Raw genomic sequence first — 57,671 nt, forward strand, 5'->3', positions numbered from 1 at the left:
AACAGATGCCCTCCACCGTCCGCCGGTGGTCATTCCACGGACGGCCGCCCTTCGCGCCCCCACGCGGCATCAACGGCTCAATCCGCGCCCACATCTCGTCACTGAACTGAGGACTCCTGGTCACAAAGACAACCCTGACCCCCACCACCCAAATCAGTTACGCGACACGCCCTAGGCGGCAGGAGACGTGGGGAGGGGCTGTGGGATTCGAGGTCCATCGGCGGAATAGGGGCGACGAGGTGACGCCGACATCACGCGAGGCGGTGCTGGGTCTGCTCTCGGATGGTCAGCGCGACAGCGATCCACACGATGGCCATGAAGGCGGTGTTGAACGGTGCCAGGAACATGATGGGCATCAGCAGGGCCACCCCGACTCCGGTCCACCAGGGCCAACGGCTCGGGATGCCCAGGACGCCGACGGCGACCTGACCGATGAAGGTCGGGAGGGCGCCGGCGATGAAGAGCCACGTGGGTGGTTCCGCACCGGCGAGGGGCACGCCGACCATGGTGAGTCCCGCGATGGTCATGCCCAGGGGGGCGAGCCACCAAAGCCACGCCCGCCAACCGTGAACCCGCGCTGCGGATGCTAGGGCGGCGGCGCCGGCGAGGAAGGACAGGCCTGTCAGGATCTCGGTGGCCATGCCGGGCCCGCGGGTGTGGTCGGTGAGGTCTCCTCCGAACAGGCTGACGGCGCCGTTGGCGATGAGGAGGGCGGCCGCCGCTGCCGCAGACATCCGGACGGCATGCCGGTCCTGGCGGCCGGTACGGCTGGTGTGGCGTGGGGTCGGGGTTGTGGTGAGGGACATGACTGGTCCTTCCGTTGGTGCGATGGTTGGTCCCTTGACGTTAGGAGGGCAGGGATGCCGCAGGGATCGCTCGTGCGGTCACTCTGTCTCCCTCGTGAGGCAGAGGACAGCGCCCGCGCGGGCGTCCTACCATCGCCCCATGGGCGTGCCGGGATCGGTGCTGCAACGCGACCTCGTGTTCGGGGTGGCGGTGACGGCGGTGGCCGAGGTCGAGTTGCTCCTCGCAGCCGACCGTGTCGTTGGCCCCCTCGTCCCTCACCTGGTGCATTCCGTGTTGATCGTGCCCGCACTCGCCCTGCGTCGACGGGCACCACTCGCCGCGGTGCTGATCGCGGCGGCCAGTCTCGCCCTGCAGCCCCTGGTCGGGGACCAGCCGGTCGCCACGGGCTTCCTGGTCCTGCTGGGGCTGCTCGTGTCGCTGGGGTGGTACGCATCCTGGCGTCCTGGCCTGATCGGCGTCGCATCGGTAGCGGTGGCAGGACTCGTCTTCTGGTGGTCCGGCCCCGAGCCGCTGGTGGCGGACCCCCGATCACAGCCTTGTGGCGCTCGAGCGTGGATGTCGACCATCGGCGCGAGCGATCGGCGGCACCACAGGACTGCGCGCGCCTCGCTTCAGGGGTGGGTGGGTGACGGAATCAAGGCGGTCAGAGATTGCGTAGCTGCTCGGCCAGAGGGCCGAGTTGGTGATCGACGAGGTCAAGGATCAGGTCGGGGTTCACGCGGAAGTACTCGTGAAAGACGATATTGCGCAAGCCTGCGATCGAGCCCGGGAATATCGGGGATTCGATCTCGTGTGTCGCTCGGCAGGGCGCGTACGGCCTCGCCGATCACGGCGAGCTTGCGCAGGACGGCGTCATAGGCCATCGCAGCGAACTCATCGGACCGGAGATAGGGCTCGTACTTCTGGCCGTTGGATTGCCCGAAGGATGTCGGAGAAGCGCTCTTGGTCGGACCGCGTCACAGGGGCACCGAGTCGGCCAGAGCGCTGGACGAGACCTCATCCCGCATCGGCCGTCACGATGCTCATGCCACGAGCGTACCCGGAGACTCCCCCTGAGTCCCTCAGGTCAGGCATGGACCCCCCACGCGAGCGCGCTGGCCGCGGCATGTCATGTCGTGAGCCGCGGCTAGACCGGACCCCGCGCCGGGGCGGGCTCCACCGCCCGGGGCACCCACGCCAGCGGCCCACGTGCCGCTCGCGGGCGTACCCACCGCCCTTGATATCCCTCATAGGGATGTGTGACGCTGGGCTCGTGCAATTCGTGATCCTCGGTCTGCTCCTGACGGGGCCGTTGTCCCTCTACGACGTGCGGCGCCACTTCAGCGCCGGGATCTCGCTGTTCTACAGCGCCAGCTTCGGCAGCCTGCAGCGGGCGCTGCGCGGCCTGCTCGCCGACGGGTCCGTGACCGTCTCGGACGCCGAGGGCGGACGCGGCCGCAAGCTGTACGCGATCACGGAGCAGGGACGGGAACGGTGGCGCGCGTGGATGCTGGCGCCGATCCCCGACGGCTCCCAGGCCGAGACGCTGGCGCTGGCCAAGGTGTACCTGCTCGGCAGGCTCGACGACGAGACGGAACGCCGGACCGTCCTCGACACCATCCGCGAGTCGGTCACCTCGGCGCTCGGGTCGCTGGGGACGCTGGCGGCCGAGCTGGACGGCGCGGCGGCCACGGTGCCCGAGTCCCTCCAGACCGCGTTCGCCTACCAGCGCGCGACCCTGGCCTACGGCGTCCGCGCCCACGAAGTGCTGGTGGACTGGATCGACGAGGTGAGGGGCGCGTGATGGACAGCGAGGCGGCACGGACGCGGGCGCGGCGGGCGGACGCGGAGTCGACCCAGCCGCGGACGAGCTCAGCGGGACCGGGGAGGACGCGGACGCGGGCGCGGTACGCCCTGGCGACCCTGGGGGCCCTGTCGATCGCCGCCGTCTTCGCGACGGTCGGCGACGGGGTCGAGGTGCCGGAGGCGACGGGCTTGCGACGGATCGTCGTGGACTCCGGTCACCTCGCCGTCTGGATCCTCCTGGGCGGCGCGTTCGGGATCGCCGCCGTCCGGGGCGAGTGGAACCGCGCCTCCGGCGTCCTGGCGGCCGGAGCCGGGGCGACCTACGCGGTGTTCCTCGGGGCGGTCTTCCTCGGGCGTGCCTGAGCCGGAGGGTGCGGGTCGCGACCGGCCCGCGCCCACGGCGTCCGCCCCCTCACGCGGCGAGCAGCGCGTCGATCTGGTTGGTGGCCGCGGTGGCGCCCTCCTCCATGCCCATGTCGAGCACCTGCTGGAGTTCCTCCGCGGTCGCGTAGGTCGTCGTGAACACGGCCACGGTGCCGCCCTCGGCGGGCGTGAACGCGAACTCGCTGCGCGACATCGGCAGGCCCTCGCTGGGGTTGAAGTCGGCGTCCGCGAAGAAGTCCTCGAACTGGAAGCTGATGGGCTCGTCGACGGCCACGACGCGCCAGCCCCCGTAGAAGCGCTCGCCCTCGGGGGAGGTCATGTAGTAGTGGACGCGGCCGCCGGGCCTCAGGTCGTGGTCGACGACGGTGGCGGGGTACGTGGGCGGACCCCAGACCCGCTCGAGTTGCCGCGGGTCGGCGTACACCTGCCAGACGCGCTCGACGGGGGCCGCGAACCGGGCGGTGATGACGAACGTGCAGGAGTCGAGGTCCTTGGAGATAGCGGTGACGGGCATGGTCAGTCCTCTCGGATGAGTGCGTCGATGCGGTCGATCCGGCCGCGCCAGACGAGTTCGAACTCGTCCAGCAACGAGGCGACCGAGCGGACCGCCGTCACGTCGCCGCTCGCCAACTGCTCGCGACCGTGGCGACGCTTCGTCACGAGGCCGGCTCGTTCGAGCACGGCGACGTGCTTCTGCACCGCGGCGAAGCTCATGTCGTAGGACGCCGCGAGTGCCGTGACCGAGTGTTCCCCGGCCAGCACCCGGCGGAGGATGTCCCGCCTGGTCCGGTCGGCGAGGGCGTGGAAGAAGGCGTCCGCCCGATCCTCGTCCTGCTCGGTCACCCTGGAAATGTACAACCGACTGGTTGTAGGTGGCAAGGGGTGGCGGTGGCGCCCCACGGTCGGCCCGCACGGCCGGCCCGCACGGCCGCCCCGCACGCCCGCCCCGCACGCCCGCCCCGCACGCCCGCCCCGCACGGCCACGTGTACGCCCGCCCCGCGTCCGAGGTGGGGTGTGTCGTGGCTCCGTGGCTGGTGCGACGCCGCTACCGGTCTTCGTCCTCGCTGCCGATCCTCGGCTCGTCGCTACCGGTCTTCGTCCTCGCTACCGCTGTAGCGGCAGTGACGCGGATTATCGGTAGCGACGTGGTGCGGGGAGGGGCCGATCGGTAGCGACGTGGTGCGGGGACGGCCCGAGCGGGAGGGACGCGGCCGGGACGGCCCGAGCGGGAGGGACGCGGCCAGATCGGCCCCGCCCCCGGAGACCCGACCCCCCTCCAGGGCGTTCCCACCTCCGACGGCCCGCGTTCACCGGAGTGTCACCCCCGCGAGCTGGCCTCGAGGGAAGATGACAACACAGAACATGGCGGCCTGGAGGCCGCGAGCGGTGGCACTCGACATCGACGGGACGCTCGTCGATCACGAGGGAGTGCTCCCCGATCAGGTGCGCCGGTCGGTCCGGCGCGTCGTGGCGGCCGGCGTCCCGGTCGTCCTCACGACCGGATGCAGTCGGCACGCCACGCGTCCCGTCTTCGAACAGCTCGACCTGCCGCCGGGCCCGGCGATCGCGTCCAACGGGGCGGTGACGGTGGCGTTCCCGCCGTTCCGGCTCGAGCGGGTGCGCACGTTCGATCCGGCCGCGGTCATCGAGAAGGTCCTCCGCGAGCACCCCACGGCCGCGCTCGCGGTCGAGGTGATCGGCGAGGGGTTCCGGGTCACCAAGCACTTCCCGGTCGGCGACCTCACCGGCGAGATCGAGCTGGTCAGCGTCGACGACCTGGCCGGCAGTGACGTGACCCGCCTCGTCGTCCGCGACCCGAACGCGTCCGCCGGCGTGTCCGTGCAGCGGGTCGAGAAGGCCCTGGGCCAGGCCCGCCTGCGCCTGGCCGACCTGCACACCATCATCGTCACGCACGCGGACCCCGACCACGTGGGGGCGCTGGCGGCCCTCAAGGAGGCGACGGGGGCCCGCATCTACGCCACCCGGATCGAGGCGGACGCCGCGGCGTCCGGGCGCGCCTCCCGCGAGCTCAAGCCCGGGCTGATGGCGACCGTCTTCGGGCTCGTCATGCGGTTCGTCACGATCCGGCCGGTGACGGTGGACGAGGTGATCGCCGACGGTTACGAGTGGCCGGCCGGCGGAGGCCTGCGCGCCGTCGAGACGCCGGGGCACACGCCGGGCCACCTGGGTGTACGCCCCGCAGCTGGGGGTCCTGTTCTGCGGCGACTCCGTCGTGGCGGGCCCCGGCGGCCGGTTGCGCTGCTCGCGGGGTGCCAACACCTCGGACGAGGGCCAGGCCGCGGTCTCGATGGAGGCCCAGCTCGCGCTGGACGCCCCGGTCGTGTGCTCGGGCCACGGTCCGACGGTGCGCACCGCGTCCGGACGGGGCTCCCGAGGCGGACGCCGACGCACGACCTGAGCGCCCGCGACGGAGGGCGCGCCAGGCTGCGCCGCGGCGCCGGCGTCCGAAACCGAGGGGCGACCCGTCAGTGTCCGATCGACCGGAGCGTCGCCCGGACCGCGTCGGCCGACTCGCGGAACTGGCGGATCTCGCTGGCCGTCATCGAGGAGTGGACGGTGTCCACGATCTGCGCGCCGCCGATGAGGCAGGGCACCGAGAGGGCCACGCCCGAGACGCCGAAGTAGTCGTCGAGGACGCTGCTGAGCGGCAGGACGCGGCGGGTGGTCGAGAGCAGGGACTCGACCAGGTAGCTGCCGGTGAGGCCGATGGCGTAGTTGGTCGCCCCCTTGCCCTCGATGACCCGGTAGGCGGCGGTCCGGACCGACTCGGCCAGCTCGTCGAGGATCGCGTCGGTGAAGACCCGGACGCCGCCGACCTCCCAATCGCGCAGGGGCATGTTCGCGATGTGGGCGTTCGACCAGCTGGGGAACTCCGAGTCGCCGTGCTCGCCGACCACGTAGGCGTGCACGTTCGATTCGGACACGCCCGCCCGTTCCGCGAGCTGCGACCGCAGGCGGGAGGTGTCGAGCAGCGTCCCGGTCGAGAACACCCGGCTCGACGGCAGTCCGCTGACCTGCTGGGCGACCACAGTGAGGACGTCGCAAGGGTTGGTCACGATGACGTAGGTCGCGTCGGGCGCGACCCCGAGCAGCGTCGGCATCATGTCGCTGATGATCTTGGCGTTGACCTCGGCGAGTTCGAGCCGGGTCTGCCCGGGCTTCTGCGCCGCCCCCGCGGTGATGATGATGATCGTGCTGTCGCGGAGCACCTCGGGGTCGGCGCCCCCCATCACCTCGGACGGGGTGAACATGCTGCCGTGGGTGAGGTCCTCGACCTCGGCGTCCACCTTCTTGGGGTTGATGTCGTACAGGCTGATGATGCGCGCCGAGCCGCGGATCAGGCTGGCGTAGGCCAGCGCCGAGCCGACCGCTCCGGCGCCGACGATGCCCAGCTTGTAGGGGCGGACCCCGGGGACCTCAGTGCTAACGCTCATCGCGCTTCCTTCCGCCTCGTGCGTCGTGTCGTGGGTGGTGTGATCCCTGATTCGTGTGCCTCGTGCCTCGTGCCGGTCCCGGCCGAGAGGCGGGGGCCTGCGCCGCGGCGTCCCGGGCTCGTGGCCCAGCGTACGGGGAGCGGACGGGTCCCAGGGGGTGGTTCGCGGGGGGCGCCGCGACGCTCTCCCGCGGAGGTGAACAAAGTTTCGACAGACCCTTGACAAAGATTGGACGGCGGGCAGGATTCTCGTATGCTGGTCGGCGGGCGTGACCGGACGAATCTGGTCGACGGTGTCGACAAGCAGGTGGGGCTCGTCCGGGCCGCCTTGGCTGATGAACCGGACGTACCCGTGCGGGGGATGTTGTGCTTCATCGACGCGGACTGGCCGGTGATCGGTGGTGACTTCATGGTCCGGGACGTGGGTGTGCTGTGGCCGAAGAAGCTCGCCAAGCTCCTGGCAGCGCCCGGACCTCTGGCCGCGGACCGGATCGCTGAACTTCAGTGGCGACTCCACGAGGCGTTCCCGCGATCCAAGCACGCGTCGTGACGCTGATGACGCGCCCACCCCTATGTGTCAGGGAGTCATGTCGTCGTGCCTGCGAACCGAGGAGAGTTCGTATGTTCCGTCCGCGAGCATCCAGAAGTGGAGCCGTCGGGCTTGTGGCGTCTTGTGCTGGAGGGAGACCCGCCAGCACGTGGCGCCATCATCTCGGGTGACGTAGGCGTCGTCGCCACCGGACCCGGCGCGTAGCTGGTGTGTCTGGCGCCCGGGTAGATCGTGGACTCTTCCGGTGATGATGTCGACCACAACCTCGACGGCCTTGGTTCGGTCCCGCTCGTCCAAGGCGTCGAGCGTGGTTAGGAAGTCGGGACCCAACAGGTACTGGCCCTCGGGCAGCCGAGCCTTCTCGGCGGCGGGGATGCGCCGAGCCCACTCCAGGTGGACCTCGTAGCGGAACTGCTCCTCAGGGAAGTGGAAGGCAACCCGATCCAGTTCCCGGTCGGCGCGCGCGTCGGCCAGGGCCGCCAGCTTCGACTCAGCAGCCTCCTGTCGCTTGGTCGCCCGGGCGGCCTGCGCTTCCAAGGAACGCGCCCGGGTGCGCAGTGTCTTCAACTGATCGTCGAGGCGCGTCGACACCTGCTTCTGGCGGGCGAGTTGTGCGGAAAGGGCGTCGCGCTCCACGGTCATTGCTCGGAGTTCCCCCGCCAACCGGGTGACCTCAGGATCGTCGGGGCGGACCTCGGCCACCTCAGGCGGGCGGGCCAGGGGGGCTGGGGAGACGGGTTGCTGCGACTCAGCGGGCGCCTCGTCGTCTTCGTCCACGTCTTCGGTCGGCTGGTCGAGCCACGGAGGACCTCCGGGCAGGAGTGGCGGTGCTGCCAGCGGTACTTGGCTTGGATCGATGTCGAGGAGGGACGCCTCCCAGTCGTCGGTTCCGTCCCCGGGCTGGACGACCCGGGCCACCACCGTTTCGCCGACACTCAGCCACTGCCGGACGTCGATGATGAACCTTCCTGCGATGATCGCTTCCGCGGGCAGGGCAACCTGCACCTCGGGGAACAACTCAAGGACGGCCAACTCGCGCTCCACGGCGACCACCCGACCCAACACCTGGCTCCCAGGCCGGTAGTCGATCAATGCTTGGCCGGGCGGCACAAGAGAGCCGGTCACGTCGAGGCGTCCGGTGTTCCGGTCGAGCAGTCCCGACACCTTCATGCCGGCGACGGCGAGCTGGTCGGCCCCCACGTTGGGGGTGGTGAGCTCGGGCCAGATGGTGGCGTTGCCCCCGCCGGCGAGCGCGACCAAGATGCGTCCGGACACGATGCCCTGGACCTTGCCTTCGGCCTTCCTGGAAGCTTCGGGAGCGGTTTCGTGACCACTGGCGTGGGTGGCGGCAAGAGCGTCGCGGATGAGCGCTTCGGTGGACGCCGCGGCGTCGCTCGGGTTCCACGTAAACCGGAGCGGGGACCGGTTCAGGTTGGTGGTCCAGTCCAGGCCGGTGGGGTAGACGCGCGCCGCTCCGCCGTAGCACTCGGTCCCGGGGAAGTGCGCCAGAGCGTCAGCGAATGCCCACGAGGCAGCGCCGGTTCCCATCTCGACCACGTCGACGAGGCCGGCAACCTCGGTGAGGATCTGGTCGACGTCGACCTCGGGCGTGGTCGAGCCGGCGCGCCGGGTCACCAACAAGGTTGGCTTGGTCCTGCCGGGTTCGAGGAGGTGCTGCGCAAACACTCGGGCAAGTTCTGGCGTGTCGATCTGGATGACGCCCGCTCGATCCGCTGGGGGCAGGGTGGCCACGCCAGCGACCGCGTCACCCGAGGCGGAGGTCGCCGCCACCTCGCGTGTAAGACGAGCCACGGCGTTCTTCGCGGCCAGCACAAGCTGGGGGAACACCTCGCCCGCTGGCCGAAACTGAGTCGCAAACACCGGTGCCACGTACCCGGCAGAGCCGCGGCGGACCGGATAAACCCGCGCCGCTCCACCGAACACGGACAGGTCCTCGCCCAGCCTCTGGGCCAGGGCCCTGCCAGACAGGTGGGCCGGCACCACCACGACACGGGCCTCGGGTACCTGCCGGGCCAGCTCCTCGGCGTCGTAGTCCGGACGGTGTTGGCCGGTCCGTGTCGTGAGGACCACCACCACGTCCGACTGGTCGCTCGTGGCCACGTCGCGCAAGATGACGCCCAAGTCGAGCTCGTCTCGAACAAGGTGGGGTGATCCCATGTCGCTGCTCCTCGCCTGGCATCCGGACGTGCCGTCTCCTTCTCCATCCTGCCCTCTGTGGGGTCGAGGCGGGTGCTTGAGTGTCCGGGCAGGTGGTTACCTTGAACCATGTGTCGTCCAGGATCCGCTCCGAGTTCGGGACGCTCGGCGAGCGCGTGGCGGCCATGAACGCCACGCTGGACGAACGCCCCGTGGATCCTGCCCGGCACGTGTGGGTCAAGACGACAGCCGGACGTCAGGCCGGCCTCCTCGTCGCCTGGGTGCGGGGCGCCGAAGGCAAGTGGTGGGGCAAGGTCGCCCTCTCGGACGCCCCGGGCGAAGCCAGCCTCCAACTGATCGACAGCAGGCTGCTCACCCCGGCGTCCACGCAATCTGAAGGCGACTGACTGGGAAAGATCCGGCCCGGTGTCCGTGGAGGGCGCTTCTGATCACTTCTGGAGGGTGAGAGGACCACCACACCAGGAGCGAGGCCATGGCAGACACCAAGACCAGCGGGCAGTCGGTCCGCCGCGCCGCCCGGCAGGCTGCCATCGCAGCCCAGGCGAAGCGGCGGGCACAGACGGCGGAACGAGACAAGCGACTGGACGCCGCGGTCCTCGCCCTGATCGTCGCCTTGCGCGAGCGGGACGCCCTCGAGCAGCAAGCCGGCGCCGCAATCCGCTCGATGCTCGCGGAGGGCCTCACCATCGCCGAGCTCGTCACCTGGACCGACGGTCAGACCACCTCGAAGGAAGCCGCCCGGCTCGCCAACCTCCACCCCGAAGGAGAACCCTCATGACCGTCACCCCCAATGTCGAGAACCTCCTCCACGGCGGCCGCTGCCTGGTCGGTTACACCGACAAGGGCGAGTACGTGGCCGGCTGGCCCGAGGTGGCCCGCGAGTCCATCCGGGCCATCAACCACCTGACCCACCACGGTCCCATTCCGGCGCCGACGCTGTACCGCGTCCTCGGCGAACTCAAGGGAGTCGGCCACCTCCTGCCACAGGCGTTGTCCCAGCTGACGCGCGGACTGCAGAAGTCGCTGGAGCTGTACCAGGTCTACGACGCCCGGGATCCCGTCGATTCGGTCCTCGAGGCCACCCTCCTGCTCAACCAAGCGACCCGGAAGGCGGCCGAGCTGGGCGAACTCCTCGAAGCCGCACAAGCTGCCATCAGCGAGCAGGGCTACCACGACGAAGACGACGAGGACCCCACCCTCTTCGACGATCAGGTCGACTCCTGATGACCAACCCGATCACGACAACGCCGCGGCGTAGCAAGGCCTTTGGCCTGCTACTCAAGGCCGCCGTCGTGATCCCCGACCTCATCATCGCCAGCCTGCTCTGGCTGATGATCCTCGCTCTCTTGCCGCCAGCGGTGGCCTTCTTGGCGACCATCCTGGGCATCACCTCGGCGGCACTGGCCGCCACTGGCTTGGGCGCAGACGCCGTCGTCCGGGTCCTGTATCGCGCTCGCCGGCCCACCGCCAGCGAAGCGCCCCGACTCGCCGTAGCTTGGCGAATCGCCATCCACCACTCCGACACCTCCGATGTCACTCTCCGGATCGTCACCCACGGACCACCCATCGCCACAGGCGGACGCCGGCACCTCCTGATGCGACGGGACATCGTCGACGCCTACGTTGCCAATGGCATCAACGCCCACCAGATGGCCGCCCTCATCGCCCAAGGCATCGGACGCCTCCGAAGCGGTCACACTCGCTTCGACCTGCTCTGGACGATCTGGACCATCCCTTGGGACATCATTCGCGGCCTCGCAAGAGCGATCGGACACCGGCTCGTCTGGATCCCCTTGGTTCAGTTCGCCTGGCGCATGCGGTTCTTGGTCGGGCTGATCGCCCTAGTGCTCGAAGCACAGGCCGGGCGTTGGGTGTCACTGATCGTGATCGCCGCATTCCTCACCTTCAGCTATGCGATGCCGTTCTCGCGGCGCGCTTGGGAGGAATGGCTCACGGAGGCCGCACAACCCAACCCCGCTCGGTAACCATCGATTGATGGATCAGGTCAACCCGAGCCGTCGTTCGACCCGAGGTTCCGCAAGCACCTTGGCGGCGCCGGAGTGGTCAGCCAGACGCTCGGCCAGCGTGCGGACGGCCAAGTCCTCGGGCAGCAGGTCGCCGAACTTGAGGTCTTGGATGGCGCGTTGGGTGATCACGGGTTCGACGCCGGCGAGGTGCTCACCGAACCTCTTGGTCGCGGTGGCCAAGGCTGCTGAGAGGTCGGACGTTGTGGCGTCGGACCGGAGGGTGATGTGGTCGTTGGCGTAGGTGGCGTCCGGATCGAGCAGCCGCGGGTCCACCGCCTCCAGCGCCGCGTGCAGAACCGCATTGGCGCGGCCGCCGGCCCACGTCCACCAGCGGCAACCATCGGCGTCGTGCAGCACGACGGTGCGAGTGGCGTCCACCCGGTGGCCCAGCTCGTCCCGTAGTTCGTTCAGCCGTCGGGACGCCCGGGCCGACAGCACGGTCCCGTCCGGGATCTCTCCGAGCAGTACCCGCCTCATCGCGTCAACCAGACGGCCGCGCAGTGGTGAGGATGACCCGAGCCAGCGGGCCAATCCGGGGCCCTCGGCGGGTTCGACGTGGGCGCGGCGTCGGGTCCAGTCGACGTGGGTGACGGTCCAAGACCGCCCGGCGAGCGCGAGGCAGCGGGGCCCGTTCACCTTGGTGAGGAGCACCATCGGGTCGACGGTTCCGATCTCTGTGCGTCCGTGGAGGACGGTGACCTGGGGGTCTGAGGTGAAGACGCTCATCAGCTCCATGAAGTGACGGCGGCCGTAGCGGCGTTCTGCTTCGGGGCCGACGAACAGCATCCCGGTGTCCTCGTCCAACACCCCAAGCCCCAGCATGCCGTCCACGATTCTTTCGGCCTCGTCCGGTGCGGCGAGTTTGAGGCCGCCGAGCCAGTCGGGCCAGGTGTGGCGTCCGACCTGCGCTTCCTGGAGCGCGAGCGCCATCACCTGCTGCGCGGCGATGTGGTTCGGTGACGGGGGAGCGGTGATCGACTCGACGTTTCCCTCCGACCAGAGGAGTAGCAGCCCGGCCCCGCGCAGCAGCTCGTTGTCGTCCACGGCGAGGAGCGTCATGTTCCGCGCGGTGCCGGGACGGCGTCCGGTGCGGCCGAGTCGTTGGAGGAACGAGGCGACGGTGGTGGGGGCGCCGACCTGCAGCACCCGGTCGAGGTCGCCGACGTCGATGCCGAGCTCGAGGGTCGAGGTGGCGACGATCACGCAGTCCTGGGCTTCGGCGAATGCGGCCTCGGAGCGTCGTCGCTCGGCCGCGGAGAGGCTCGAGTGGGACACGTACGTCTCCACGTCCAGCTCTCCAAGGCGGACGCCGAGCTGCTCGACGGAGCGGCGGGAGTCGGCGAACACCAGCCGCTTCTCGCCGGGGTGCAGTTTCGCGACCACGGTCGCGGCGTTGGTCATCGACCCCACGTAGTCGAGTGCCACGTCGGGTGCGGCACCGGCTCCGGACGCCTCGGGTGCGACCACGCGGGCTGGCGTCCGATCGCGGTTGGATCCCTGCAGCCACCCGAGCAATTCGGAAGCGTTGCCCACCGTCGCAGACAACCCCACCCGCTGCAATCGACGCCCGGTCAGGCTGGAGAGCCGTTCGAGCACGGCGAGGAGGTGCCAGCCACGGTCGTCGCCGGCGAACGCGTGGACCTCGTCGACGACAACCGCGCGCACGTCTGCCAAGACGGCATGGGGGTCGATCGTCGAGGAGACCAGCATCGCCTCGATCGACTCCGGCGTCGTCATGAGAATGTCGGGCCGCTCCACCAGCATGCGCCGCCGGGTGCCTTGGGAGGTGTCCCCGTGCCGAACGACGGCCCGCCGGCCGAGCCATGCGGCGTAGGCGTCGACACGCGGCTCGAGGTTGTTCAGCAGGGCGCGCAGCGGGCAGACGTAGAGCACCGACGTGCCCGCCCAAGACTCGTGGGCCATCCTCGTGAGGAGCGGGAACACGGCGGCCTCGGTTTTGCCGCCCGCGGTTGGCGCGAGCAGCAGGGCGTCCTCGCCGGCGAGGAGCGGGTCGATGGCCGCCTCCTGCAGCGGCCGCAACGCATGCCAACCCAGGTCGTTGACGATGTGGTGCTGCACCACCGGGTGGAGCGCGTCGAACCCCGACATCAGGGCGCCGGGTCGAGGTCGATGGCGTCCAGGTCAGACGCCCCGCGCGCGGCGTTGCGCTCCACCTCGCTCAGCTCGCCCTCGGACAGCGTGAGTGCGTAGTGGACGCGTGGGTCGAAGTCGGGGAACTGGTCGACGCGGTCGAGGACGTCCCCGACGAGCTTCTTCAGGAACACCCGGGGCGCCACCCCGATCCGGCCGCCGAGCGACCCGGCCACCGCGTCCGCCAGGTCACCGAGGTAGGCGTCGCCCACCAGGGCAAGCACCCGGTCCCCGGCGTCGGCGCCGTCGGCGTAGAGGTCGCGAACCTTCGCCCCGAGCTCGACCAGGCTGTCGCGGGTGAAGCCGGGCAGGCGTACCTGGACGGCGCGCGGGTTGTCGAACCGCGAGTCGGTGGTGAAGTCGGTGTGGACGCGCTGAGCCAGCGGTGGCAGCCTCTTGAGGCCGGAGGGGCCCTCGAAGAAGGCGGGCGTGCCGGTGATGAGGAGGTACAGGCCTGGGTAGCGGCCGGCGTCGACCTCGTCGATGAGTTGGCGTAGTGCGTTGAGTGCCTTGTCGCGCACGTCGCCACGGACTCGCTGCAGGGTTTCGACCTCGTCGAGGACGACGAGGAGGCCGGGGTGTCCGGCGTCCTGCAGCACAGTGAGCAGACCTTGGAGGAACGCCATGGCGCCGAAGTGGTCCAGGTCACCGCGCAGCCCCGCGGTGCGCTTGATGGATGCCGCCACGTGCGGCTGGCCGCCCACCCACGCCGCGAGCCCATCGGCGGTCGGGGCGTCGCTGGCCAGGGACGCCGCCCGATAGCCGCGTAGGGCCTGTGCGAACGCCGGCGTCCGGCTCGACACGGTCGCCAGCCGTGACTCCAGCAACCGATCCACCGCATCGGTCAGCGTGGAGTCGGACGCCTCGGCGAGCGTCGGATCGCCGGCGATGGCGTCCGACTCGAGGGTGAACAGCCAACTGTCCAGCACGGCGCGGAACGCGCTCGGCGGCACCGTGGCCGTGCGCAGGGATTCGGTGATGCGGCGGTAGACGGTCTCCAGCTTGTGGAGCGGGGTCTCGGTCTCGGAGATCTGCACCTCGGCGGTGGCCCAGCCTCGGCGCAGGGCCCGCTCGGCGAGGTGACGCGTGAAGAACGTCTTGCCCGAGCCGTACTCGCCGCGGACGGCCTTGAAAACGGCCGATCCCGCGCTCACGGCGTCGAGTTCGGTGTCGAGAGCGGTCTCGAAGCGCTCCAGCCCGACCGCGAGCAGGTCCAAGCCATTGGCGGGGACGGTGCCGCGACGGAGTGCGTCGATGACCTCACGGCGTCGGCGTGGTGAGACGTGACTCATGGTTGCTTTCCGTGGTCGAAGGAAGTCGGCGGTCACTCGAAACTACTCGCAACTACTCTCAACGGTTGAGAGTAGCTTCGAGCAGGCCGCCCGCCCGCCCGGTGTTCTGGAGAACTTTCATCGACGCAACTATCCACAAGACCCTGTTGTGTTTCATTGTGGGTCGCGAACTGTTCCAGAACGCAGACATGCCTGGCCTCGTTGCGATCTCGGTATCTCTCCGGGCGGCGGTACTTGGGAGCACAAGGCCTTCCTGCGGCGGCCGCTGGGTGAGGCCGATGCCGTACTGCTCGGTGAGTAGAGCGGCTCCCGTGTCACGGCTTGGGTGGCTAGGTCGGACCACACCACCGGGACGCGGCGTTCATTCCGGAGTTTTGATCTAGGATGACATGCAGGAGAAGGTCAAAAGAACGGGAAAGGTCGGGCCATGGATGTGATGTCTGAGCTGGACTCCATCTGGAATGGTGGCCGGGCGGCCGATCTGGAGAGCACCAGGTTGGACTTCAAGACGGTGGGCCGGTCGATCGGCGACGCGTTGAAGGACCTCGCCGAGGCGTCCGCCTGCTTCGCCAACGCCCAAGGTGGCTCGATCGTGGTGGGTGTGCAGGACGCGGTTGCCGGTCCGGAGGCCTTCATCGGGTCACCGCTCGATCCGGTGAGAACGGTGGGCAGGATCTACGAGCTGACCGAGCCCGGGCTGATCGTGATCGCGGACACTGTGTCCTACCGTGACGTCGCGTTGACGGTGGTCACCGTGCCCCGAAGCCCAGACGTCCACCAAGTGGCTGGGCGCGCCACCGAGCGTGTCGGCATGTCGTGTCGGCCCATGAACGCCACGCGCATCGCGACGGTGTTGTCCGACCGCCGGGGCGACGACTGGTCCAGCAAGGATTCTGGAGTGCCTCTGGCCAGCGTGAGCCCGGTCGCGGAGGCGCTGGTGCGTGAACTCTTGTCCCAGGCCGCCGACCAGGAGCGGAGTTCCTGGACGCGTTTGCCATGGCCAGACGTGTGCAGCAGGTTGGGTGTCGTCACCGATGGCAGCTTCACCAACGGTGGTGCTCTGCTGTTCACGGACACAGGTCGTGACCACGTGCAGTACGTTCGCCGAGCCGCGAACTCGGGGTTGTTGTCGGCGAACGACATGATCAAGGGGCCCGGGGTGAACGCGATCCGGCGTGTCCTGGAACTGATCGAGGGGCGAATCAATCGGACGGCGATCCTCACACCAGGAGGTCAGCAGTTGCTGATCGGTGACTTGCCCGATACGGCAGTCCGAGAGGCGGTCGTCAATGCCTTCATGCATCGGGACTACCGCACGTCGGACGTGATCAGATTGGAGCACGACGCCAGCAGGCTGCGCGTGACGTCGCCCGGGGGGTTCGTCCCCGGGGTCACCGTCGACAACGTCTTGACGGTGTCGTCCCGTTGCCGGAACCTCGCGCTGGCGCAGGCGGTTCGTGCTCTGGGGCTCGCTGAATCAGCGGGGGTAGGGGTGGATCGCATGTACGCGTCAATGACCGCGGTGGGCCACCAGCCACCACAGTTCTCCACCGATGGGCTCACGGTCGAGGCACTCCTGGTCGGCGGGCCTCCCAACGAGCCGTTGGCGCGTTTCGTCGCTGACCTACCAGAGGATCGCCGCGGTGACCCAGACACGCTGCTGGTGTTGCTCTACCTGCTGGATCACCGGACGACCACAGCGGCGCGGATGTCCAAGCTCGTCCAGAAACCAGAAGCAGATGTTGAGGCCAAACTCCTGGAGTTGTCCGCTCCTGGTGTGGCACTGATCGAACGGACCGCCGACACCGCTCGCAGCACCAAGGGCGAGTACCGCCTGGTCGGCGAAGCCATTCGTGCTTTGGGGGTGGCGGTCTCCTATCGAGCACGTTCCGGGGACGACACCGATCACAAGATCGTGACCGTGGTGCGAGAAGTCGGCACCATCACGGGTCGCGTCGTCCAAACCATGTTCGACGTCCGGCCCGCGACGGCATCCCGCATCCTTTCGGACCTCGTGGACCGGGGAGTGCTTGTCAAGACCAGCAAGGCTACGCGCGGACCGGCCGTGACCTACGGTCCCGGGCCCAGATTCCCTGCAACTCGCCGCCCGCGGCCCCAAACAGCAGACACGCAATCCCCACTGTCGTTGGACGAGCCCTTCGGTGAGGAGTGACGTCAGTTGGTCTGGGTGCAGGACTTCGCTGTTCTCATCACCACACGACGCCGTATTGCTCGGTGAGTAGCGCGGCGTCCAATGTGACTGCTTGGGTGGCCGGGTCGGACGACACCACCGGGTAGCCCTCGACGTTCAGCAGCTTCGCGACCTGACTCGTGGCCAGGGGCACACGATTCGCGGGCACGCCCAACAGCATGGCGACTCGCGTGGCGGACAGCCGCCGGTCCTGTGCGGACGCCAGGGCTTCGACGAGCTTCGCGATCTCCTGGTCGGTGACGTTGAGGCGTGCGACGAGCTTCTTCTGGGTCCGGAACGTGTCGCTGGCCAGCAGGGCTGCGCCCACGCCACCGGACGCCGCGGGTGCGGGTTCGGCGAACAGGTCGGGCTGGGCGACCGGGGGAGTGACGGGTGTCGGCACCGCCGGCTGTTCCCACGGCACCTCGTCCAGGACCGGGGTGGCCATGCTGGTCAGGTCCCACCAAGCCGGTTCGGCGACGGGCGCGGCGGCGAGGTCGTGGGTGAGCGTGCTGGGTGCGAGCAGCGCGACGGGCACGACGACCTCAGCGGGAGCGGCACCGCCGTGGTAGCCGGCCTTGAGCGGACCGTAGCGAAGGCGTTCGTTGACCGCGAGCACCGCCCGGTGGTCGGGGGTCAGGACCCGGGGTCCCTCGACGAGCACCTCGTCCGATTCGATGGGTCCGGACGCCGCCCGGTACCGGCCGCCGAGGCCGACGCCGCGCTGGCTGCCGCGGCGACGTTCGACGACGTGGCCGTGGTCGCTGGTGAGCACGACGAGGCGTCCGGACGCCCGTGCTGCGCGGAGCAGGGGGGCGAGGTGCTTGACGGTCTCGGCGGTCCAGTCGGTGCCGCCGGGGTCGGTGCGGTCGAGGGCGTCGTCGATGGTGTTCAGCACGCAGCCGACGAGCCTGTACTGCTCGGTGTCGGCGATCGCCTGCCGTGCCGCCTCGGAGAGCGCAAAGCCTTGGCGAGAGGTGTCGAGTCCGCCCTTGTGGAACAGCCGGACTTCACCGAGCTTGCGGGCCACCTCTGCGAAGCCGCGGCGTTCGGCGTCCTGCTGCCCGCTGACCAGGCGCCCGGACAGCAGGGAGGCGCGGCTGACCTCGGTGACGCTGGGCAGGGCCGCGAGCGCCGGCGTCCGAGTGGATGCGCCGGGCACCAGGCACTCGATGAGGCCGTACTCGAGTTCGGCGGTGGCGTGGGCGAGGATCTCGGTGGCCACCCCGGCGCTCATCCCGTCGAGGACGAGCAGCAGGGTCGGGAACCGCTGGGCGAGCGGCAGCACCACCTCCGGGAGGACGCGTTCCAAGGTGAGGACGCCGGCGTTACGCACGTCGGTGCCCTCGCGGGCCAAGGCGGCCGCGAACGCGGTGTCGTGGGCGTCCCGGCGTTCCTGGACCACCTGCAGCACCCGCTCCAAGGCGGCTGCCAGGGGGTGGTCGTCCACGCCGGGCTCGGCGTCGTTGACCGCGGAATCCACCCAGGCGTCCTGGTGCAGGTGGCGGACGGTGAGGTCGTGCAGCGACGCGGAGCCCTCGGCGGACGAGAACGGAGCCCTCGGCGTTGGGGAGGCGAGCCAGCGGGCGAGGCGGACGCCTGCGGCCGCGGGCGCGATGCGGGGATCATCGACGAGTTCGTGCTCGGCCACCGCGGACCAGGCGGTCTCGAGGGCGGATCCGTCGAGCTCGGGCGCGTGCCGCAGTACCTCGGCCAACGCCCGTAGGCGGAGGGAGAGCCCGGCGCGCAACCGCCGGGACCCGGACGCGAGGTGCACGGCTTGGGCCTCGACCATGAGGTCGTCAGCGCGGGCGATGAGTCTCTTGGCGTCGGCCTCGGTGGTGCGTCCGCCGAGCATTCCGGAGACGACGACGCCAGCGAGGCGTCCGGCGGCGACGAGGGCGGGACGGGGCACGTCGCCCCAGCGGTACTGCAGCCGGGCGATCGCGACGTCGGCGTCCTGGCGCGGGGTGGCGTTGAGCAGGCAGTCGAGCACGATGCCGAGCGGGACGAGGTCGGTCGGCGTCCCGGCCCGGAGCAGGGCGGCGACGAAGGGTGCCCCCTCGCCGGCGGCGTCGGCCACCCAGGCGAGGACGGCGTCCACAGACACGTCGCCGGCACGGCCGCGGAGGCGGGCGATGGTTCCGGGGAGGGCGGGGTTCGTGGACCATTGCAGGACGGTGATGAGGTCGACGGGTCCGTCGGGCAGTCCGAGCTCGGTGCGTGCCACGGCGGCGAGGGCGTGCTCACGGGTGAGCACCCCGGCGGGGGCGGGTGGCCAGCCGTCGGGTGGCGATAGTTCGAGCAGGCCGGTGGCCACCTGGCGGGTCTTGTCCATGCGCAGCAGTTGCGCGTCGACGCTGTGCGCGCCGAAGCGTTGTTGGAGGGCCTGCCAGGCGTCCGGGTGGCGCATCTGCTGGTAGGTGAACTGCGAGAGCAGCCCGTCGCCGAGGTCGGCGTCGCTGCGGTCGGTGACGACCACGAGCCAGCCGTCCGGTTCGCCGCCGCGGATGGCCTCGCGGACGGCCAGCGCGGACGCGGCCGGCACGATCCGCACCGTCTGGTCCCGGTGGGTGAAAGACGCCTCGCGAGTCACCTCGGGCCGCGCCCGGACGCCGAGGATGCCGGTGGCGTAGCCGTGCCGGTGGCGCGCCTGGTCGATCAGGGCACGCGCCATCGCCGGGGTCACCGCCGCGCCGGGAATGGTCTCTGCGGTCACTCGATCCGCCATTCCACGACGATGTCCGCCTCGGGGTTCTCGTCGACGTACTCCTGGAGCTGGGTGAATACCCGCTGCACTCCGGTCCCGCGTCGGATCGTCGCCTGCCCGGAGCGACCCTTGACGGGCTGGGGATCCGTGACTGGGGCTGGCGGCTGGGGCTTGGGCGCGGCTTCCGCCAGCCACCTGAACAGGTCGTCCTCGGCGTGCTTCAGGGCCGGGCCGATCGGGGTGGTGAACTCGTCGTCCCCGAGGGCGTCCCGCAGTCGCGTCAGGATGGCACGCGCCCCGTCAGCCCGTGTCCCCGACAGTCCTTCAACGGCGAACAGCGGGTCGAAACGATCCCAAGGCTGGCGTGCCAACCGCTCAGCGACCTCGCCGGCGCTCCTCAAGGAGCGGCCCGCGGACGTGGGGTGCGGCAGGTCGGCTGCGGCGAGGCGCTCGATGAGGGGGAGCCCGTTGAGGCCGCGCAGCGCGTCACACAACTCGGCAGTCGTGGACGCCGTGGACCAGCGTCCGGCGGCGGAACCGGAGCCCTCGGTGCTCGGAACCGGAGCCCTCGGCGGCTCGGGGTCCATTCGCAGTCGGGCGCGTGCGTTCTTCAGGGCCTCGACGAGCTTGTGGGCGGGCCCGGTGAGCTTGCTTGCCTCCTCTTTCACCGCCGCCGAGAAGTTCGCCACGGCCGCCGGAGTCACGTACGCCGGCGCGGGCACCCCGAAGATCGACGCCCCCAGTGTGGTGGCGGCCGTCCAGGTGGCGGCGTCCGGCATGGGCTGGACGCGGAGTTCCATCGAGTCGACCAGCTTGCCCGGCGAAGGCGCGGTGATCGCGGCGCCGTGCGCATACCACGCCCGCTGCCGCAGGGCTGCCCACGCGACGATGACCAGATCGGCCACCTCCGGGGCCAGGCCGAGCTTCGGCTCGATGGCGTTGATCCAGCCGCGAACCTCGCCGACGGTCACGGGGCCGCGTGAATCGGCTTCCCGCGCACCGAGGCGACGCTCGAACTCGGGACCCCAGCGGCCGAAGTAGTCATCGCCCATCAGGAAGTGCGTCTCGGTCGCCTTGCCCACCCCGAGCGGGTTGGCGATGCGGCGCAGTGTTCCGGCGTCCGAGTCGAGCGCGATGCGGTGTTCTTTGTCGGCCAGAGCCCGGTCGACCCAGGTTGCCACGACGGCGAGTTCGCGGGGCCGGACCTCGAGGTCACCTGGCGTGAACTCGGGGTGGGCGGGGAAGGTCGAGGCGAAGGCGTCCCGGACCAGGCCTTCGTAGGCCTGCTTGAGGGTCCCTCCGGCGGGTGGGCGCGGCGCGAAGGCCGGCGTCAGTGAGGTAAGCACGTCGGGGTGCCCGTCGGTGAGGACGTCGCCGGTCCGGGTGGGGGATTCGACGTCGTAGGCGACTTGGATCGCCTCCTTCACCCGGTGGGTGAGCGCGTCGCGTTGCGCCTGCAGGATCGCCTTTGCCTGCACCCGTCCGGTCTCCGACAAGTGCGCGGCATGGGCCGCGTAGCGCTCGCCGGTGCCCTCGAGCAGGTAGTTGAGGATCACCAGCCGGCTGACGGCCTTCATCAGGTCCTCGGAGAAGAAGCGCGGCAGCCAGATGATCGTGCGTTCGTCCCAGCCGCGGGCCTTCAGCCCGTTGACCCGTTCGCTGTCCTCGGCCGCGGAGTGGCCGGCCTCGTCGAACGGGTGGTCGATCACGAACCGCCACGTGCCCGGGCGGGCCCGGAAGTGGTCCTCGGCGAGCCAGCCCGCATCGCGGACGTTGCCGAACAGCAGGTCGACCTCCCGCACCGAGCCGCGCCACACGACGCGGTGGGTGTGGGCGCCGTCCATGTCCTGGGCGCCCAGCTCGCCAACCCCGAACGCCTCGGCGACCAGCCGCTTGACCAGGTCGCGGCGGCGTCCGTCGTTGTCGTTGTTGCGGGCGTCCTCCACGACCGACTCGTAGTCGACGTCGGAGAGCTGCACCGAGATCAGCGGGTTCCGGCTGTCGGACTCGATCCGGATCTCCGGGACCTGACCGGCCCAGGTGCGCACCTTCGACAACACGGTGGACGCCTCCCCGCCCGGCAGGAGCGTGCGGATCGACCCATGGTTGAGCGAGGCGAGCCGGCTGGCCGTGAGGCCCTTGAGGGCCGGCACATTGGGCGCGACGGCGCTGAGCAGCAGCGTCTTGGCCAACCGCAGGTCGGGCTCCAACCCGGCGGGGACCTCGCCCGCGGTCACGTCGGCGCTGGTCACGCCGTACAGCTTGAGGATCACCGGCCGCAGCCGTTCCCGGTACAGGGTGTTCGCGGATCGGAACAACGCGGCCGAGACCTCATCCAGCGGCTGGTCGCCCGCCGCACCCGTGACCAGGTGGTCGAAGGCGTCCCCGACGGGGATGACGTCGTCGATCGTCAGCGCGTCCCGCCGGTCGACGAGCATCTGCTGCATCACCTTCAACGCGGTCCGCTCCCGCTGCATGACGCCCGCGAGCGAACGCAGGGTCGACACCAACGCGGGGCTGAACGGGTAGGTGAGCCGGAACTGCGCTGCGTCCGCGCCCCGGTGGCGCTCGTCGGTGTTGACCCCGTCGAGCAGGACGTCCCAGGACTCCTTCTGCCGGTCCAGATTCGCGAAGGCCCGGTCGATCGCGGCCGCGGCGTCGGCGTCCTTCGGCGTCAGCAGCCGCTTGTTCGCGACGTAGGGCAGGTTGTCGTCGCCAAGGGTGATCTGCCGGAACCGGCCCTCCTGGTAGCGGAAGGCCTGGTCGAGCGCCTGTTGCTCGGCGCCGGACGCCCCGGAGTCGGCCAACCAACGGCGCAGGTCCATCTGGCGGGCGATGAACGACACCAGGGGGATCCGCCGGCCGCCCTGCCCGCCCTCGACGAGCTTGGTGATCTTCTGCGTCTCGGTGCCGAAGAAGGCCGTGTCGCGGATGCGGAACGCCAGCCACAGCACCAGCTCGTCGAGGAACAGCACGACTGCGTCGTAGCCCAGCGACTGGGCGTGCACCGACATTGCGGTGAGCCCCTCGTCCAGACTGACGTAGGCGGCGTGACGGGTGTAGCCGGCGAAGTAGTGCTCCTGCAGGGCGGTGACCAGCTCGGCGCGCCGCTGGTCGTGGGGGGACGCCGCACGCGCGGCCTCGTAGCCGGCGGCATCCCAGGTGCCGGAGTCACCCAGCAGGGCCCCCCAGACATCGCCGCCGCTGGAGCCCTCGTTCAGCCCGGCGAAGAAGGCATCATCGCCCATCCGGCGGCGGAGGCCGTCGGCGTCCTCGAGCAGGCGGGTCGTCTGGTGCAGGGCGGGCAGGGGGGCGTCCGGGTGCAGCTCGCGCACCTGGCGCAGGTAGCCGTCGAACAGGGCCTGCTCCATTGACGTGGCGCCAAGCATGTGGAACGTCAGCGGCAGGATCCTGCGGCCCTGCAACTCGGGGTCGTGCCGGGCGATCGGCTCGGCCAGCTCCTCGATCGCACGGGCCCGCGGATGCTGGCGCAGCAGCGCGTACAACACGGCCATGAAGTGGCTCTTCCCCGAACCGAACGAACCCGTCAGGAACGCCCCCCGGCTCGTGTTCGTGCCGATCGCGTCCGCGACCACGGCCAGCGCGGCGTCGAACGACCGCTTCAGCTCCTCGGTGACGACGTAGTCATCGAGCGTACGCGCGAGGTGGGCCTCGTCGACGCTCTCGGTGAGCCGCAGCACGTAGTCGGCGCTGCTGGTCACCTCGGGGATCGTGAAGATGTCACGCAACAACGCGCTCATCCCTTCGCCTTCCTTCCGCGAGTGGGGGCTGCCGGACGCCAAGCCGCGAGATCGTCGCGGGTCAGGCCCAGTTCCTGGGAGTGGGCCCGGAGCTGCTCCTCCGTGAACGCGGCCGGGCTGACGCCGAACGCCGGGTCGATGTCAGCGTGCCACTGGTCCACCCACGGCTGCAGCTCGGCCATACCGGCCACCAGCGGGGTGAGCACCTCGTCGGACGCTCCTTCGCCTTGGCGGGTGGCGATGATCGTGGCCAGCGCCAAGGACTGCTGGGCGTGGTCCCAGCCCGCCCAGCCCAGCAGGGGGGTCGGGTCGGTCTCGCGCCCGGCGCCGGGGTAGGCGATGAACCGTTCCTTGGGGACGTCGAGCTTCCCGCGCGCCGACCAGTAGGACGTCTTGCGGGAGTCAGCCGAGGCATACTGCGGCGGGACGGGAATGGTGACGGTTTCCCCGGCGTCCTCACGCCGCTGGAGCGCCCAGATCCTCTGCCACTCGGCGAACTTCCGCAGCCCGGAGTCCTTCAAGCGGAGGGCAGCGAGATAGGGGACGGCCTCAGCGTCGAGCAGGTCGGTGAGAGCTTGGGGGAGGTCGACGTCGCGGCGCTTCCGCCACAGCTCGACCACCGACACGAACCCGGCGTCCCGGCTCAGCCGGTCGGCGAGCTGGCTCACCGACTGTGGGGTCGGGTGTCCTTGCGTGCTGAACCAGAGGGATCGGTCCTCGAGCCGGTCGAGCAGCCAACCGCGCAGCGCGCGCTCGGCCTGTTTCTCGAAAGGTTCGGACGCCCATCGGCGCTTGAACTCCGGGGATTCGAGGAGTCGGATGACGGCGTCGGACTCGATCGCGTCGATGCGCCGCTGGACGAGGTCGCGGTAGTCCGCCGGCCAGTCGCCGGGGATGTCGGTGATCGGCCTCGAATCTTGGCGTTCGAACCAGGCCGTGTCCTCGTCGCCCTCGGCGAGCTTGCGGGCCAAGACGATCTCGAAGGCTCGCTCACCCAGCTGCACTTCAGGTGGTTGACCGGCGTAGGTCAGCGCCTCGTCGATCAGTCCGAAAGAGGAGTAGACGGCCCAGTCGAGTTCCTCCTGCTGGGCCACCATTCTGGCGCGAAGTGAATCCTGTGACTCCCGTGTCGCGCGCAGCAGTTTCCCTGTAGGAATTGCTGATGCTGCCACGGCAGAAGCTTCCAGCGCCGAACGCTCTTGAGTGAGTCGATCCAAGCGGCGAGCAGTCGCGCCCGGCATGTGCTTGGGGATGGGCAAATCGCCCACTACTGTGCAGTTGAATTGATAGGTTCGTAGCCAAGCGATTGCGGAAGCACCGCCCTTCGGCTTGCATTTCTGCTTAAGCCAGAAGGCTGAAACGGATGAATTCAGGATGCTGAGAAGCTCCAAGTGGTCATCTTCGGTAGCCTCGGCGGGAAGTTTGATCACTGGCGCAGAGCGGTTGAAAACTCTTCCGTCGCGGTCTAGTGCGAAGTGATTATGAGTCGCGACCTCGGCGAATGCGATCGACCAAGGGTGTGCGTCAAGGTCTTGTGGCAACTGATGCCATTGGTGATACTGACGGCCGCTTTCTCGGTAGCTCTTTCCGGAAAATGTTGGACGATTCCATAAAGCTGTCCGTGTCCGCCAAAGAACAGCTTCCCACGCGGGAAAGTCCTCGACAGGCAGTAGTGAATGGCTTGGCGTGTAGGGGAACCAGACGGGCTCGCCAGCGCCGATGCGGTAGTCCCGCACGTCGTCTCCCGCCACCATGCTAGCGGTAGCCGATGGCTCAAGTGAATGGCGCTTCGGTGAAGACGAGGCGACGATCATCGCCTCATCCGCAATAGTCATGCCAAAGACCCCGATTCTGTACGCGTGTTGCGCCAGGCGGGAAGATCCACTGGATTCGATTGCGGAAAGTACGTCAAGAACGCCACCGCCAGAAAGGGTCCAAGGGTGCTTGGAGAAGAACTCCCTGGGAAGGTCAAGAGTGTTGATCCACTTATTCTCGAAGCCGGGTGCGTCAAGGCCTTCCCTGATGGACGTCCAGTAGCCCGGACTTTCCGGGTTGGTATTCTCTCGTGCCTCCCGCAGTCCTTTGCTGAGTATCGAGCGAACCGTAAAAGATTCAGGCGTTCCGGGCAGGCCAACAAGGATGCAGGTCGGCGTGCCATCCATGTTGTGTCCGGGGATCCAAGCCCCTTCTGAGTCGATCACCTCAAGTAGCTCTTGGTGATTAAGGAAATCTTCGATTATGGACTTGCCAAATTCACGCTTCATAAATGAATTCGATGTTATTTGGCCCACCCAGCCTCTTGGGCGGCTACTGCGGTGTTGCCTTGCGAGCTTGAACAGGAGTTCCATGAACGGCACCGTGAGTGCGTACCGGCCGCGCGCATGCACATATCGCTGTCTATATGCTGCCCGCAACCGAGCGTCCGAAACATTCACATACGGAGGGTTAGCCACGACCGCGTCGTATTGGCCGCGGGTCAGGGCCCTGACGAGGGCGTCCTTGTTCTCCGTGGAGTAGGCGAAGTCGTCCTTGGTGGTGAAGAGGGCGTCCTGCTCGTGGCTGAACCACAACGAGTCGCCCGCCAGCACGTTGATGCTGAAGCCCAAGCCCCGTTCGAGCGAGCGCTCGCCGACGGCCTGTAGCGCGGCGACGGTGAGCCGGAAGATCGCGATGGCGACGGCGAAGGGGTTGAGGTCGACGCCCCAGACGGCATCCAACGCCTTCTGCACGCGTTCGCGCCGGCCGAGGGCGGGGGCCTCGGCGTCCCACCGCTTCAGCAGCCGCTGGAAGGCCCCGAGGAGGAAGTGGCCGGACCCGCAGGCGGGGTCGATCATCTTGAACCCCTCAAGGGGACGGTCGTTGAGGGCGGGCTCCAGGGTGCGGTCGAGGATGAACTCTTCGACGAACTCCGGAGTCTGGAGCAGGGCGTAGGTCTTCTTCGCGTGGTCCGACAGGTCCTGGTACAGGTCGCCCAGGAAGCGCGTGTCCAGGTAAGGCTCGGTGAAGTCGTGCACCAGCCCGCCCGACTCGTCGCGGCGGCGCCAGAACTCCAGGAGCCGGGTGACGGCCTGACCGGAGGGGGAGACGGTGTGCAGCATGGCCTGACGGTCGACCAGCGCGGCGGTGGCAGGGGTCTTCGCCAGGTGCTGGAACGCCTGCTCCAGCCATTCGCGGTCCGTGTGCTCGGGATGGGCGCGGAAGTAGGCGAGCTGGGCGTCGAGGGCTTCTTGGCGGCGTTCGGGCGGCCCGGAGATCCAGACGGGGGAGAGGAGTCGGTTGTCCTCGCAGAAGCGGACGAAGACGCTGGTGAGCACCCAGGAGACCGCGGCTTGGGTGATGCGGTCGTCGGCCCACGCGGTGTAGGTGGCGGCGGTCCGGTCGCCGCGGGTGGCGGCGTCATGCTCCTGCTTCCACGGGCCGGCGAACTCGTGCAGCTCGATGCGCTCGCGCAGGTCGGCCTCCAGGGCGAGGACCTGCTGCTTGAGGTCGGCGACGAGGGTGTCCGAGATGGTCACGCGTTCCTACTTTCGGGGGTGCTGATGGCAGCGGTGTTGCTGCGGCTTTGGGTGAGGATCCAGTCCTCGGCGACGGGCACGAACTGGTTCGGGGCGGTGAGGTGCAGGGGGCGTCCGTCGACCATCGGGCCGGTGCTGCTGTTCAGTTGCGGTACGACCAGCCAGAGCGCGCGGGCGCGGCGCGTGGCCAGGTCCATCCACGGCGCGAGGAGGCCGAGCGCGTCGTGGCGGGCCAGCAGGGAGGCGTCGGTGAGCACGAGGGGGCGGGCTTCGACAAGCTCAGCCACCGAGTGGGCTTCGTCAGCCATCGCAAGGGCTTCGACCGGCTCAGCCATGCGGGATTCGATCAGCTCGGCCACCCGGGGCAGCGACCGCTGCACGAGGGCGTTCAGTCCCTGCTGGGCCCGCGAGCCGGGGGCGCCGGCGTCCGCGGCGAGGACTTCCGACCAGGGCAGGTTGATTGCCGCGGCCGTGTCGTGGAGGGCGTCGATGAGCGTGTGGGTCAGGTCAACCGTGGCCGCGTCGAAGCGGGTTTGCAGCACGTCGACGAGTTCGTCGTGGCGGCGGGGCGTCACGCCGAGCGCGACGAAGGAGCGGCGGTCGCGGCTGTCCAGCAGGCGTTGGCCGATCGCGCCCGGTCCCTCGAGCACCAGGGGGGTGGTGAGGTGGGTGGCGGTGCGGGTGAGTCCGGTGGTGTGGCCGGCGCTGACGCCGGGGGCCACGTAGGCCTTGGCGGCCTCGTCCCAGCGCAGCGCGAGCCCCGATTCGGCGACCAGCGCGTCGAGGGCCGGCCGGGAGGGGAGCGCGGGGAGGTCGGGGAAGCGGGCTTTGACGCGTTCGGCCAGCGACTCGGCCTTGTGGGTCTGTCCGGGGGCGATGGCGGCCAGCGCCAGCCGGAGTGCCGTCGGGGCGGGCAGGTCGCGGTGGTGCAACTCCCCGGTGGCTGACGCACCAGCGAGGTGGCCGAGCCGGGCGCCGAGGTGGGCCAGCCGGCGTCCGGCACGGAGCCCTTCGTAGGGGGACGCGGCCCGCGCGGGCATGGCCTGCTCGGCGGCGACGAGGACTTGGCCCAGGTGGTCGGCGACGCGTGCGGCCGGGACCAGTTCACTCGTGCCGGACACGTTGGCCTCGGCCACGAGGGCGTCCGCGCGGTGTCCGAGGGCCTCGGCGACGTCGAGCAGGTCGTGGCGGAGGGCGACCAGCATGCGGCCGTCGCGACGGCGCAGGAACCAGCCCGTCTCCTCGCCATCCTCGGCGCCCTGGGCGCGTTCGAGGGCGGCCTTGCGGTCGACGGTGCAACGCAACAGCCCCTCGGTGAGCCTCATCTCATTGCCGGAGGCCAGCTCGGGACGGGCGACCATCAGCGTGAAGAGGTGCTCGGCCAACTCGTCGAAGGTGGCGACCCCGCCGAGGTCGGTGAGTCGAGTGTCGACCGCATCGGTTAGCTGGTCGAGAAGGCGCAGGGCGGCACCGTCGGCCCAGCGGTCCTGGAGGGTGGTGAGCAGTTGGCTGACCCGGCCGCGGCTGACCGGCGGGCGGATCGCCGCAGCCAGTTCGGCCTGGGATGCGTTGGCGTCCAGCTTGCCGGTGACGCCCAACAGCAGGGACGCCAGCGCCACCGCTCGATCCGAGCGTCCGGTGGGGGTGGAGCCGCGGGCGGCGTCCAGCAGCAGGTCGGCGGACTCATAGGGGTCCGGCAACGGCGGCCGAGTTTCATCGGGGCGCCATGCCGCCTTGGTCTGGAACTTCGACCGCCACACGCGGTTGCGGGCGGTGAGCTCCTGCTTGGTGGGCCGGGCCACGCCGGACAGGTTGTTGAGCTTGACGAGGTCCACCTGGGCCAGCTCGCCGACGGTGGTCACCTTGAGCTGCTCGACCGCGGAGATGGCGCGCGGGGTCAGCCCGGACTGCGCGAGCGGCGTGTCGGCGGTCGCCTGCTCGGCGAGCGCGTCGGCGTCCACCGGAGGCACCGAGCTCTCGGGGAAGCAGGCCCGCCACTCCAGCAACATCGCGTCGGCGGTGTCGTGCCGCGCCTGCGCGTCGCGGGCGAGGGCGCGGGTGAAGAAGGCGACCAGGCGTGCCCGTGCGGAGGGGTCGAAGTCGGCCGGGTCGACCGTGGCCTCGTCCGGGATGGCGTGCGGGTCGGACAACCCGTCGCCATACACCGGCGTGTGCCCGGTGGACATCTCGAACAGGACGACCGCCGCCGCGTAGCGCTCCGCTGCGGCGTCGTAGGGACGCCGGGGGGAGAGGAACGGGTCGAGGTAGGGCGGTGTGCCTGCCTGGGTGTCGGACGCCGCCGCTCGCGTCAGGGAGAAGTCGTACAGGCTCAGGTGCTGCGAGCGGTTGCTCTTGTCGGTGCGGACGCCGAGGTTGGCCGGCTTGATGTCGCGGTGCATGATGCCGGCCTTGTCGAGGGTGACCAGTGCCTCGAGCAGGTCGGTGCCCCAACGTTCGAGCCAGTCCAGGGGGAGCCGCTCGCGGTTGCCCAGGTGGGTGGCGAGGGTTTCGGTGCCGGCGTTGTCGAGGAGCAGGGCGCGGCGTCCGCCCACGTCGAGGGGACCCTCGAGCAGCTTGACGATGCGGGGGCTGGAGAGTCGGGCCAAGGCCTCGGCCTCGTCGGTGAGGCGGCGGGCGGCCGCGTGGTCCAGCGCCACCTTCAACACGGCCGGCTTGCTGTCCTGGCGGGCGCCGTCCGTCACCAGCAGGCCCACCGCGGTGGAGCCGGCGCCCAGACGGCGGACCAGCGTGAAGCGTCCGCCCAGGATGGCGCCCGGGGTGGCGTCGAGCGGGTCGGTCACCTCGTCGACAGCAGGACCCGCGGCGTCCTCGAGCGCGGCGAGGAACGCACCCACGTCGGGCAGACGCTCCGAGACGCGCGGGCTGGTCGCATGCAGGATCGCTTCCCGGAGCGCCGGGGGAGCTGCCGGCAACTCGACCGACACGTCGAGGCCGCCCTGGTCGCGGAGCCGGTCGATGAGAGCCGCGCGGCTGCCAGCGGGGGGTTGTCCGCCGGTGACGAGGTAGAACGCCAGGGCGCCCAGGCCGAACACATCGAGCCGCAGCCGGTTAGGGACACCCCCGGTCGTGCCCTCGGGGGCGGAGAACGGATCGCCTGACGCGTCGTCGGCGAGGATGCCGGCGGCGTCCGCGTCTGCCAAGGTGGTGAGCCCGCGCGCCTGGGTCGAAGTGGCGCTGTCGGTGCGCCCGACCCCCTGCCAGTCCGTGAGGCGCGCTTGGAGGCGTCCGTCGGGGTTGGTGCGGACGAGGACGGCCCGGGGCCTCAGTCGTCGGTGCACCACGTTCTTGCCGTGGGCGTACTGCAGCGCCTCGGCGAGCTGGCGGATGAGCGCGAGCTGGGCATCGAAGTCGAACCCGGCGGGTTGCTCGCTGAGCCACAGGTCGAGGCGCTGCCAGCTGGGGTCGTAGGGGTAGATGAGGCCGGGGCCGAGCTCGGAGTCGACGAAGTCCTCGGGGCGCAGGATCGCGTCGTGGCTGAGCCGCTGCATCACCTGCATCTCGTGGCCGGCGACGAGCCTGACGCGCTTGCGGGCGTCCTCGGTGGAGCCTTCGGGTAGCACCCGGAACCTGATGCGGCGACGCTGGGTGGTGAGGAGCTTGTGGGTGGCCAGCCAGTCCTGCCAGCCGGGGCCGTCCTCGAAGGGTTGGGGGTCGAGCACGTAGGAGCCGACTGTCCGCTCGTGGGCGCGTACGCCGATGCGCTGCATGAGGTTGGCGATGGCCGCCTCGTGGATCGTGGTGCCGGGGCGTGGAGTGCGGTCGAGGAGGTCGGTGATGGGGGCGATGTTGCTCGTGTCCTCGTGGCGGGGCAGGCCGTAGAGGTCAATGCTCGCCGTGTCGGGGAGTTCGGACACCAGACTCGGGTGGTGCAGGAACACGGCGGCGTGGATGAACGGGATGACGTCCCTGGCGGGTGGGGTGGGCCCTTGGCCCCTGCGGTTGCGCGCCCACTCGTCATAGGCGTCCATCAGCTTGCCCCGCAGGCGCTTGGCCTTGCGGTTGGCGAGCATGAGCGGGGAGTCCTCGGCGCGGCGTCCGTCGCGCAGCCACGTCTGGTCGTTGCCACGGAGGCGTCCGGAGTAGTACTTCAACTCGAGCAGGTGCAGGCCGTCGGGGGCCAGGACGAGCAGGTCGACCTCGGCCCAGTTTCCGTGGGCGTCGCGGAACTCGAAGTTGCTCCACGCGCGGTAGGGGGCTGCGTTGGGGAGCAGGTCGCGGACGACACGAAGGCCTTCTGCTTCGTAGGCGAACTGGGAGGGGGTGACTTCGACCCAACGGGCGTCTGCCACGCTCGTCCCTCCCTTCGCTGGTAATTGAGTCCACCCTAACGGCAGTGGGGCCGCCTTCCCGTGGCTCCTGTGCTCAGATGTGCAGGGCAGCCACCGCGTAGCTCGCCGAGGACCGGCTGCTGCTGGGGCGGTCGAATGTCTCCTGCGGAGACCTCGTGTATGCCAAGGGAAACGAGGACGCCCACACTCATGTCGTACGGCGGGCCGGCGTCAGGATCGTCACTCACGCGTTGGATCTGGACCAGGAGCCCCGTGCTCTGTTGGCCTTCCTCACGGACCTCGCCACACAGATGGTGGCGACGGCGTCGGTGCGAAACCTGGTTCTTCCAGCAGTTGGCGGGTGAGACGCGCGAACTCCTCTGAGATCTCCTTGGGAGAGCCTGAGAGTCGGACGCGGGCCGTTTCCAAGACGGTGTTGGTGTTGCGGACTTGTACGGTCTTGGCTGGTGCTGCGGCGTGGCCCACCTCGCAGTAGATGAGGACGCCTCGCGGGAGTCCGAGGGCGGTGCAGTAGGCCAGCAGTTGGTAGTAGTCGCTGCTGTGTCCCCGACCGTCGCTGGTGAGCTTGTACTTGCTGTCGGCGACGAGAACCGGCGCCCCGGAGGCATCGCGGAACAGTAGATCGGGTTCCCCAGGGACCTGGTTCCCGATGGTCCCGAGAGGCACTACCTCTTGTCGGGTGACGCTCCAGATGTCGCCAAGTCGGTGTCGGAGGTTGGAGAACACGAAGTCTTCGAAGACTGCGTTCATGTCGACCATGAAGGCCGACACGGAGGCGGTGCCTGATCCGTGGGCGTGGCCGGATCCGTGGAGGATCAGCTGGGCGAGGGTCACGCTGCTTTCGTAGTGCTGGTTCAGGCGGTTGATCATCGGTGCGGGGTTCGTCAGGTCGTCGCTGTGCAGTGGGCCTACGCCGGGGAGGAGTTTCAGCAAGCGACGGAGGGTGAACGCGGCTTCGGGTGCAACGGCCGGATTGCGGAGGAGGGCCAGGGCAGCCGCGACGACGAGTCGGTTGGGGCGGGTGTCGATGGACCACTCGTCGAAGCGGCAGCTGATGGGCGTGGGTAACCCCAGCGCGTTGATGTGCGCGGGCCAATCGACCCTGCCGCGGATGGCGACCAGCCGGTCGGTCTCCTCGACGTACGTCCGGTCGACCCCGAGGACGAGCGCTTGCTCAAGGGCGCGGGCGTACCAAGCCGCAACGGCAGCGGTCAGGTGGTGCATTGCATGGCCCGCGTCGACGTGGTCGAAGGAAACGCGGTGCGTGCTCCAGGTCAACAGGTAGAGCAGGTTGCTTACCGGGATCTTGGGGACGACGTGCACCACCCGGCCCGGGATGCTGATCGAACCCACGTAGGAGGACGCCCGCACCGAGTAACCGCTGCTGCTGGGAGTGACGGTGAGACGCTTGCCGGCCGCAGCTTGCAGCAGCTGGGCCTGCCGGGCGCTGAGGTCGGTCTCCTTCGTTTCGTACTCAGCGATCTCGATGGCTTCGGCGACCGGCGTGGTCGACGCGGTCATCGTTCGTGCTTGTCGAGCGTATTCGGGTCGTCCTCAGGTGGTGAATCTGGCTCGATGACCGGTGCGAGACGCAGCTGGCTGGCGTACCGCTCGCGCACTGTGGGCCACGTCCATTTCTCGAGTTCGTCGGTCCTGCCCCACAGGAGCTCCTCCAGTGTCGGGTAGATGTTGTACTCCCAGATCCTCTGCAGTGCCTGCTCGGACAGGTCTTCCTTCATGAAGTGACTGGGACCGATCAGCAGGTGATCTCCCACCTGCTTTCGCAGGTCGCCGTTGACGGAATCGAGCATGTCCGCAACGGCAGTGCTCCGGTTGTGGTCGGTGAGCCAGCGTCGCAGCAGTCCCTGCATCGCTCCTTGGTGTGGGAAGAACGGGATGAAGTGGAACCTGCGACGCAGGGCCGCATCGACCAGGGCCACGGAACGGTCGGCTGTGTTCATCGTGGCAACGAAGAACAGGTTAGGAGGAAGGGTGAACTTCTCCACTGGCCGATACAGGGTCGCCACCGAGACTTCGCGATACTCGAGGAGGAACAGGAGCTCGCCGAACACTTTGGGCAGGTTGGCTCGGTTCAGCTCGTCGATCACCATAACGTAGCGGCGGTCCGGGTTGGCGCGTGCGGCCTTGGCGATGAGCGACAGGGGTCCGCGCCGGAGTTCGTAGGACACGGCACCGGAATCCAGCGTTGGGCGGAGACCTTCGAGGAAGTCCTCATAGGTAGTGGCCGGGTGGAACTGGACGATCGTGGTGCGTGCTGGATCGTCCTCGACGAGGGCCTGCGCCAGGCGGCGGGCGAGGTAGGTCTTGCCCGTGCCGGGAGGGCCGTAGAGCACGACTTGGCCCTTGTCCTCGAGTAACGTGACGATCTCGTCGAGGACCTCACGATCCACGTGGAGGGCGGCGGCCGCCTCCGCGATGAAGTCTCGCGTCAGGACGGTCTCACTGTCGGCGTCCAGCTCGGGCGGCTCGGGTTCGGCGTCCGGGTCGATGTCGACGCCGTCCTGGAACCCTTGGAACTGCTCCCACTCCTTGTCCGTCCACCCGTCGGGTTGCTTGTCCTGTGTGGCCAAGATCCACATGATGCTTTGGGCATCGAGTCGGTCCCGCAGGGGGTGTTCCCAACCTGCGGCGTCGCGCACCACCTCGTCGAAGAAGGCGTAGGCACGCGCGATGAAGCTCGCGGCCGTAGCGTCTCGGGGTTCGTTTCCCCACCCCGCCAAGCGCCACGTCTTTCGAGTGGCCTCAACCTTCAACGGGGGATGGGTGTCAGGACCGTCCGCCATCAGCAGGACCGATGCCATGTTGACGCCGGTCCCGATCGTGGTGAGGCCAGCGGCTCGGATCCTTCCGACGAACTCGGTGATGCGTTCACCCTCCGGAGTGCCGTCGGTGTTCCACAGGGCCCGGAGGGCATCGCGCGCCGGGGTCGGGTTCTGTTGGGCCCAAGCGTCGAATGCCGCCTGGGTGCGCCATCCCACCAAATTGTTGTTGGCGTCGAAGAGTGCTCGTCGCAGGGAGTCGTACCACGCGGAGTCGTCGCCAGCGTCTTGCTGCCTCCGAGCGTCCAGCTTGCTGGCGAATTCGAACTTGTAGTAGCGCTCCCGTCCGTCGACGTCCATGGTCGTCCAGATCTTCTTGAACCAACGCAACAGGCCCTTCCACCCCTTGTGATCCTTGTTCCACAGGTGGGGCAGCGGATCTGTGTCGGTCGAGTAATAGTCGAACCCGACGCCATAGGTCTCGCTGAGAGCGGCTCGCACGTTCAGCAGGGCCCGATCGACGTCCTCCTCCCCCCGCGTGTGCTCGCGGAACCGCTCTAGGAGGAGTTCCTTGTGGCGAGTGGAGACGGTTCGCTCGAAGGTGTCGGGGAACACCAGGTGAAGCAGGCCCAGCTTGGCGGCGTCCGCTGACGTATCGGGGACGCCTGTGACCACGTCGCGGAACCGGTACGGATCACTCAGCAGCTCGTCATAACGCTCGGGACCTTGTGAGATGAGAGCCGTGGCGATGTGGATCAGGCAGGTGAGTTGGACGTCCCGCCGGGTATTGGCCCATTGGCCGGGGTGTGCGAAGCCGGGGCTGAGGGACTTCTGCACCTCGTCCGGGAGCACTGGCCGGTCGGGGTGCCAGGAGAGGATCGCGTTGAGGTCGGAGAGCTTCTTCGGTGCCGAGATGGCTCCCTCCCACACCCACCAGAAGAAGAGCAGGTGAAGTTCCACCATCAACTGCACCGCGCCTGGGGAGGCATCGCTGAGCTGATCTTGGAGCTTGCCAAGGAACGTCTTGCCCGACGTCTCATCCGGCCTCTCGACGAACTTGACCTGCAGCTCGTTCAGCTTCTCCAGAGTCCAGATGGGGGATCCTGGAGTGAGGATGGAGTCACCGTTGGGGAGGACCTCAGAGGCCCAGTGCCAAGCGAGCCGGTAGATGCGGTCGATGGCCTCCGGGTCACCGTCGGTGCTTCTCATCAGGTCGATTCCTTTCCGACTGACGACGCATCCTCGTGGGGATCATCCAGTGCGTCGAACAGCTCCCAGAGTTCCTTGAGATCGTCCCATCGTCTCTCCCGAACCGCATGCGCTTCGGTCACGAGATCGATGCAGTGGGAAGTCGAGTAGTACGTAGGCCCCTTGCGCATCAGGCGAAGGTTCAACGTCATCATGGCTTCGTGGAAGAGGCGGTCTGTCATGAGCAGGAGCGCGAACTCAAGCGGTGCCTGGAGTTGGAACTGGTCACCGCCGCCGGGTTTCCAGTAGTGGTCGGTGATCGGGGCGATGTTACTGAGAGACTCACGCCAGTCTGGGCCCCACTCTCGCTCGATCGGACTCTTGGCCAAGTGGAATGACGCGATCAGACCTTCGCCGTGATCGAAGACCGTCAGAACCTCTTGCATGTTGATGTTGACGCGCGAGTAGACGCCGGGTTGGGGTAGGCAGGACATCGACCAGAAGGTCAGTTCTGTCCGGTTGGGGAAGGGGATGGCGAACGCCACGTAGGTTCCGAGGAGCCACAACGCATCGTTCGCCAATGGTTGCTGCATGAACGTCCTGAACCGTCTCGTGTACCGGCGTCGGAGATCGTCGTCCACCACACGCGGGTCCGGGTAGGGCGAGGGCTCCTCCCACACCGTCAGCCAGTGCTCCTGTTCCTCGGGAGAAACCAGCTTGTCGAACTGTCGCTCGCCACGGACCACGCTCATCTCGGCCAAGTTCCGCAGCGGTACGCCTTTCGACTCCAGTGTGTGGATGCAGCGGCGTTCTTCGTCCGCGATGGTCTTCGCAGCCACCGGCCTGAAGGTGAACGACACGATGTCGGGACGCGACAGCTGGTGTTGCACGAATCGGTTCACCACGTTGCTTGCACGCCCGACGTAACGCTCTCCATTGGCGAATCCCAGGACGTAAACGCCTTGGCGCCCCTTCGCGTTCACCAGGCCAGCGATGGACCGTCGGCCGGTGACATCCATCCAGTGTGGAAAGCCCAAGTCCCAAATGTGGTGATCCAGTTCCGTCATGGCGCAACACCCCCAAGCAGACTGCCGTCACCATACCCCGGACGTATGCGCTGACCACGTCCTCAAGCGCGAGACCCAGGGCGAGGCTCGTCGCAGCGTGCGGATGCGGACAATGAGCCGTTTCGGCTCGAATCCGCGCGAAGTGTCCGTGGGAGACCTCTTTCGTCACTTCTGGAGGGTGAAGGACGCCGACGGCGTCCGTCAGCCCAGGTCAACGGAACGCAAGGAGACGATCATGACCGCTCAGACGATCACCCGCCGCGCCAAGAAGTCCCCGTCGCAGGCCCCGACTGACGGAAGGCCACGCTGGCTGTCGTATCCGGAGGCGGCCGAGCTGTCCACGTTGTCGGTGCGGTCGTTGAAGCGGCTGACCGCGGCCGGGAAGCTGCCCTGCTACGTGGTGGGAGGAAAGGTGCTGCGACTCAAGGCGTCTGATGTGGAGGCGCTGTTCATTCCCGCCGATGAGTGCCGAGGCTGGTGAGCCGCCCCAGCGAGCCCATCGGGTGGTCTGCCCGGAGCGTCGGGCAGACCACCTTTGTTCCGCTCACCTGAGGCATCCCCGCCGTTGCGTCCAGGTGGACTGGCTCCCCACCGCAGGTGGCGAGTCGAGTAGGAAGTCGGGTCGTCGGCACACCCGTGGCAAGGCTCAAGTGTGGCTGCGAGTGGCTCTGCTGCCGCGCTTCTTGGGCACGCGGCCCGGCGTCCTCCTGGCTTTGTCAGAGGCGTATGCGAAGGTGGGTCCACGAGGTCGGAGTGGCTGGGGGTGTTGCGGACGTGAACCGTCCGGTGTCGGTGGCGCAAGTCGATGAGGATGCGCGTGAACTGGAACGGCTGGAGGCCGAGATCGCGGCTGCGGAGCTGCGGCTTGCAGAATTGCAGCGGCTGAGGGCTGTGCGGCTTGGAACGGGACGTTCGACCCAGCGGATCTCCTTGTACGACTGGCAACGGGACGCGCTGATCGCGTGGGACGACGCCAAGCGAAGAGGTGTCGTTCAGGCGGTGACCGGCGCTGGCAAGACACGGGTGGGGTTGGCGGCCATCGAGGACGCCCATCGGCAGAGTCGGCAGTCAGTGGTGATCGTCCCGACCTTGGCGTTGGTGAAGCAGTGGGTCGCGGCCATCGCCGAGTTGTTGCCTGACGTGAAGGTTCGGAGCCGCGTCGATTCCGGCACCGCGTGGGATGTGCTGGTGACGACGGTGCAGTCAGCGATGCGGCGCCCGGCCCTCGTGCGGTCCGGTGGATTGCTGGTGGCCGACGAGTGCCACCGCTACGGCGCTGAGTCCTACTCCCTGGCGCTGAACCGCGCCTACGAATGGCGGCTCGGGCTGACCGCGACGCTCGAGCGAGGTGACCAGGGTGACGAGATCCTTCATGGGTACTTCGGCGGGGTCTGCTTCGACCTCGGCTACGACCGAGCGACTGCGGACCGATTGATCGCTCCCTTCAAGTTTGCGTTCGCGTCCGTTCCCCTCAGCGCGCAGGAGCGAGCGGAGTAAGACCAGTTGGATGCCGACCTGAAGGCTGCGCGGCTTCCGTTGGTCCAGCGGTACGGAGTTCCGGAATCGCCGGTCGCCGAGTTTCTCAAGGGCGTCAGTGCGCTGGCGGAGGACCGGACATCAGGCGGTGGTGGCGGGTTGGCCCGCCTCTATATGGCTCGGTTCGCGCGCCGTAAGGCATTGCTGGCCGAGACCCGCATGAAGGTGTTGGCTCTGGCGGGGCTTTCGCCGGCCGTCCGCGGATCGGCCGGGAGCATCGTGTTCACCCAGACCCAGGAGGCGGCAACCACCGCCGCAGAGGTGCTCCTGGCTGCAGGGTGTTCGGCGGCCGCGGTTCACTCGGACCTAGGTGCCGACGAGCGCGAAGAGCGCCTCGACATGCTCAAGTCAGGCGAGATCATCGCACTCTCCGCCCCGCGAATTCTGGACGAGGGGATCGACGTTCCCGACGCCGACCTCGGTGTGGTCATGGCGTCCAACCGGAGTCGTCGTCAGATGATCCAACGGCTCGGGCGTGTTCTCCGCCGGCGCGAGGGGAAGACCGCCCGCTTCGTTGTGTTGTACGCCGAGGGCACCGTGGAGGATCCCCATGCCTCGGGCCATCTGCCGGACTTCTACGACGACTGTCTGCCGTGGGCTGCTGAGCACGCCCGGTTCAACCTTGGAGAGCGAGAGCTGCCTCAGCTACTCGAGTGCCTCGGCGTCAGTGAGACGGAGGAAGCGCTCCGTGCGATGGAGGAACTGGTCGACCAGACTCGGCCGAGCATCGACAGTGCGACGCCGGACGCCGGCGCGACGGATGTGGCCGTTGTCGATGAAGAAGCTGCCGACGGTGTTGAGCTGGAGCGGCTGTCAAACATCGTCCGGGTCGCAGCCACAACTGGTCAACGCCGGTTCCTCGGCGCGCCCCCGTCTGCGTTCCTCGACGTCACCCAGGACTCTGTCAAGGACTACCTGAAGCTCATCGGAAAGGTTCAGTTGCTCAGCGCGGACGAGGAGGCCTATCTCGGCAGGGCCATTGAGGCGGGACTCTACGCACGGCAGCTGCTCATGATTGAAGCTCCCTACCGTGACTTCGACGAGTTGGTGAGGGTGGCCCACACCGGCGAATTCGCCTTCCAATGGATGGTCGCGTCCAACTTGCGGCTGGTGGTGAGTATCGCCAAGCGGTATGCGGGGCAGGGTTTGGACTTCTTGAATCTCATCCAGCATGGAAACGCTGGTCTGACGCACGCCGTGGAGAAGTTCGATTACCGGCAGGGCACCAAGTTCTCCACCTATGCGACGTGGTGGATCAAGCAGGCGGTGGCTCGCGGCCTGGCGGACGAAGGCCGCATGATCCGGCACCCCGTCCACTTCGTCGAGAAGCTGAACCAAGTGGAGTCCCTGAGAGCCCCGGCCGGCCACTCTTGGAGCGAGTTCTTGCGCGACCATCCCCTTGGCGTACCGGATCTCCAGGTCACGCGCGACGAACTCGAACGCATGGCCCGACTCGCGCGACCGATCATCAGCACAGACTGGTTGACCGAGCAGGTGGAGGACGCTTGGTTGGCCGAGGCCGTGGATGATGCCCCGCACGAGGATGGAATCGTGGACCGGCTGGAGACCCAGCGCCGTGTTCAGGAGTTGTTCGACCACCTCGACTCGATCAACCCCCGTGGCTCCTTCGTGCTGCGGTGCCGCTTCGGCTTCCAGACCGGTGAGCCGGAGACACTGGACGCCATCGGCCGTCGACTCGGTGTCTCGCGTGAGCGTATTAGGCAATTGGAGAAGCAGGCGCTCGAGCAACTCACCCACCACTTCGGACACCCTTCCGGTGCACCTCGTAAGGCCACTGTGAAGAAGCGCGAGGCGAAGAAGGGGTCGTCCAGCACGCAACCCCGCCTGGCGAGGAGGCTGCTGGAGCCGCGTGGCGCGGTGGCGCCCAAGGATGTTCCGAGCGTTGATCGCCGTCGAGAACCGCCTGCTGAGTCAGTGTCCACGGAGGTCACGGATCAGGTGAGGTCCTGCTGCATCCACTGCGGCCGGGAAGGCATGGACCGGTTCATCCTCTCGATGGGGAAGGTCGTCTGTATGGATAGAGCTGCGTGCGCTGAGCGGGTAGCCCGTCGCCGGTCTCCCCTCCGCCGGTGGAGTGGTTTGAGAGCGCCGGCAAGCGATGCGATTCCGCGCCGCCTCGCGGGACCCGACGGACGCACGAACGGCACCGAGGTGCTCCCCGCGACCACAGACCACGTCCACAGTCGTCGGTGCACGGCCACCACATCGAAGGGCTTCCGCTGCAAGTACCCCGCCGTGGGGTCTGATGAGCGTTGTCTGCTTCACGCGTCGGCAAGGGACGCCGCCCAGAGCACGTAGTCACTCCGCAGACGACTCACTTGCCAAGTTAGGAATCCGTGTGCGGTTCGACCACGACCGCCAGCGCGGCCATGCGCTTGGCAAGGTCCTTCTTGCGGTCGTTGACGGCTTCTTGGTAGCGCATGGCGACCTGGATGTCGCTGTGGCCGGCGAACTGCATGAGTTCCTTGGTGGTGGCGCCGCTGATGGCGGCCATGGTGGCGGCGAAGTGGCGGAGGTCGTGGAAGCGGAAGTCGGGGCGTCCGATCTGGTGGCGGGCCTTGTAGAAGCCGTTGCCGGGGTGCTTCTGGTTGCCCTTCTTGTCGAAGCGTGGTGCGTGGCCGTAGACCTGCCCGGGGGTGAGGGGGCGTCCGTCGGTGCCGGGAAAGACCAGCGCGTCGGGGTCGCTTCGTGTGTACGTGGCGAGATGCTGCCGAACGTCCTCGAGTAGGTGAGGTGGTAGGTAGATGGTCCGGTGTCCGGCAAGGGACTTGGGTGTGGTGAGGAGGCGTTCGCCGGCGACGGTGACCGCCGCCTGTTCGACGGTGATGGTGCCTTCGGTGAGGTCGTCGCTGAGGTGGATGTCGCGGCGGCGGAGGCCGGTGAGTTCACCAAAGCGCAGGCTGCACCAGGCGGCGAGGAGCACCATCAGGCGGTGCTGGGGGCGCATGGCGTCAGCGAGCTCCTGGACCTGGGCGACGGTGAGGAGGTTGATCTCCTTGGGGACTGCTCGGGAGGTGGCTCCTTCCACGTTGACGGGGGACTCCTTGACCAATTTGCGCGCCACGGCGGTGCGGAAGATCGCCTTGAGCAGTGAGTAGGCGTGGGTGCGCATGGTCGGCGCGTCCGGTCGGGAGTGGAACCACCGTTCGACGTCGGCGGTGGTGATCGCGGTCAGGGGCAGGTCGTGGAACGGTGCGAACCAGCGCTCGTGGATGTCGAGGTAGTGCTCCTTGGAGCGGTCCTTCAGGGGGCGTCCGCGGACCAGCCGCTTGTCGATCCACTCCCTCGTGAACTCGTCGAAGGTGATGGCCCGCTGTTCGGTTCGGCGCCGGCGCTCCGCGGGCGGTGTCCACTCGCTGTACTCGATGAGCCTCAGCTCGTCGGAGAGCCACCCCTGTGCGCGTTCCCGTGTGGTGAACGTCATGCCGGCGCGATGCAGCTTCCGGTCTGGGCCGGTGTACCGGACCTTGAACCGCCCTCGGGTCTCTATGATGGTTCCGAAGCTCCGGTGCTCTTGCTTCTTGTCCCTGCGCCGTGGAGCGAATCTTCCAGAGAGTTCCCCGCGGGGAACTTGTGGGGAACTTTGGTCGGTCATTACGGCCCTTTTCGCCCGATCCGTCAAATGGCAAATCCATGATAATCACGCACTGTATGCCCTAGTCAAGGACCAATTAGCCTGCTGAGTCACACTCAGTCTGGAGGCGTCCAGATTGGTCCAAATGCAATTTCAAGTCCAGTTAGGCCCACCACATCAAACCCCCTCCCACTAGGGCAGGGGGTTCTTACTTGCCGACTCCCGCGGATTTCGTGCCCAACACGTGCCCGAGCGTGGCGATTACACCTCGATCAGGCGTGGCGTGCGGGGAGCACTCGAACGAAGTCATCGGCGGTCCGTACGAGCCATTGCACCAGCAGGTCCGACTGCTCCGGGGCCCGGAAGTCGCCGGGACGCTCACGAATGATGCGGCTGGCCCGGTGTCGGCGTCCTGGCGATCGGTGGAAGGAAGCGTGCGTGGCATGTTGGCGGCCCCACTGCTGCACCGACTCCCAGAACGCGGCCTGCTGGACGCCCAGGGCCCCGGGATCTGTGGTTGTGTTCCGTGCCTGCCGGCGGCGGCGCCTCCTCAGAGTGGACGCATCGATGTCCAGCCCCATTCCGGCCGCCAGTTCGACGGCGTCCATGAACCGCTCCGGGTCGGCACGGCCCGCCACGTCGACGTGGACCCCCTCCGCACGGAGCAGGTCACGAGGGTCGTCCGTCCGGTGCTGGTCGGTCCAGCGGAATTGGGCAGACAGGGTCCCGCCAGCGTTCAGCACTCGCCACGGGTTCGGCATCGGGTGGTTCGCGATCGCCTGTCCCACCGGGACGGGGTGACTGCCGACCACGACCGCTACCTCGCCGTAGGTGGTCCACCGGCCGGAGGGGATCTCGGTCAGCACCGTGGCGACGTGTAGGCGCAGTTCCGATTCCCGGTCACGGACCCCCACGAGTTTCTCGTTGGGGCCGGGCCACAGTTCGATGATGCGCTCCGCCAGTGCCTGCCCACGGTCGGCGATCTCGCTGGCACCCCACGTCCAGTGCTCCGCGATCGTCTGGTTCATCCGCACGCCGCTCTCGGCCAGCATCGTGCGCTTCTGCGAGAACGGCCGGTTGCTCAGCTCGCTGTTGTACCCGGTGAGCGTGAGATTCCCCAGCGTGTGGACGAGACGCTCGTGCTCGAACGCCACCTCCGCCTCTGCCGGCAAGGTTGCGCCGAACTCGGTGCGCACGGCGTCCGTCAGGGTTTGCGGCAACACGTGCTCGATCGTGAGCTGCCTGGCATCGACCGGCTCCTTCGGACGCAGGGACTCCTCGAGCAGGCCCTTCACCTTCATGCCGGCGATGGCGAGTTGCTCGGCAGCAATGTTCGAGGTGGTGAGTTCGGGCCAGATGGTGGCGCTTCCGCCGCCGTCGAGCGAGACCAGGATGCGGCCGGACACCGGAGAACTTGCCCTTCTTGTGGGCGGCTTGGCGCCCGTGCGTGAACTTCTGCGGTAGAAACCCTTGTTGCCACGATATTCTGTGTTCCCCCCCCCGTCGCGACCAGTGTTACTAGGGTGTTGTTTCCCGGGGAGGCGTTCCCCGGGGCCCCGCCGTGCGTTGCCCGGGCGGCCGCACCGACCGACCGCCCCCCGCCCGCCGCTTGCTTCCCGGAAGGATTGACGTTCATGAACCAGTTGGCCAGCGCGAGGACAGGCGTCCCGGTCAAGGAGGTGACCCACGGCAAGGCCGTCCTCTGGCTGCTCCTCGGCACCCTCTTCCTCTCGGGGACCCCGTTGTGGGTCAAGGCTTCCAACATGGACCCGGCCACGCAAGCCTTCCTGCGTGTCATCCTCGGCTTCCTCATTCTCCTGCCCCTGGGCCTCCACGAAATCCGGCGCAAGGGAGGTCTGCACCGCCAAGGCATCATCCTGGCTGCGATCTCGGGCATCTTCCTCGGAGTCGACTTCGTCGCCTGGAACTATTCGATCTTCCTGATCGGTTCCGGTGTCGCAGCGATTCTGCTCAACCTGCAGGTCGTGATCGTGCCGATGCTGACGGCCCTCATCGACAAGGTGAAGCTGCCCAAGTCGTTCGTCTTCATCCTGCCGATCATGATCGTCGGTGTCCTCTTCACCGGCGGCGTCTTCGAGCCTGCTGAGGGTGCGGCCGGCCCGGCGATGATCGGCGGGATCAAGACGTCGGTCATCGGTACCGCCGCCGGTCTCACCTCCGGCCTGTGCTACTCCCTCTACCTGTACCTGTCGCGGAAGGCGTCCACCAGTGCCCCGCGCAAGGACCTCTACATCCAGCCGATGATGTACACGATGCTGGCCCAGGCGGTTGCCCCGGTCATCTGGATGTTCACCGGCGGCAACGGCTTCAACATCACCCGGGGCGTTCTCACCCAGGACCCGACTACTGGCGAGATGGTGCTGCCGACGACGCTGGGCGCCAACCCGTCCCTGCGCGAGGCCACCATGGCCGGCGACCCGGTCAACTTCGGCAACTGGGTCGCCCTGGCCCTGCTGATCGTCCTCGGCCAGGCTGCTGCCTGGACCCTCGTCCAGTACGGCTCGGTCTGGCTGCACCCGACCCTGTCCGCCGGCATCCTGCTGCTCTCGCCCGTGACCTCGGTCATCATCGCTGGCCCCCTGTTCGCCGAGTGGCCGTCCTGGCTGCAGTGGGTGGGCGTGGCGCTGATCCTCGCGTGTGTCGGGTGGCAGAACGGGTTGATCCAGGCAGGCGTCGGAGCGCTCACCGGCAAGAGGAGAGCGGGCTCCGCAGAGCTTGGGGCCGATGCTGCCGCCGTTCCACGAGAACGCCAGGGGGCGAGGAGCCGTGCCGTGTTCGCCCTGCTCGGCGCCGCTGCGGTGCTCCTCGGCATCGCCGCCGCCGCACACAACTTCGTGACAGGCCAGATCGGCTGGAACACGGCCTTCACCATCGCGCAGACGGTCGTCGCCGCGGCCCTGATGGTCATCGTCATCCAGGATGGGCAGGGGGGAGGCGAGAGATCCTGACCGCCCTGGCGCGGGTGGGCGCCCGGGTCACGGGCGCCCCCTGGCACTTCCACTCCCCATCCCGTTCCATCTCGTCGACAAAATCAGCTCCATCGATCTAGGAGGAAGACGTGCGGATCACACCGCGAGAACAAGAGAAGCTGCTCATCGTCGTGGCAGCAGACGTTGCCCGCCGCCGGAAGGAGCGCGGCGTGAAGCTCAACCACCCCGAGGCCGTCGCCCTCATCACGTCCGAGATCATGGAGGGCGCCCGTGACGGGCGCGCCGTGGCCGACCTGATGAGCTTCGGCACCACCATCCTGACCGCATCCGACGTGATGGACGGCGTCGCCGAACTCATCGACGTGATCCAGGTCGAGGCCACGTTCCCCGACGGCACCAAGCTCGTCTCCGTCCACGACCCCATCCGTGCCGCGGTGGGCGTCGACGCCGGCGAGGCCGGTGCGCGCCCCGGTGAGGTCATCCTCAACGACGAGCCCGTCGTCATCAACGAGGGTCGCGAGGCCATCACGGTCGACGTCAAGAACACCGGCGACCGCCCCGTCCAGGTCGGTTCACACTTCCACTTCGCCGAGGTCAACTCGGCGTTGGAGTTCGACCGCGACGCCACGGTCGGCTTCCGCCTCGACATCCCCGCGGGCACCGCCGCGCGGTTCGAGCCGGGTGACGCCAGAGCGGTGAACCTCGTGGCCTTCGCGGGCAACCGCGCGGTCTACGGGTTCAACAACCGCCACGAGGGCCCACTGGACGCGGCCGCGAGCAAGAAGGAGAACGCATCATGAGCCAGAAGATCGAGCGCCGCCAGTACGTCGAACTCTACGGCCCCACCACCGGCGATGCCGTCCGCCTCGGCGACACCGACTTGTTCGCGAAGGTGGAGCGCGACCTCGCCGTCTACGGTGACGAGGCCGTGTTTGGTGGCGGCAAGGTGATCCGCGACGGCATGGGTCAGAACTCCCGGGTCACGCGGTCGGAGAACATCCCCGACACCGTCATCACCAACGCGCTGATCATCGACCACTCGGGCATCTACAAGGCCGACGTCGGCCTGCGGGACGGCCGGATCTTCGCCATCGGCAAGGCCGGCAACCCCGACGTCCAGGAGGGCGTCGACATCACGATCGGCGTGGCGACCGAGGTCATCGCCGGTGAGGGCAAGATCCTCACCGCGGGTGGCATCGACACCCACATCCATTACATCTCGACCGACCAGATCGGCGTCGCGTTGGCGTCCGGCCTGACGACGATGATCGGTGGTGGCACGGGCCCGGCCGAGGGCACCAAGGCGACCACGATCACGCCCGGCCCCTGGTGGGTCAAGAGGATGCTGCAGGCCACCGATGACTTCCCGATGAACATCGGCATCCTCGGCAAGGGCCACGGGTCCGCCCCCAAGGCGCTGGCCGAGCAGATCACCGCCGGCGCCTGTGGACTGAAGGTGCACGAGGACTGGGGCTCGACCCACTCGTCCATCGACACCTCGCTGAGCGTCGCGGACGAATACGACATCCAGGTGGCGATCCACACCGACACCCTGAACGAGGGCGGCTTCGTGGACGACACGATCGCCTCGATCAACGGTCGCGTGATCCACACGTTCCACACCGAGGGTGCCGGCGGCGGACACGCCCCCGACATCATCAAGATCGCGGGCCTGCCCAACATCCTCCCGGCATCGACCAACCCGACGCTGCCCTTCACGGTCAACACGGCCGAGGAGCACATGGACATGCTGATGGTGTGCCACCACCTGAAGCCGTCCATCCCGGAGGACGTCGCGTTCGCCGACTCCCGCATCCGCAAGGAGACGATCGCGGCCGAGGACGTCCTGCACGACATGGGCGTCTTCGCGATCACCTCGTCCGACTCCCAGGCCATGGGTCGCATCGGCGAGGTCATCACCCGCACCTGGCAGGTGGCCGACTCGATGAAGGCCCAGCGCGGCCCGCTCGAGGGCGACTCCGAGCACGACGACAACAACCGCATCAAGCGCTACATCGCCAAGTACACGATCAACCCCGCCATCGCGCACGGCATCGGCGACGAGGTCGGCTCGGTGGAGGTCGGCAAGTTCGCCGACCTGGTGCTCTGGGACCCGAAGTTCTTCGGGGCCAAGCCCGACCTGGTCATCAAGGGCGGCATCATCGCCAACGCGGTCATGGGTGACGCCAACGCGTCCATCCCGACGCCGCAGCCGCGGACGATGCGCAACCAGTTCGGCGCCCACGGGCGTGCGCGCGGCGAGAGCAGCCTCGTGTTCGTCTCGCAGGCGTCGCTGGACGCCGGCGTCCCGGAGGAGTTGGGCCTCACCAAGAAGCCCTACGCAGTCCACGGGATCCGGAACCTCACGAAGGCCGACCTCAAGCTCAACTGCGAGACGCCCGACATCAAGGTCGACGCGCAGACGTACGAGGTCTCGATCAACGGGGAGGTGCTGACGTCCGAGCCTGCCGAGAAGGTGGCCCTGGCGCAGCGCTACTTCCTCTTCTGATGGAGGAGCCCGGGGGAGGGCCGGTGACACCACCACGGCCCTCCCCTTCGGCTGGCCCCGACCACCACGCGAAGGAACCATGCTCATCACCCAGATCCAAGGGAACGTGCACGAGCGGCCGCTGCCCGAGGGAACCCATGTCGAGACCATCACGGTCCCCAGTTCACAGCTGGTCAAGCGCATCCAGCGGCTGCGCACCGACCACGACAACGAGGTGGGCGTCCGCCTGCCTACCGGGGCGCCGGACCTGCGCGACGGCGACATCCTCTCCCACGACGGGCACAATGCGATCGTGCTGAAGGTCGAGGCGTCCGACGTGCTGGTCATCAAGGCCCGCACGATTCTGGAGATGGCGATCGTGGCCCACACGCTGGGCAACCGCCACCTGCAGGCGCAGTTCTTCGGCGCCGACTCCGAGTACGGTGCCGAGGTCATGGTCGTCCAGTACGACCACACCGTCGAGGCCTACCTCGAGCACGTCGGGGTGCCATTCGAGCGACAGGATCGGGTCATGCCCGTCCCGTTCCGACACAGCGAGCACACGCATTGAGGCCCCTGTCCCTGCTGCTGCAGCTCAGTGACTCGGCCCTGCCCACGGGCGGGTTCAGCCACTCGTTCGGCTTCGAGCAGTACATCTCCCGCGGCGAGATCCGCGACGCCGTCACGTTCTCGACGTGGCTGCGCGTCTACACCGCCAACCAGCTGACCCACACGGACGCCTTGGCCATGCGTCTGTTCTACGAAGGGTTGCCCGAGGCCGACCTGGCCGACCGGGTGGTCGCCAGCACCCTGCCCGCCCAGCTGCGGGCGGCCGACGTGGCCATGGCCAAGCGGCTGCGCACCATCGGCGCCGACGCGTTGGGCGTCCCGCGCGCGGAGACCGAGTTGGCGCACCCGGCGATCGAGTTCGCCCGCATCGCGCAGCATTTCGACGTGCCCTGCGAGGACGCCATCGTCGGGCACCTGAGCGCCACGGTGAACACCCTCACGCAGAACGCGGTGCGGGGGATCCCGATCGGCCAGTCCGACGGGCAACGGGTCGTCACGGCGGCCCACGCCTGGGTCGAGGACGCCTGCCGCCGGGTGTGGACACTGGAGGAGGGCGACCTCGGGATGGTCGCCCCCGGGCTCGAGGTGGCCCAGATGCAGCACGAGCGCCTGAGGGCGCGCATGTTCATGAGTTAGGAGAGAAACGTGACCCAGGACGGACCCATCCGGATCGGCATCGGCGGCCCCGTCGGTGCCGGCAAGACGCAGCTGATCGAGCGCATCACCCGCCGCATGTCCGACAAGGTGTCGATGGCGGCGATCACCAACGACATCTACACGATCGAGGACGCGAAGATCCTCGCCGCCACCAGCGTGCTCCCCGAGGACCGCATCATCGGCGTCGAGACCGGCGGGTGCCCACACACCGCCGTTCGCGAGGACACCTCCATGAACGACGCCGCCGTCGAGGAGATGATGCGCCGCCACGCCGACCTCGAGGTGCTGTTCATCGAGTCGGGCGGCGACAACCTGTCGGCCACGTTCAGCCCCGAGCTGGTGGACTTCTCGATCTACGTCATCGACGTGGCGCAGGGGGAGAAGATCCCGCGCAAGGCCGGGCACGGCATGATCAAGTCTGACCTGCTGGTGATCAACAAGACCGACCTCGCCCCCTACGTCGGGGCCAGCCTCGACGTCATGAGGTCCGACACACTCAAGGTGCGCGGGGAGAACCCGTTCGTCTTCACGAACCTGAAGACCGACGAGGGGCTCGACGAGGTCGAGGCCTGGTTCAACCACGCGGTGCTGATGAACGACCTGGCATGAGTTCGTCGCTGGGGTTCCGCGCGTACGCGTCCGGGCCGGACGCGTACGCGGGGACGATGAACCTGTCCGTGGGGCGGTCCGGCGACCGTTCCCGGCCTGTGCGGACCGAGAGCGCCGGCGTCCTGCGGTTGATGAAGCCGCTCCACCTGGACGACTCGGGGCAGGTCGCCTACTTCGTCGTGAACCCGGGCGGTGCCTACTTCAGCGAGGCCTGCCGGATGGACGTCGAGGTGTTGCCCGGCGCCAGCCTGCTGCTGTCCTCGCAGGGCGCCACCCGCATCTACCGGACGCCCCGCGGCCCGGCCGTGCAGGAAGCCGCCTTCACGGTGGGGGAGGGCGCACGGCTGGAGTACGTCCCCGACCAGCTCATCGCCTACCGGGACGCCGACTACCGCCAGGTGACCACGATCACGATGGCGGCCGACGCGCAGGTGTTCGTGGAGGAGATCGTCACCCCCGGCTGGGACCCCGACGGGACCCCCTTCACCTACACCGGCATGCTGTTGCGCCTGGAGGTCCGCCATGCCGACGGCGGCCTCGTGTGCGCCGACAACGTGCGGATCGTGCCCGGCGACATCGGGGCGGCCATCGACGGCATCGGCTACCTGGAGGGCTCCTCCCACATGGGCAACGTGCTGATCCTCGGCCAGCACGTCGACGAGGCCTACGTGGATGCCGTGCGGGAGCTGGTGGACGCGTCCGGCTTGGCGCGGGCGGGGGTGACGTCCGGTGCGCGCCACGGGATCCCGTGGGTCATGGTGCGTGCGTTGGCGTCCTCGACCGACGCGCTCAGCGCCCTGGTGCTGTCCGTCAACGAGCACGACCGGTCGGTCACGACCGGGCAGCGGCGCCTGAACCTGCGTCGGTACTGACCCAGCTCACCGGGTGCCGCGCACAGCGTCGGTCAGGTCCAGCGAGCGGGTGGCCAACCTCCGGGTCAGCGCTGGTGAGTGCGAGACGAAGACCAGCCCGAGGTTGCGGCGCTCGGCCTCAGCCAGCAGGAACCCCCAGATGCGCGCCTGGGTGACGGCGTCCAGCATCGTGGTGATCTCGTCGGCGATCAGGTACGCCGGGTTGGCCGTCAACGCCCGGGCGATGCAGAAGCGCTGCATCTCGCCCCCGGACAACTCATGCGGATGCCGGGTCAGCCACTTCTTCTGGATCCCCAACGCGTCGAGCACCCGCCCCTCAGGCTCGCCGGCCTCGGCGAGACTGCTCGCCATCCGCAACCGCGGGTCGAGCACGCGCTCGGGGTGCTGGTTGATCAACTGCACCGGGCAGACACCCCGCTCGGGCAGCGGCACCCCGTCGATCAGCACCTGCCCGGCCCGGGGCCGCTCGTAGCCCGCCAGCAGCCGGCACAGAGTCGTCTTCCCGAACCCGGACGGCGCGCGCAGCGCCAGCCGCTCCCCCGGCGACACGGTCAGGCTGAGCCCTTCGAACAACGGCCGGCTCGCCCCTGCGTGCCGGAACCCGAGATCACGTGCCTCCAGCATCGCGCCCCTCCTCCTGTGACGCTCCGGGCTCAGAGGCCCCCTCGGCCACGCCGAAGTCGTGCTCGGGCAGCGCATGCCACAGCGCCCGCGAGAACGGATGCCGCAGCAGCTCGGGGCTCGCGAAGCTGCTCACCGGCACCTCTTCGACGACAGCGCCGTCCTGGAAGACCGCCACCCGGTCGGCCACCTGCAGGGCCAACTCGATGTCGTGGGTGATCAGCAGAACCCCACCGCCCGCGTCGGCGAAGTCGCGGAAGTCGCCGAGCGCCTGCACCGCCAGTTCGAGGTCGAGGCCGGGCGTCGGCTCGTCGGCGATGATGACCCGCGGGTCGTCCATCAGCGCGCAACACAGCAGGACGCGCCGCGCCATCCCGCCCGACAACTGGTGCGGGTACAGCCGCGCCACGTCGGCGTCCAGGCCGTAGCGGGCGAACAGCTCCCGCTGCCGGAGCCTCCGGCGCTGGGCGTCCGCGCGGTCAGTGGCAGCACCCTGCACCTGCCGACCGACCTTCATCGTGGGGTCCAGGTACGCGATGCTCTGTGGCACCAGCGACAGCCCGTTGCCCCGGAGGCGGCGCAAGCCCGCGGCGTCCTGCAGTTCGCCGTCGACCCAGATCCGGCCCCGGACGAGTGCGTTCGGCTCGTAGAGGCCCATGATCGCGTCCGCCAGCAGGGTCTTTCCCGCACCGGACGCCCCCACCACCGCCACCACCTCGGCCGCGTGCACCGAGATGTTCAGGCCCTCGATGGTGGGGAACATCTGCTGGCGCGCCGCGAAGAACGACGCCCCGGGGTCGTACATGCGAAATCCGACCGACAGGTCTTCGACCTGCAGCAGGTGGTGTCCGGCGACATGGCGGCTGGCCGACGCGTGCGTGTGCCCGTGGTGGTCCTGGGCCGCGTCGTGGGCGTCGAATGCGTGGCGAGTGCGGTCCATGGCGTCAGTCCTGCGCACTGGAGGGGTCGACGATGCGGCGCAGGCGCGTGCCCACCAGGTCGAACGACACCACCACCAGCACCAGCGCCACGCCCGGGAAGATCGCCAGCCACCACAGTCCGGCCGACAGGTACTTCATCGCCTCCGACAAGATGATGCCGATCGCCGGCTGCTCAGGCGGCAACCCGAACCCGAGGAAGGTGACGGCCGCCTCGTGCAGAATCGCGTGCGGGAAGAGCAGCGCCAGTCCGACCAGGAACTGCGGCAGGACATAGGGCAGCACATGCTGGACCGCGATCTGCACGCGGCTGCGGCCCAGCTTCTGCGCGACCTCGACGAAGCCGGCCGCCCGGCACTGCAGCACCTCGGCTCGCACCACGCGGGCCAGGCTCGGCCAGTGGGTCACGGCAATGCCGACGGTCACCCCCCAATACCCCTTGCCCAGCGCGAACGAGATCAAGATGAGCAGCACGATGTGCGGCACCCCCAGCACCAGGTCGATCAGCCAGGTGATGGCCGCGTCCACGCGCCGCCCGCCCAGCGCGGACGCCGTGCCGAGCGTCAGGGCGATCAGCGCCGACACGGTGGCCGCCAGGAGCCCGACCCGGATGCTGGTGGCCAGACCGGCGAGGGTGCGCCAGAACATGTCCCTGCCCATCCAGTCGGTGCCGAACAGGTGCCCCGGGCCGGGAGGCAGGTTCTTGGCCAGGAAGTCGGTCCGGGTGGCCGCGTCCTCGAACGCGCTCCCCGTCAGCAACACCGCGACGAGCATGGCCGCGGCCACCACCAACGTCACGACGGTCGCCCGGCGGTTGGCGAACCGGACGCGCCCTGGCTCGTGCAGCAGCGGGGGCAGTGATTCGGCCGCGCTCATGATCGTTGCTCTCGCAGAATCCGGGGGTCGACCGCGGCGTAGAGAGTGTTGGCGACGACGTTCCCGGTGAAGACGAACGCGGCCGAGAACAGCGCGATTCCGGCCAACAGGGCGACGTCGCTGCCCAGCCCCGCCGTGATGGCTGCCTGGCCGAGCCCCGGATACGAGAAGACCTGCTCGACCAGCACCGACCCGCCGAAGATCTCGGCCAGGGACGCGAACTGCAGCGTCAACGCCGGCAGCGCGATGTTGCGCAGCCCATGGCGGCGCAGAACCGTGCGCATCCCCTGCCCGCGGGACAGCGCGAATTTCACGAAATCGGATTGGAGCACGTCGATCGTCTTCTCGCGCGTGTGCAGTGCGATGTTCGACACCCCGATCACCGACAGCGTCAACGCGGGCAACGCCAGATGGCGCAGGGAATCGGCCAGGGTCACGTCGGCAGCGGACTTCCCGATCGGAACCGAGAACCCCATCGGGAACCAGCCCAGCTGCACCGCGAACACCGTCAGCACCAGCAGCCCCAGCCAGAAGGTCGGCGTCGAGGCCAGTACGAAGCAGTACCCCTTGATCAGCCGATCAACCCAGCCATCCCGCCGGACACCGGCGACCACTCCCAGAACGGCCCCGATCACTCCGCTGGCCACCCAGGCGATCCCCAGGAGGGCCAGTGAGTTGATGGCGCGCTGCGCGATGACCTGCCCCACCGGAGCGTTGAAGCGTAGCGACGTCCCCAGATCACCGCGCAGCAGCGCGGCGGCCCAGTTGAGGTAGCGCTCCGCCAGCGGTACGTCCGCGCCCCAATAGGACGCCAACTGTGCGCGTTTGGCCCCGCTCATCCCGACGTAGGCGGCCTGCCCCACGTTGGCCTGCACCGGATCGATCGGTGAGGCGCTCACCAGCACGAACACCACGACGCTCACCGCGGCCATGAGTAGCGCGAACCTGGCAAGGGTGCGAATAGCGAACCCGATCCACTGCTCCACGGCTCACCTCCCGTCCCGGTCAGAGCCTCGACGGGCTAGACGTCCCACTGGTCGACGTTGTTCACCAGCGACCACCCGTGCCCGTGCGGGTGCGGCTTCTGCTGGGCGATCGTGATGCCGTCGCGCTGGAAGTACAGGTGGTCGATGTTCGCCAGCCACACCCAGGTGGACGCCCCCTGGGGCGCCACGCCGGTCTGCGTCGCCTCGTCCCACTGGGCCTTGCGGTACGGCTCGTAGGAGTCCTCGACGGTGCGTGCGGCGCGGGCCTGGTCGAGGTGAGCGTCGATCTCAGCGTTGTCGTAGCAGGCGTAGTTGCCCCAGCCCTTCGAATGGGTCAGTTGGTAGAGCTCGACCGGCGAGTTCGACCCCCACCCCCACAGCACGGGCGAGCTGTACTGGTTGGGGTAGATGTCGTCCCAACTCGCGCCCTTCGGACTGACCTCGATGCCGATCTGGCGCATCTGGTCGGCGAAGTCGGCGGCCAGCGCCTGCCGTACCGAATCGGAGGACGCGTAGTACAGGCCGAACGCAGCCCGGAGGCCGTCCTTCGTCATGATCCCGTCGCTCCCGACCGTCCAGCCGCCGTCGGCCAGCACCTGCCGGGCGTGTTCGATGTTGCTGCTGACCTTCATGTCCGCGGACGCCCACGGCAGCGCGTCGCCCACGCTATGGGCCGCCGTGCCGTGGCCGTCGAGCACGTGCTCGATCATGCGATCGCGATCGACTGCGCTGTTCATCGCTTGGCGCAGCGCCAGATCGCTGGTGACGTTGTTGCCCGCCGGGTAGCTCTCCTTGGTCGCCCCGGCCGGGATGGACGGCAGCGAGATGCCGCGCGAGTCGACGGTCTTGGCACTGAACAACGTGAACCCCGCGGGCGCCTGGCCGGCGAGCGTCGCCGAGGTGTAGGCCACATCGACCTGACCCGCCGCGGCGGCCGCCAGGGAGGCGTCCTCGGACATGAACAGCACCACCACGCGCCCGACCTTCGGGGCGGGGCCGTAGTAGTCGGGGTTCGCGGTCAGGATGACCTGCTGGCCCCTGTCCCACTGTTCGAGGCGGTAGCGGCCCGAACCGATGGGGTTGCTGCCGTAGTCCTGGTCGTACGCGTGGGCGGGCACGATGCCCACAACCGCGAGCGTGTAGAGGATCGTGTTGTCGGGATGCGTCATGTGCAGTACCACCGTCGAGTCGTCGGACGCCACCGCCTCCCTGATCGACGACAGGTCGGCCTGGGCCGCCTCCGAATTGATGATGCCGTTGATCGTGAAGGCGACGTCCTTCGCGGTCAGCTTCTCGCCGTCGGTGAACCGGACGCCGTCGCGGAGGGTGAACGTCCACGCCATGCCGTCGGCCGACACCTCGTACCCCGTCGCCAGGTCGTTGACGAACCCGAGCTCGAGGTCGGTGTTGATCAGCGTCGATTGAATCAGCGGCTCGTGGACGTGTTCACCGCAGCCCCACGAGAACAGCGGGTCGAAGCCCGCCTCCGGTTCCGAATTCACGGTCATGGTCACGACGACCTGCTTCACCCCCGCACCGGGCGAGGCCGCGGCGCTGCCCGTCGCAGCCTGCTGGGTGCCGTCGGACGTGCAGGCGCTCACCAACCCACCGAAGCTCAGGGCGGCAGCGCTGGCACCTAGTTTGACGAACGTACGCCGCGAGATGACCTCCATAGCCCTGACCTCCTGAAGAGTCGCCCGGGTAGGATGGGAAGCAGTTCCCATCGCCGCAATCTACCCATGAGGACATATGTCTTATCAGACATATGACGTGCTGGGAGCGTAGCACGGCGCACCTGACCAGCGAGGGCTCCATGTCGAAGTTGAGCAAGCCAGTCGGCCCACCGGGCACCCTGGACGAGTGGGGCCACCGGTTTGAGCTGCTCGCAGATCCGACCCGGCTGCGCCTGCTGACCCACATGCACCTGCACCCCGGCTGCCCCGTCAACGAACTCGCCGACGCGGCGGGCATCACCCAGACGGCGGCGTCCCAGGCGTTGCGGGTGCTGCGCGAGCAGAACTGGGTGCGCGCCACGCGCGACGGACGCCTGTCGCGCTACGAACTGATCGACGGCGGCGTCCACCACATCCTGCACTTCATGGGCCACCAGCACTGATTCGCGGGCGACCCGTGGCAACCCGGTCGCGAAACGGGCCACGTGGGCCGCCCCCCGATGCGGCGATCGGCCGATCCGCGCTCGACAAGGCGGAGCTGCAGGACGCCCTCGACGGCCCGGCGTTCACGGACGCCCGACTGGTCGTCTGGGTGCGGGGCACCTTGGAGCACCTGCGGGAACGTGGCGCGATCGAGCACGAGTGGTTCCACCGCTACGTGAAGGAGGACGGCAACCGCTACCGCATCTGGGGCGGGCGTCCGCGCAGCCAGGGCATGCCGGCGTTCCCGAAGGGTCGGTCCGCCCCGGCGTTCCCACGGGTGGGTCCCACGCTGAAGACGAAGGACCCCCTGCTCGACCCGGTCACCTCGCCGCAGTCCTGGTACGCCCGCTGGACTGCCCGGACCCTCGGCGTCCAACCCGCCTTCGGCGCCAAGCTGGGCCGGCTGCTGCTGGACGCCCTCGCCCGCGCCGACGTGCTGCGGGCGGCGTCGACCGATTCGGGTGGCACGGTGTATGCGATCCCGGCCAGCTCGGTCGTCGTGCACCCCACGACGGACACCGCCCTGGCTGCCGGCGCCCATCTGCTCGTCTGCTCGGTGTGCCACGGACAGGTGCCGGGCACGGCGCAGACCGTCGGCCAGCTCGAGGGGCGCCGTGTCTGCTGGTGCGGTGCCCGGGCACCTTGGGCAGGGAGCCCCGGCCGGGAAACTACTACCGGAGCCTGTACTCCTCGGTCGACATGCGCCGGATCGTCTCCCGCGAGCACTCGAGCCTGCTGGACGACGCGACGCGGCTCGACTACGAGAAGAAGTTCAAGCAGGGCCAGTCCCACCCGGACGCGCCGAACGTCCTGGTGGCCACGCCCACCCTCGAGATGGGCATCGACATCGGCGACCTCTCGGCGGTGCTGCTCGCCTCCCTGCCGAAGACGGTCACCTCCTACCTGCAGCGCGTCGGCCGTGCCGGACGCCTCACCGGCAACGCTCTCAACCTCGCGTTCGTCACCGGACGGGGCATCAACTTGCAGCGCCTCGGAGATCCGCTGTCGATCATCAACGGCCCGGTTCGCCCGCCGGCGACGTATCTCAGCGCCGCCGAGATCCTGCGCCGCCAGTACCTGGCGCACCTGGTTGACGCGTTCGCCCGCGACCCCGGTCGTCCGCACCCGAAGCTGGCCAGCTTCGCGATGCAGGCCGCCCCGGATTCGTTCCTGGGGCAGCTGGTCGAGTACGCCGAGTCGGACGCCGACGCGCACCTCGCGCGCTTCCTGGCCTGTTTCGACAGCCTCCCGGACGCCGCGGCGGCTGGCCTGCGGACGTGGGCGACGGCGCCGGACGGTCCGCGCAGCAGCCCGCTCGCTCGGCAGGTGTTCGCCGCTTCGCACCGCTGGAACACCACCGTCGACGGCCTGGTGCACCGGCAGAAGGCGATCGAGGACGCCCTCCCCGAACTGGAGCACGTCGCCGGGTTGCCGGCCGCGAGCGACGAGGACCGACGCGCCGCACGCTCGGCGCGGGCCGCGCTCAAGGTGACCCAACGGGAGCTGGCCGACCTCCGGGGGGACTACTGGATCGGGGTCCTGGAGGAGTTCGGGCTGCTGCCCAACTACACCCTCATCGACGACAGCGTGACCCTCGAGGTGGCGCTCACCTGGGTGGATCCCGACACCCAGGAGTGGCAGTACGAGAGCACCAGCCTGCAGCGGGCTTCGGCCAATGCGCTGCGCGAGTTCGCGCCGGGTTCGACGTTCTACGCGCGCGGCTTGGAGATCGCGATCGACGCCGTCGACCTCGGGGTGGGGGAGTCGGCCATCAGGACCATGGCGTTCTGCCCAACGTGCGGGTACGCGGCCGACGTGTCGGAGGGAGCCTCGGCGGTGCAGGCGTGCCCGCGGTGCGGGGATCTCGGCATCGGTGGGGTCGAGCACCGGATCGAGGTGGTCGAGCTGACGCGGGTGTCGGCCGAGATGAACCGCGATGAGGCCCAGATCAACGACCGCACCGACGAGCGCCGCCAGGAACGGTTCTCGATCTTCCTGGCCGCCGACATCGACCCGGCCGCCGTGGCCAACGAGTGGTACACCCAGGGCTACAGCTTCGGGGTGAAGTACCTCTCCCGGCTCGACCTGCGGTGGGTGAACGCCGGCCGTGCCCAGGGCCCTGCCCGGCAGGTCGGCGGCGTCCGCGGCCCGGCCCCGTTGTTCCGGCTGTGCGAGGGCTGCGGCGAGCTCGACCGGAACACCCGCGCGAACAGCCGCGGCGAGCACCGTCCCTGGTGCCCGTACCGACGCAGCGACGCCGAGCACACCCGCGACCTGGCCCTGACCCGGACGTTGACCACCCAGGGTGCCGTGCTGCGGCTGCCTGCTGCCGTTCGCGGCGCCCGGGCACGTGGACCAGGTGTCCCGTGCGGCCGCCGCGCGCCACCTGCGGGACCTGCTGACCGCGGGAGGATCGGCTGTCGAGCCGACCTCCGAGATGGGCTGGACGGTCGTCGAGAGCGAACCGACCGTCTTGGACGCCGAGTCCCACCTCGAGCAGCGGTTCCGGAAGCTCTTCACCGAACGGTTGACCGAGCTGGGTGCCACCCTGAAGGAGACGCCGGGGCCGTGGGGCAACACCCTGTCGATCACCTTCCCGAACGCGACCCGGCAGTGGACCCTCGAACCACAGGTGCCGATGGGGAATGTGCGTCCCGACTTCGTG

42 protein-coding genes and 1 pseudogene (1 of these 43 running past the window's edge) are annotated in these 57,671 nt (G+C 68.6%); 21 read left to right on the forward strand and 22 right to left on the reverse strand.

All coding sequences use genetic code 11. From position 1 onward, the window contains the following. Window positions 1–251: 251 nt before the first annotated feature. Both H5397_RS11555 and H5397_RS17690 read right to left on the reverse strand, forming a co-directional pair. Complete coding sequence (locus tag H5397_RS11555) at window positions 252–806, reverse strand: hypothetical protein (RefSeq protein ID WP_182817582.1); 555 nt, start codon at window positions 804–806, stop codon at window positions 252–254. Between the two features lie 644 nt (window positions 807–1,450). Beyond that, complete coding sequence (locus tag H5397_RS17690; RefSeq protein WP_220492218.1) at window positions 1,451–1,558, reverse strand: HepT-like ribonuclease domain-containing protein; 108 nt, start codon at window positions 1,556–1,558, stop codon at window positions 1,451–1,453. Between the two features lie 501 nt (window positions 1,559–2,059). Between H5397_RS17690 and H5397_RS11565 the strand changes: the two genes are divergently transcribed. Then, window positions 2,060–2,590 carry a PadR family transcriptional regulator gene (locus H5397_RS11565; protein WP_182817583.1) on the forward strand — a complete coding sequence of 177 codons (531 nt, stop codon included), beginning with the start codon at window positions 2,060–2,062 and terminating at the stop codon, window positions 2,588–2,590. Continuing rightward, entirely contained in the window at window positions 2,590–2,955 is a 366-nt protein-coding gene (locus H5397_RS11570; protein ID WP_182817584.1) for a hypothetical protein, read from the forward strand. The genes H5397_RS11565 and H5397_RS11570 overlap by 1 nt, the downstream gene beginning before the upstream one ends. A gap of 49 nt (window positions 2,956–3,004) precedes the next feature. Here H5397_RS11570 and H5397_RS11575 read toward each other — a convergent pair whose 3' ends face one another. Together H5397_RS11575 and H5397_RS11580 are read right to left on the reverse strand one after the other, a co-directional pair. Beyond that, window positions 3,005–3,490, reverse strand: coding sequence for an SRPBCC domain-containing protein (locus tag H5397_RS11575; RefSeq protein ID WP_182817586.1), 486 nt, complete (start codon window positions 3,488–3,490; stop codon window positions 3,005–3,007). Between the two features lie 2 nt (window positions 3,491–3,492). Further along, window positions 3,493–3,819 carry a helix-turn-helix transcriptional regulator gene (locus H5397_RS11580; protein WP_182817587.1) on the reverse strand — a complete coding sequence of 109 codons (327 nt, stop codon included), beginning with the start codon at window positions 3,817–3,819 and terminating at the stop codon, window positions 3,493–3,495. A 520-nt stretch (window positions 3,820–4,339) separates the two neighbouring features. On the opposite strand from H5397_RS11580, the pseudogene H5397_RS18345 reads away from it, so the two are divergent. Further along, a pseudogene (locus H5397_RS18345) lies at window positions 4,340–5,158 on the forward strand (HAD hydrolase family protein); the annotation flags it as partial. A gap of 305 nt (window positions 5,159–5,463) precedes the next feature. Here H5397_RS18345 and H5397_RS18350 read toward each other — a convergent pair. Beyond that, window positions 5,464–6,432: an L-lactate dehydrogenase gene (locus H5397_RS18350; protein WP_182817588.1), complete on the reverse strand. Its 969-nt coding sequence runs from the start codon at window positions 6,430–6,432 to the stop codon at window positions 5,464–5,466. Window positions 6,433–6,684: 252 nt separating this feature from the next. Here H5397_RS18350 and H5397_RS11595 point away from each other — a divergent pair, with 252 nt between their 5' ends. After that, the gene (locus tag H5397_RS11595; protein ID WP_182817590.1) at window positions 6,685–6,981 is read left to right on the forward strand and encodes a hypothetical protein; all 297 of its coding nucleotides are present in this window, start codon (window positions 6,685–6,687) and stop codon (window positions 6,979–6,981) included. Between the two features lie 27 nt (window positions 6,982–7,008). On the opposite strand, the gene H5397_RS11600 is transcribed toward H5397_RS11595, so the two are convergent. After that, window positions 7,009–9,123 (reverse strand): hypothetical protein, encoded by a 2,115-nt coding sequence (locus tag H5397_RS11600; RefSeq protein WP_220492221.1) that lies wholly within the window; start codon window positions 9,121–9,123, stop codon window positions 7,009–7,011. A 146-nt stretch (window positions 9,124–9,269) separates the two neighbouring features. Here H5397_RS11600 and H5397_RS11605 point away from each other — a divergent pair, with 146 nt between their 5' ends. From H5397_RS11605 to H5397_RS11620, 4 genes are all read left to right on the forward strand, one after another. After that, window positions 9,270–9,545, forward strand: coding sequence for a hypothetical protein (locus H5397_RS11605; protein ID WP_182817592.1), 276 nt, complete (start codon window positions 9,270–9,272; stop codon window positions 9,543–9,545). A gap of 86 nt (window positions 9,546–9,631) precedes the next feature. Continuing rightward, the gene (locus tag H5397_RS11610; RefSeq protein WP_182817594.1) at window positions 9,632–9,937 is read left to right on the forward strand and encodes a hypothetical protein; all 306 of its coding nucleotides are present in this window, start codon (window positions 9,632–9,634) and stop codon (window positions 9,935–9,937) included. Continuing rightward, window positions 9,934–10,383, forward strand: coding sequence for a hypothetical protein (locus H5397_RS11615; protein ID WP_182817596.1), 450 nt, complete (start codon window positions 9,934–9,936; stop codon window positions 10,381–10,383). The genes H5397_RS11610 and H5397_RS11615 overlap by 4 nt, the downstream gene beginning before the upstream one ends. Next, window positions 10,383–11,144, forward strand: coding sequence for a hypothetical protein (locus tag H5397_RS11620; RefSeq protein WP_182817598.1), 762 nt, complete (start codon window positions 10,383–10,385; stop codon window positions 11,142–11,144). The genes H5397_RS11615 and H5397_RS11620 overlap by 1 nt, the downstream gene beginning before the upstream one ends. Window positions 11,145–11,159: 15 nt before the next feature. Here the strand turns inward: H5397_RS11620 and H5397_RS11625 are convergent, their stop codons facing one another. Further along, window positions 11,160–13,295: a DEAD/DEAH box helicase gene (locus H5397_RS11625; RefSeq protein WP_182817599.1), complete on the reverse strand. Its 2,136-nt coding sequence runs from the start codon at window positions 13,293–13,295 to the stop codon at window positions 11,160–11,162. After that, window positions 13,295–14,629, reverse strand: a complete 1,335-nt coding sequence (gene brxD / locus H5397_RS11630; protein ID WP_182817601.1) for a BREX system ATP-binding protein BrxD — start codon at window positions 14,627–14,629, stop codon at window positions 13,295–13,297. Before brxD ends, H5397_RS11625 begins: the two co-directional genes overlap by 1 nt. Window positions 14,630–15,065: 436 nt before the next feature. Between brxD and H5397_RS11635 the strand changes: the two genes are divergently transcribed. Further along, window positions 15,066–16,802 (forward strand): ATP-binding protein, encoded by a 1,737-nt coding sequence (locus tag H5397_RS11635; protein ID WP_182817602.1) that lies wholly within the window; start codon window positions 15,066–15,068, stop codon window positions 16,800–16,802. Window positions 16,803–16,839: 37 nt separating this feature from the next. On the opposite strand, the gene pglZ is transcribed toward H5397_RS11635, so the two are convergent. The 7 genes from pglZ to H5397_RS11670 all read right to left on the reverse strand — a co-directional run bounded on the left by pglZ (window position 16,840) and on the right by H5397_RS11670 (window position 36,151). Further along, window positions 16,840–19,551, reverse strand: a complete 2,712-nt coding sequence (gene pglZ / locus H5397_RS11640) for a BREX-2 system phosphatase PglZ (protein ID WP_182817603.1) — start codon at window positions 19,549–19,551, stop codon at window positions 16,840–16,842. Beyond that, window positions 19,536–23,291, reverse strand: coding sequence for a phage resistance protein (locus H5397_RS11645; protein ID WP_182817604.1), 3,756 nt, complete (start codon window positions 23,289–23,291; stop codon window positions 19,536–19,538). The genes pglZ and H5397_RS11645 overlap by 16 nt, the downstream gene beginning before the upstream one ends. Beyond that, window positions 23,288–26,806 (reverse strand): BREX-2 system adenine-specific DNA-methyltransferase PglX, encoded by a 3,519-nt coding sequence (pglX, locus tag H5397_RS11650; protein ID WP_182817606.1) that lies wholly within the window; start codon window positions 26,804–26,806, stop codon window positions 23,288–23,290. Before pglX ends, H5397_RS11645 begins: the two co-directional genes overlap by 4 nt. Next, entirely contained in the window at window positions 26,803–31,116 is a 4,314-nt protein-coding gene (pglW, locus tag H5397_RS11655; protein ID WP_182817608.1) for a BREX system serine/threonine kinase PglW, read from the reverse strand. Before pglW ends, pglX begins: the two co-directional genes overlap by 4 nt. 270 nt (window positions 31,117–31,386) lie before the next feature. Beyond that, window positions 31,387–32,637: an McrC family protein gene (locus H5397_RS11660; protein WP_182817610.1), complete on the reverse strand. Its 1,251-nt coding sequence runs from the start codon at window positions 32,635–32,637 to the stop codon at window positions 31,387–31,389. Beyond that, window positions 32,634–35,105, reverse strand: a complete 2,472-nt coding sequence (locus H5397_RS11665; RefSeq protein ID WP_182817611.1) for an McrB family protein — start codon at window positions 35,103–35,105, stop codon at window positions 32,634–32,636. The genes H5397_RS11660 and H5397_RS11665 overlap by 4 nt, the downstream gene beginning before the upstream one ends. After that, on the reverse strand, window positions 35,105–36,151 hold the full coding sequence (locus tag H5397_RS11670) for a GIY-YIG nuclease family protein (RefSeq protein ID WP_182817612.1): 1,047 nt from the start codon (window positions 36,149–36,151) through the stop codon (window positions 35,105–35,107). Before H5397_RS11670 ends, H5397_RS11665 begins: the two co-directional genes overlap by 1 nt. A gap of 235 nt (window positions 36,152–36,386) precedes the next feature. On the opposite strand from H5397_RS11670, the gene H5397_RS11675 reads away from it, so the two are divergent. From H5397_RS11675 to H5397_RS11685, 3 genes are all read left to right on the forward strand, one after another. After that, entirely contained in the window at window positions 36,387–36,632 is a 246-nt protein-coding gene (locus H5397_RS11675; RefSeq protein ID WP_182817614.1) for an AlpA family transcriptional regulator, read from the forward strand. A gap of 293 nt (window positions 36,633–36,925) precedes the next feature. Then, window positions 36,926–37,648 (forward strand): DEAD/DEAH box helicase family protein, encoded by a 723-nt coding sequence (locus tag H5397_RS11680; RefSeq protein WP_182817615.1) that lies wholly within the window; start codon window positions 36,926–36,928, stop codon window positions 37,646–37,648. Window positions 37,649–37,654: 6 nt separating this feature from the next. Continuing rightward, a complete protein-coding gene (locus H5397_RS11685; protein ID WP_182817616.1) occupies window positions 37,655–40,006 on the forward strand; it encodes a sigma-70 family RNA polymerase sigma factor in 2,352 nt (783 codons plus the stop codon). A gap of 28 nt (window positions 40,007–40,034) precedes the next feature. Here H5397_RS11685 and H5397_RS11690 read toward each other — a convergent pair whose 3' ends face one another. Then, the gene (locus H5397_RS11690) at window positions 40,035–41,132 is read right to left on the reverse strand and encodes a site-specific integrase (RefSeq protein WP_182817618.1); all 1,098 of its coding nucleotides are present in this window, start codon (window positions 41,130–41,132) and stop codon (window positions 40,035–40,037) included. 422 nt (window positions 41,133–41,554) lie between these two features. Further along, window positions 41,555–42,688, reverse strand: coding sequence for a DUF1524 domain-containing protein (locus H5397_RS11695; RefSeq protein ID WP_220492222.1), 1,134 nt, complete (start codon window positions 42,686–42,688; stop codon window positions 41,555–41,557). A 228-nt stretch (window positions 42,689–42,916) separates the two neighbouring features. Here H5397_RS11695 and H5397_RS11700 point away from each other — a divergent pair, with 228 nt between their 5' ends. The 7 genes from H5397_RS11700 to H5397_RS11730 all read left to right on the forward strand — a co-directional run bounded on the left by H5397_RS11700 (window position 42,917) and on the right by H5397_RS11730 (window position 49,429). Then, entirely contained in the window at window positions 42,917–44,251 is a 1,335-nt protein-coding gene (locus tag H5397_RS11700) for a DMT family transporter (protein WP_182817619.1), read from the forward strand. A gap of 110 nt (window positions 44,252–44,361) precedes the next feature. Next, entirely contained in the window at window positions 44,362–45,033 is a 672-nt protein-coding gene (locus H5397_RS11705; RefSeq protein ID WP_182817621.1) for an urease subunit gamma, read from the forward strand. Next, entirely contained in the window at window positions 45,030–46,742 is a 1,713-nt protein-coding gene (gene ureC, locus H5397_RS11710) for an urease subunit alpha (RefSeq protein ID WP_182817623.1), read from the forward strand. The genes H5397_RS11705 and ureC overlap by 4 nt, the downstream gene beginning before the upstream one ends. Window positions 46,743–46,821: 79 nt before the next feature. After that, window positions 46,822–47,292 (forward strand): urease accessory protein UreE, encoded by a 471-nt coding sequence (ureE, locus tag H5397_RS11715; protein WP_182817624.1) that lies wholly within the window; start codon window positions 46,822–46,824, stop codon window positions 47,290–47,292. Continuing rightward, window positions 47,289–47,927, forward strand: coding sequence for an urease accessory protein UreF (locus H5397_RS11720; RefSeq protein WP_220492223.1), 639 nt, complete (start codon window positions 47,289–47,291; stop codon window positions 47,925–47,927). The genes ureE and H5397_RS11720 overlap by 4 nt, the downstream gene beginning before the upstream one ends. Window positions 47,928–47,936: 9 nt before the next feature. Beyond that, window positions 47,937–48,557, forward strand: a complete 621-nt coding sequence (gene ureG / locus H5397_RS11725; protein WP_182817625.1) for an urease accessory protein UreG — start codon at window positions 47,937–47,939, stop codon at window positions 48,555–48,557. Continuing rightward, window positions 48,554–49,429 carry an urease accessory protein UreD gene (locus H5397_RS11730; RefSeq protein WP_182817627.1) on the forward strand — a complete coding sequence of 292 codons (876 nt, stop codon included), beginning with the start codon at window positions 48,554–48,556 and terminating at the stop codon, window positions 49,427–49,429. Before ureG ends, H5397_RS11730 begins: the two co-directional genes overlap by 4 nt. Before the next feature lie 6 nt (window positions 49,430–49,435). Here the strand turns inward: H5397_RS11730 and H5397_RS11735 are convergent, their stop codons facing one another. Genes H5397_RS11735 through H5397_RS11755 form a run of 5 tightly spaced genes read right to left on the reverse strand, consistent with a single transcriptional unit; the run spans window position 49,436 to window position 54,451 of the window. After that, complete coding sequence (locus H5397_RS11735) at window positions 49,436–50,053, reverse strand: ABC transporter ATP-binding protein (RefSeq protein ID WP_182817628.1); 618 nt, start codon at window positions 50,051–50,053, stop codon at window positions 49,436–49,438. Then, window positions 50,037–50,990: an ATP-binding cassette domain-containing protein gene (locus H5397_RS11740; RefSeq protein WP_182817629.1), complete on the reverse strand. Its 954-nt coding sequence runs from the start codon at window positions 50,988–50,990 to the stop codon at window positions 50,037–50,039. Before H5397_RS11740 ends, H5397_RS11735 begins: the two co-directional genes overlap by 17 nt. 4 nt (window positions 50,991–50,994) lie before the next feature. Beyond that, on the reverse strand, window positions 50,995–51,864 hold the full coding sequence (locus tag H5397_RS11745; RefSeq protein WP_182817631.1) for an ABC transporter permease: 870 nt from the start codon (window positions 51,862–51,864) through the stop codon (window positions 50,995–50,997). After that, complete coding sequence (locus H5397_RS11750) at window positions 51,861–52,850, reverse strand: ABC transporter permease (protein ID WP_220492224.1); 990 nt, start codon at window positions 52,848–52,850, stop codon at window positions 51,861–51,863. Before H5397_RS11750 ends, H5397_RS11745 begins: the two co-directional genes overlap by 4 nt. A 35-nt stretch (window positions 52,851–52,885) precedes the next feature. Beyond that, complete coding sequence (locus H5397_RS11755) at window positions 52,886–54,451, reverse strand: ABC transporter substrate-binding protein (protein WP_220492225.1); 1,566 nt, start codon at window positions 54,449–54,451, stop codon at window positions 52,886–52,888. A gap of 221 nt (window positions 54,452–54,672) precedes the next feature. Here H5397_RS11755 and H5397_RS11760 point away from each other — a divergent pair, with 221 nt between their 5' ends. After that, window positions 54,673–54,966: a helix-turn-helix transcriptional regulator gene (locus tag H5397_RS11760; RefSeq protein WP_220492226.1), complete on the forward strand. Its 294-nt coding sequence runs from the start codon at window positions 54,673–54,675 to the stop codon at window positions 54,964–54,966. Window positions 54,967–55,648: 682 nt separating this feature from the next. Then, a protein-coding gene (locus H5397_RS11765) for a helicase-related protein (RefSeq protein ID WP_182817635.1) crosses the window boundary here: on the forward strand, window positions 55,649–57,671 show its 5' portion. It continues 122 nt past the right edge of the window; 2,023 of the gene's 2,145 nt are visible here — the first part of the coding sequence; its start codon is at window positions 55,649–55,651; its stop codon lies off the right edge, out of view.

This window comes from Propioniciclava sp. MC1683, from assembly GCF_014164675.1.
Taxonomy (GTDB): domain Bacteria; phylum Actinomycetota; class Actinomycetes; order Propionibacteriales; family Propionibacteriaceae; genus Propioniciclava.

Bases quoted from the DNA above. Each gene is read 5' to 3' on its own strand.
- H5397_RS11615 (WP_182817596.1), top strand. From the start codon at position 9,934: ATGACCGTCACCCCCAATGTCGAGAACCTCCTCCACGGCGGCCGCTGC.
- H5397_RS11675 (WP_182817614.1), top strand. From the start codon at position 36,387: ATGACCGCTCAGACGATCACCCGCCGCGCCAAGAAGTCCCCGTCGCAG.
- H5397_RS11555 (WP_182817582.1), bottom strand. From the start codon at position 806: ATGTCCCTCACCACAACCCCGACCCCACGCCACACCAGCCGTACCGGC.
- H5397_RS11575 (WP_182817586.1), bottom strand. From the start codon at position 3,490: ATGCCCGTCACCGCTATCTCCAAGGACCTCGACTCCTGCACGTTCGTC.
- H5397_RS11620 (WP_182817598.1), top strand. From the start codon at position 10,383: ATGACCAACCCGATCACGACAACGCCGCGGCGTAGCAAGGCCTTTGGC.
- H5397_RS11740 (WP_182817629.1), bottom strand. From the start codon at position 50,990: ATGGACCGCACTCGCCACGCATTCGACGCCCACGACGCGGCCCAGGAC.
- H5397_RS11665 (WP_182817611.1), bottom strand. From the start codon at position 35,105: ATGAGAAGCACCGACGGTGACCCGGAGGCCATCGACCGCATCTACCGG.
- H5397_RS11745 (WP_182817631.1), bottom strand. From the start codon at position 51,864: ATGAGCGCGGCCGAATCACTGCCCCCGCTGCTGCACGAGCCAGGGCGC.
- H5397_RS11595 (WP_182817590.1), top strand. From the start codon at position 6,685: ATGCTGGTCGGCGGGCGTGACCGGACGAATCTGGTCGACGGTGTCGAC.
- H5397_RS11730 (WP_182817627.1), top strand. From the start codon at position 48,554: ATGAGTTCGTCGCTGGGGTTCCGCGCGTACGCGTCCGGGCCGGACGCG.
- brxD (WP_182817601.1), bottom strand. From the start codon at position 14,629: ATGAGTCACGTCTCACCACGCCGACGCCGTGAGGTCATCGACGCACTC.
- H5397_RS11690 (WP_182817618.1), bottom strand. From the start codon at position 41,132: ATGACGTTCACCACACGGGAACGCGCACAGGGGTGGCTCTCCGACGAG.
- H5397_RS11660 (WP_182817610.1), bottom strand. From the start codon at position 32,637: ATGACCGCGTCGACCACGCCGGTCGCCGAAGCCATCGAGATCGCTGAG.
- ureC (WP_182817623.1), top strand. From the start codon at position 45,030: ATGAGCCAGAAGATCGAGCGCCGCCAGTACGTCGAACTCTACGGCCCC.
- H5397_RS11735 (WP_182817628.1), bottom strand. From the start codon at position 50,053: ATGCTGGAGGCACGTGATCTCGGGTTCCGGCACGCAGGGGCGAGCCGG.
- H5397_RS11700 (WP_182817619.1), top strand. From the start codon at position 42,917: ATGAACCAGTTGGCCAGCGCGAGGACAGGCGTCCCGGTCAAGGAGGTG.
- H5397_RS11625 (WP_182817599.1), bottom strand. From the start codon at position 13,295: ATGTCGGGGTTCGACGCGCTCCACCCGGTGGTGCAGCACCACATCGTC.
- H5397_RS11610 (WP_182817594.1), top strand. From the start codon at position 9,632: ATGGCAGACACCAAGACCAGCGGGCAGTCGGTCCGCCGCGCCGCCCGG.
- pglZ (WP_182817603.1), bottom strand. From the start codon at position 19,551: ATGGCGGATCGAGTGACCGCAGAGACCATTCCCGGCGCGGCGGTGACC.
- H5397_RS11670 (WP_182817612.1), bottom strand. From the start codon at position 36,151: ATGACGGAACTGGATCACCACATTTGGGACTTGGGCTTTCCACACTGG.
- H5397_RS11570 (WP_182817584.1), top strand. From the start codon at position 2,590: ATGGACAGCGAGGCGGCACGGACGCGGGCGCGGCGGGCGGACGCGGAG.
- ureE (WP_182817624.1), top strand. From the start codon at position 46,822: ATGCTCATCACCCAGATCCAAGGGAACGTGCACGAGCGGCCGCTGCCC.
- H5397_RS11645 (WP_182817604.1), bottom strand. From the start codon at position 23,291: ATGAGCGCGTTGTTGCGTGACATCTTCACGATCCCCGAGGTGACCAGC.
- H5397_RS11635 (WP_182817602.1), top strand. From the start codon at position 15,066: ATGTCTGAGCTGGACTCCATCTGGAATGGTGGCCGGGCGGCCGATCTG.
- H5397_RS18350 (WP_182817588.1), bottom strand. From the start codon at position 6,432: ATGAGCGTTAGCACTGAGGTCCCCGGGGTCCGCCCCTACAAGCTGGGC.